The organism is Cochleicola gelatinilyticus (assembly GCF_001637325.1).
GTDB classification, from domain to species: Bacteria; Bacteroidota; Bacteroidia; order Flavobacteriales; family Flavobacteriaceae; genus Cochleicola; species Cochleicola gelatinilyticus.
The window spans coordinates 173015-230685 of the sequence record NZ_LRXL01000052.1 but is presented as its reverse complement, the minus strand read 5'-3'; the positions used below and the strand labels follow the sequence as shown (position 1 = coordinate 230685).

The 57671-nt window shown below is 36.4% G+C and carries 58 protein-coding genes (2 of these 58 running past the window's edge); 39 read left to right on the top strand and 19 right to left on the bottom strand.

Annotated elements, in window-relative coordinates; translation table 11 throughout:
• Nucleotides 1–424: the 5' portion of a carboxypeptidase-like regulatory domain-containing protein gene (locus tag ULVI_RS13955; RefSeq protein ID WP_068593410.1), read on the bottom strand. The gene continues 380 nt to the left of window position 1, outside the view; only the first 424 of its 804 coding nucleotides appear in the window; the start codon lies at nt 422–424; its stop codon lies beyond the left edge, outside the window.
• A gap of 84 nt (nt 425–508) precedes the next feature.
• On the opposite strand from ULVI_RS13955, the gene pepE reads away from it, so the two are divergent.
• Nucleotides 509–1216 (top strand): dipeptidase PepE, encoded by a 708-nt coding sequence (gene pepE / locus ULVI_RS13950; RefSeq protein WP_068593409.1) that lies wholly within the window; start codon nt 509–511, stop codon nt 1214–1216.
• Between the two features lies 1 nt (nt 1217).
• Here pepE and ULVI_RS13945 read toward each other — a convergent pair whose 3' ends face one another.
• On the bottom strand, nt 1218–1652 hold the full coding sequence (locus tag ULVI_RS13945; RefSeq protein WP_317039845.1) for a GNAT family N-acetyltransferase: 435 nt from the start codon (nt 1650–1652) through the stop codon (nt 1218–1220).
• A gap of 4 nt (nt 1653–1656) precedes the next feature.
• Between ULVI_RS13945 and ULVI_RS13940 the strand changes: the two genes are divergently transcribed.
• From ULVI_RS13940 to ULVI_RS13900, 9 genes are all read left to right on the top strand, one after another.
• Nucleotides 1657–2232 carry a hypothetical protein gene (locus tag ULVI_RS13940; protein ID WP_197463520.1) on the top strand — a complete coding sequence of 192 codons (576 nt, stop codon included), beginning with the start codon at nt 1657–1659 and terminating at the stop codon, nt 2230–2232.
• On the top strand, nt 2219–2962 hold the full coding sequence (locus ULVI_RS13935) for a M15 family metallopeptidase (RefSeq protein WP_068593406.1): 744 nt from the start codon (nt 2219–2221) through the stop codon (nt 2960–2962). Before ULVI_RS13940 ends, ULVI_RS13935 begins: the two co-directional genes overlap by 14 nt.
• A 167-nt stretch (nt 2963–3129) precedes the next feature.
• Entirely contained in the window at nt 3130–3894 is a 765-nt protein-coding gene (locus ULVI_RS13930) for a M48 family metalloprotease (RefSeq protein WP_068593405.1), read from the top strand.
• 65 nt (nt 3895–3959) lie between these two features.
• A complete protein-coding gene (gpmI, locus tag ULVI_RS13925; RefSeq protein ID WP_068593404.1) occupies nt 3960–5474 on the top strand; it encodes a 2,3-bisphosphoglycerate-independent phosphoglycerate mutase in 1515 nt (504 codons plus the stop codon).
• Nucleotides 5475–5483: 9 nt separating this feature from the next.
• On the top strand, nt 5484–6095 hold the full coding sequence (locus ULVI_RS13920; protein ID WP_082830880.1) for a thioredoxin family protein: 612 nt from the start codon (nt 5484–5486) through the stop codon (nt 6093–6095).
• A gap of 39 nt (nt 6096–6134) precedes the next feature.
• Nucleotides 6135–6539: a BT0820 family HAD-type phosphatase gene (locus tag ULVI_RS13915; RefSeq protein ID WP_068593403.1), complete on the top strand. Its 405-nt coding sequence runs from the start codon at nt 6135–6137 to the stop codon at nt 6537–6539.
• 9 nt (nt 6540–6548) lie between these two features.
• Nucleotides 6549–7367, top strand: a complete 819-nt coding sequence (gene map / locus ULVI_RS13910) for a type I methionyl aminopeptidase (protein WP_068593402.1) — start codon at nt 6549–6551, stop codon at nt 7365–7367.
• A gap of 7 nt (nt 7368–7374) precedes the next feature.
• A complete protein-coding gene (locus ULVI_RS13905; protein WP_068593401.1) occupies nt 7375–8139 on the top strand; it encodes a class I SAM-dependent methyltransferase in 765 nt (254 codons plus the stop codon).
• Between the two features lie 24 nt (nt 8140–8163).
• A complete protein-coding gene (locus ULVI_RS13900) occupies nt 8164–10260 on the top strand; it encodes a T9SS type B sorting domain-containing protein (RefSeq protein ID WP_068593400.1) in 2097 nt (698 codons plus the stop codon).
• Here ULVI_RS13900 and ULVI_RS13895 read toward each other — a convergent pair.
• The 9 genes from ULVI_RS13895 to ULVI_RS13855 all read right to left on the bottom strand — a co-directional run bounded on the left by ULVI_RS13895 (nt 10244) and on the right by ULVI_RS13855 (nt 18674).
• A complete protein-coding gene (locus tag ULVI_RS13895) occupies nt 10244–11269 on the bottom strand; it encodes an FAD:protein FMN transferase (protein ID WP_068593399.1) in 1026 nt (341 codons plus the stop codon). The two genes, ULVI_RS13900 and ULVI_RS13895, sit on opposite strands and share 17 nt — an antisense overlap.
• Complete coding sequence (locus tag ULVI_RS13890) at nt 11266–11628, bottom strand: Na(+)-translocating NADH-quinone reductase subunit F (protein ID WP_068593398.1); 363 nt, start codon at nt 11626–11628, stop codon at nt 11266–11268. Before ULVI_RS13890 ends, ULVI_RS13895 begins: the two co-directional genes overlap by 4 nt.
• Nucleotides 11625–12497 (bottom strand): DUF4846 domain-containing protein, encoded by an 873-nt coding sequence (locus ULVI_RS13885; protein ID WP_068593397.1) that lies wholly within the window; start codon nt 12495–12497, stop codon nt 11625–11627. The genes ULVI_RS13890 and ULVI_RS13885 overlap by 4 nt, the downstream gene beginning before the upstream one ends.
• A gap of 95 nt (nt 12498–12592) precedes the next feature.
• Nucleotides 12593–13900: an NADH:ubiquinone reductase (Na(+)-transporting) subunit F gene (gene nqrF / locus ULVI_RS13880; protein ID WP_068593396.1), complete on the bottom strand. Its 1308-nt coding sequence runs from the start codon at nt 13898–13900 to the stop codon at nt 12593–12595.
• Nucleotide 13901: 1 nt separating this feature from the next.
• Nucleotides 13902–14642 (bottom strand): NADH:ubiquinone reductase (Na(+)-transporting) subunit E, encoded by a 741-nt coding sequence (gene nqrE / locus ULVI_RS13875; RefSeq protein WP_068593395.1) that lies wholly within the window; start codon nt 14640–14642, stop codon nt 13902–13904.
• 54 nt (nt 14643–14696) lie between these two features.
• Nucleotides 14697–15344: an NADH:ubiquinone reductase (Na(+)-transporting) subunit D gene (locus ULVI_RS13870; protein ID WP_068593394.1), complete on the bottom strand. Its 648-nt coding sequence runs from the start codon at nt 15342–15344 to the stop codon at nt 14697–14699.
• 3 nt (nt 15345–15347) lie between these two features.
• A complete protein-coding gene (locus tag ULVI_RS13865) occupies nt 15348–16097 on the bottom strand; it encodes a Na(+)-translocating NADH-quinone reductase subunit C (RefSeq protein WP_068593393.1) in 750 nt (249 codons plus the stop codon).
• Between the two features lie 2 nt (nt 16098–16099).
• Nucleotides 16100–17317, bottom strand: coding sequence for an NADH:ubiquinone reductase (Na(+)-transporting) subunit B (locus ULVI_RS13860; protein WP_068593392.1), 1218 nt, complete (start codon nt 17315–17317; stop codon nt 16100–16102).
• Nucleotides 17318–17321: 4 nt separating this feature from the next.
• Nucleotides 17322–18674: a Na(+)-translocating NADH-quinone reductase subunit A gene (locus ULVI_RS13855; protein ID WP_068593391.1), complete on the bottom strand. Its 1353-nt coding sequence runs from the start codon at nt 18672–18674 to the stop codon at nt 17322–17324.
• A 193-nt stretch (nt 18675–18867) separates the two neighbouring features.
• Between ULVI_RS13855 and ULVI_RS13850 the strand changes: the two genes are divergently transcribed.
• From ULVI_RS13850 to apaG, 4 genes are all read left to right on the top strand, one after another.
• The gene (locus tag ULVI_RS13850; RefSeq protein WP_068593390.1) at nt 18868–20121 is read left to right on the top strand and encodes a type IX secretion system plug protein; all 1254 of its coding nucleotides are present in this window, start codon (nt 18868–18870) and stop codon (nt 20119–20121) included.
• Between the two features lie 126 nt (nt 20122–20247).
• Nucleotides 20248–21636: a pyridoxal phosphate-dependent decarboxylase family protein gene (locus ULVI_RS13845; protein ID WP_068593389.1), complete on the top strand. Its 1389-nt coding sequence runs from the start codon at nt 20248–20250 to the stop codon at nt 21634–21636.
• Nucleotides 21637–21758: 122 nt separating this feature from the next.
• On the top strand, nt 21759–22931 hold the full coding sequence (locus ULVI_RS13840) for a DUF3667 domain-containing protein (RefSeq protein WP_197463517.1): 1173 nt from the start codon (nt 21759–21761) through the stop codon (nt 22929–22931).
• A 6-nt stretch (nt 22932–22937) separates the two neighbouring features.
• A complete protein-coding gene (gene apaG / locus ULVI_RS13835; protein WP_068593388.1) occupies nt 22938–23324 on the top strand; it encodes a Co2+/Mg2+ efflux protein ApaG in 387 nt (128 codons plus the stop codon).
• Here apaG and ULVI_RS13830 read toward each other — a convergent pair.
• Both ULVI_RS13830 and ULVI_RS13825 read right to left on the bottom strand, forming a co-directional pair.
• A complete protein-coding gene (locus ULVI_RS13830; RefSeq protein WP_068593387.1) occupies nt 23293–24324 on the bottom strand; it encodes a DUF6695 family protein in 1032 nt (343 codons plus the stop codon). The two genes, apaG and ULVI_RS13830, sit on opposite strands and share 32 nt — an antisense overlap.
• Nucleotides 24321–25025, bottom strand: coding sequence for an NRDE family protein (locus ULVI_RS13825; RefSeq protein WP_068593386.1), 705 nt, complete (start codon nt 25023–25025; stop codon nt 24321–24323). Before ULVI_RS13825 ends, ULVI_RS13830 begins: the two co-directional genes overlap by 4 nt.
• A 216-nt stretch (nt 25026–25241) precedes the next feature.
• Between ULVI_RS13825 and pruA the strand changes: the two genes are divergently transcribed.
• Nucleotides 25242–26867, top strand: coding sequence for an L-glutamate gamma-semialdehyde dehydrogenase (gene pruA / locus ULVI_RS13820; protein WP_068593385.1), 1626 nt, complete (start codon nt 25242–25244; stop codon nt 26865–26867).
• Between the two features lie 100 nt (nt 26868–26967).
• Here the strand turns inward: pruA and ULVI_RS13815 are convergent, their stop codons facing one another.
• Nucleotides 26968–28251: an Omp28-related outer membrane protein gene (locus ULVI_RS13815; protein ID WP_068593384.1), complete on the bottom strand. Its 1284-nt coding sequence runs from the start codon at nt 28249–28251 to the stop codon at nt 26968–26970.
• Nucleotides 28252–28396: 145 nt separating this feature from the next.
• On the opposite strand from ULVI_RS13815, the gene ULVI_RS13810 reads away from it, so the two are divergent.
• Both ULVI_RS13810 and ULVI_RS13805 read left to right on the top strand, forming a co-directional pair.
• A complete protein-coding gene (locus tag ULVI_RS13810) occupies nt 28397–28879 on the top strand; it encodes a TlpA family protein disulfide reductase (protein WP_068593383.1) in 483 nt (160 codons plus the stop codon).
• Between the two features lie 32 nt (nt 28880–28911).
• A complete protein-coding gene (locus ULVI_RS13805; protein WP_068593382.1) occupies nt 28912–30570 on the top strand; it encodes a DUF6029 family protein in 1659 nt (552 codons plus the stop codon).
• A 75-nt stretch (nt 30571–30645) separates the two neighbouring features.
• Here the strand turns inward: ULVI_RS13805 and ULVI_RS13800 are convergent, their stop codons facing one another.
• Nucleotides 30646–31362: a T9SS type A sorting domain-containing protein gene (locus ULVI_RS13800; protein ID WP_068593381.1), complete on the bottom strand. Its 717-nt coding sequence runs from the start codon at nt 31360–31362 to the stop codon at nt 30646–30648.
• Nucleotides 31363–31605: 243 nt separating this feature from the next.
• On the opposite strand from ULVI_RS13800, the gene ULVI_RS13795 reads away from it, so the two are divergent.
• Nucleotides 31606–33312, top strand: coding sequence for a T9SS type A sorting domain-containing protein (locus tag ULVI_RS13795; protein WP_068593380.1), 1707 nt, complete (start codon nt 31606–31608; stop codon nt 33310–33312).
• Between the two features lie 100 nt (nt 33313–33412).
• On the top strand, nt 33413–33973 hold the full coding sequence (locus ULVI_RS13790; RefSeq protein ID WP_068593379.1) for an NUDIX domain-containing protein: 561 nt from the start codon (nt 33413–33415) through the stop codon (nt 33971–33973).
• 74 nt (nt 33974–34047) lie between these two features.
• Here ULVI_RS13790 and rsmG read toward each other — a convergent pair whose 3' ends face one another.
• Complete coding sequence (gene rsmG / locus ULVI_RS13785) at nt 34048–34677, bottom strand: 16S rRNA (guanine(527)-N(7))-methyltransferase RsmG (RefSeq protein ID WP_068593378.1); 630 nt, start codon at nt 34675–34677, stop codon at nt 34048–34050.
• A 121-nt stretch (nt 34678–34798) separates the two neighbouring features.
• Between rsmG and ULVI_RS13780 the strand changes: the two genes are divergently transcribed.
• Both ULVI_RS13780 and ULVI_RS13775 read left to right on the top strand, forming a co-directional pair.
• A complete protein-coding gene (locus ULVI_RS13780) occupies nt 34799–35899 on the top strand; it encodes a fatty acid desaturase family protein (RefSeq protein WP_068593488.1) in 1101 nt (366 codons plus the stop codon).
• Between the two features lie 9 nt (nt 35900–35908).
• Nucleotides 35909–37096 carry a pyridoxal phosphate-dependent aminotransferase gene (locus ULVI_RS13775; RefSeq protein WP_068593377.1) on the top strand — a complete coding sequence of 396 codons (1188 nt, stop codon included), beginning with the start codon at nt 35909–35911 and terminating at the stop codon, nt 37094–37096.
• A gap of 70 nt (nt 37097–37166) precedes the next feature.
• Here the strand turns inward: ULVI_RS13775 and ULVI_RS13770 are convergent, their stop codons facing one another.
• Both ULVI_RS13770 and trkA read right to left on the bottom strand, forming a co-directional pair.
• Complete coding sequence (locus tag ULVI_RS13770; protein WP_068593376.1) at nt 37167–38675, bottom strand: TrkH family potassium uptake protein; 1509 nt, start codon at nt 38673–38675, stop codon at nt 37167–37169.
• Entirely contained in the window at nt 38675–40024 is a 1350-nt protein-coding gene (trkA, locus tag ULVI_RS13765; protein ID WP_068593375.1) for a Trk system potassium transporter TrkA, read from the bottom strand. Before trkA ends, ULVI_RS13770 begins: the two co-directional genes overlap by 1 nt.
• A gap of 118 nt (nt 40025–40142) precedes the next feature.
• Between trkA and ubiE the strand changes: the two genes are divergently transcribed.
• The gene (gene ubiE / locus ULVI_RS13760) at nt 40143–40883 is read left to right on the top strand and encodes a bifunctional demethylmenaquinone methyltransferase/2-methoxy-6-polyprenyl-1,4-benzoquinol methylase UbiE (RefSeq protein ID WP_068593374.1); all 741 of its coding nucleotides are present in this window, start codon (nt 40143–40145) and stop codon (nt 40881–40883) included.
• Nucleotides 40883–41605 (top strand): type IX secretion/gliding motility protein PorT/SprT, encoded by a 723-nt coding sequence (gene porT / locus ULVI_RS13755; RefSeq protein ID WP_068593373.1) that lies wholly within the window; start codon nt 40883–40885, stop codon nt 41603–41605. Before ubiE ends, porT begins: the two co-directional genes overlap by 1 nt.
• Here the strand turns inward: porT and ULVI_RS13750 are convergent.
• Nucleotides 41592–42326, bottom strand: a complete 735-nt coding sequence (locus ULVI_RS13750; RefSeq protein ID WP_068593372.1) for an RNA methyltransferase — start codon at nt 42324–42326, stop codon at nt 41592–41594. The two genes, porT and ULVI_RS13750, sit on opposite strands and share 14 nt — an antisense overlap.
• Nucleotides 42327–42363: 37 nt before the next feature.
• Between ULVI_RS13750 and tamL the strand changes: the two genes are divergently transcribed.
• From tamL to ULVI_RS13675, 16 genes are all read left to right on the top strand, one after another.
• The gene (gene tamL / locus ULVI_RS13745) at nt 42364–44952 is read left to right on the top strand and encodes a translocation and assembly module lipoprotein TamL (RefSeq protein ID WP_068593371.1); all 2589 of its coding nucleotides are present in this window, start codon (nt 42364–42366) and stop codon (nt 44950–44952) included.
• Nucleotides 44953–45069: 117 nt separating this feature from the next.
• The gene (fbaA, locus tag ULVI_RS13740; RefSeq protein WP_068593370.1) at nt 45070–46137 is read left to right on the top strand and encodes a class II fructose-bisphosphate aldolase; all 1068 of its coding nucleotides are present in this window, start codon (nt 45070–45072) and stop codon (nt 46135–46137) included.
• A gap of 50 nt (nt 46138–46187) precedes the next feature.
• Complete coding sequence (gene accD / locus ULVI_RS13735) at nt 46188–47057, top strand: acetyl-CoA carboxylase, carboxyltransferase subunit beta (RefSeq protein WP_068593487.1); 870 nt, start codon at nt 46188–46190, stop codon at nt 47055–47057.
• Nucleotides 47058–47294: 237 nt separating this feature from the next.
• Complete coding sequence (gene tssD / locus ULVI_RS13730; RefSeq protein ID WP_068593369.1) at nt 47295–49406, top strand: type VI secretion system tube protein TssD; 2112 nt, start codon at nt 47295–47297, stop codon at nt 49404–49406.
• 29 nt (nt 49407–49435) lie between these two features.
• Nucleotides 49436–50056 (top strand): hypothetical protein, encoded by a 621-nt coding sequence (locus tag ULVI_RS13725; protein ID WP_157632636.1) that lies wholly within the window; start codon nt 49436–49438, stop codon nt 50054–50056.
• 115 nt (nt 50057–50171) lie between these two features.
• On the top strand, nt 50172–50345 hold the full coding sequence (locus ULVI_RS15470; RefSeq protein WP_157632635.1) for a hypothetical protein: 174 nt from the start codon (nt 50172–50174) through the stop codon (nt 50343–50345).
• A gap of 145 nt (nt 50346–50490) precedes the next feature.
• On the top strand, nt 50491–51081 hold the full coding sequence (locus ULVI_RS13720) for a hypothetical protein (protein ID WP_157632634.1): 591 nt from the start codon (nt 50491–50493) through the stop codon (nt 51079–51081).
• Between the two features lie 257 nt (nt 51082–51338).
• Nucleotides 51339–52034, top strand: a complete 696-nt coding sequence (gene tssD / locus ULVI_RS13715; RefSeq protein WP_068593366.1) for a type VI secretion system tube protein TssD — start codon at nt 51339–51341, stop codon at nt 52032–52034.
• Entirely contained in the window at nt 52034–53269 is a 1236-nt protein-coding gene (locus ULVI_RS13710) for a hypothetical protein (protein WP_068593365.1), read from the top strand. Before tssD (ULVI_RS13715) ends, ULVI_RS13710 begins: the two co-directional genes overlap by 1 nt.
• 1 nt (nt 53270) lies before the next feature.
• Nucleotides 53271–53879, top strand: a complete 609-nt coding sequence (locus tag ULVI_RS13705) for a hypothetical protein (RefSeq protein WP_068593364.1) — start codon at nt 53271–53273, stop codon at nt 53877–53879.
• A gap of 156 nt (nt 53880–54035) precedes the next feature.
• Nucleotides 54036–54380 carry a hypothetical protein gene (locus ULVI_RS13700; protein WP_068593363.1) on the top strand — a complete coding sequence of 115 codons (345 nt, stop codon included), beginning with the start codon at nt 54036–54038 and terminating at the stop codon, nt 54378–54380.
• Nucleotides 54377–54997 carry a hypothetical protein gene (locus ULVI_RS13695; RefSeq protein ID WP_068593362.1) on the top strand — a complete coding sequence of 207 codons (621 nt, stop codon included), beginning with the start codon at nt 54377–54379 and terminating at the stop codon, nt 54995–54997. The genes ULVI_RS13700 and ULVI_RS13695 overlap by 4 nt, the downstream gene beginning before the upstream one ends.
• Before the next feature lie 183 nt (nt 54998–55180).
• Nucleotides 55181–56053 carry a hypothetical protein gene (locus ULVI_RS13690; RefSeq protein ID WP_068593361.1) on the top strand — a complete coding sequence of 291 codons (873 nt, stop codon included), beginning with the start codon at nt 55181–55183 and terminating at the stop codon, nt 56051–56053.
• A 43-nt stretch (nt 56054–56096) separates the two neighbouring features.
• Nucleotides 56097–56741 carry a DKNYY domain-containing protein gene (locus tag ULVI_RS13685; RefSeq protein ID WP_068593360.1) on the top strand — a complete coding sequence of 215 codons (645 nt, stop codon included), beginning with the start codon at nt 56097–56099 and terminating at the stop codon, nt 56739–56741.
• Between the two features lie 161 nt (nt 56742–56902).
• Nucleotides 56903–57172 (top strand): 30S ribosomal protein S15, encoded by a 270-nt coding sequence (gene rpsO / locus ULVI_RS13680; protein ID WP_068593359.1) that lies wholly within the window; start codon nt 56903–56905, stop codon nt 57170–57172.
• Nucleotides 57173–57435: 263 nt separating this feature from the next.
• A protein-coding gene (locus ULVI_RS13675) for a polyribonucleotide nucleotidyltransferase (RefSeq protein ID WP_068593486.1) crosses the window boundary here: on the top strand, nt 57436–57671 show its 5' portion. The gene runs 1987 nt beyond the window's last position; the window shows 236 of its 2223 coding nt (coding positions 1–236); the start codon lies at nt 57436–57438; its stop codon lies off the right edge, out of view.

Below are 57671 nucleotides of genomic sequence, written 5' to 3'. Positions count from 1 at the left end.
GTGCTTCGTACGACAAATCTAGAATAGGTGTGGGCATGACCTTTACCCGCCCAATATCTGCTTTAATGTTTCCAGAAAGATCGTACGGACTTACCACTACTTCTTCTAATTGATTAATCGTTGGATTAAGTGAAATACGCATACGTTTCCCGTCGACAATTCCCTTATCTACAATAACGATAAAGCTTTGAAATTGTAAAGCTGTAACACGAAGGCGATCGTTCTCTGCCATTGCTAATGTAAACGCTCCGTCAAGATTGGTCACCGTTCCTTTTTCTGTGGCTGTATTGTAAATGTGTACGCCTTCGACATCTTCACCAGGCGGTGCAGTGACGCTTCCTTGCACGACCACGCGTTCTTTTATTTGCGATGAAGCTGTAAAAGAAGTTAGCAGTAATGCGATAAATAATAGTCTGTATATCATTACAGAAAGATACGCACTTTTCAGTTGATTATATGTTAAGAATCCTTTCGGATCGTTATTTTTGATTAATAATATAAATGACGAATGAAAAATCTACTTGTTGCAAGCACCTCTACAATTCACGGAAGTGGCTATTTAGAATATCTTACTGAAACACTTGAAGCACTTTTTTCTGAAACAGATGACATTCTTTTTATTCCCTTTGCAAGACCGGGAGGAATTTCGCACGACGCTTACACCCAACGCGCTACTGAAGCTTTTAAAAAAATAGGTAAAAACATCACCGGACTTCACACCTATAAAGATCCTGTAGCAGCAATACAACAAGCTCAAGGTATTTTTACTGGAGGCGGCAACACCTTTGTTTTAGTTTCAGAATTATTAAAACGAAATGCCATGCAACCACTTCGGGAGGTTCTTTTAAACGGAACTCCCTATCTTGGCACTAGCGCTGGCAGTAATATTTGTGGTATTACCATGCAAAACACCAACGATATGCCCATTGTATATCCGTCGTCTTTTAAAACCACCGGTGTTGTCCCCTTTAATATCAACGCACATTATTTAGACCCCGATCTTTCAAGCACTCACATGGGGGAAACCCGCGAAACTCGAATTAAGGAATTTCATACCCAACAAACAATACCGGTGGTAGGACTACGAGAAGGAAGCTGGATTCGAGTTCGTGGAGAAGAAATGCTGTTAAAAGGAGCGCACACCGCACGTATCTTTCTACAAGGAAAACCGCCTTTTGAAATTGCTTCAGAAACCGATTTGGCTTCGGCGCTTTAGTTTATAATTCTTTTACAAAGTGATACCCTTTAGCCACAAACCCCTGATTGTAATAAAATTTGTGCGAAGGAAAGTTATGTACGTATGTATTTAGCTCGACCCAATTACATCCTTTCTTTTTTCCGTAAGCATAGACGAATTCCATTAATTGTTTTCCCACACCCTTGCTACGATACGTATCTTCTATTAGAACATGATCTAATTCTACACTTTTTCCCGCATAGTGACGTGTCTGAAACCACATGCCACACATTCCTATTAACGCTTCACCATCATAAATCCCAATGCATTCGTAATGCTGTTGTACCATTTCTAACAATCGTTCTCGCAATGTTTCCTTCGGAATGCGATAATCGTTCATTTTTTCAAGCATCGGAAGAATAACCTCAATGCTATTCTTAGGAATTATTCGGAAGGAGATGGCAGAATCTTTCAAAATTATGGTATTTTTAAAATCGCTACGAAGATATAACATGAAACTGAAATCTAAACATAGTACCAATTATCTACTCGTAAGTTTCCTATTGCTTTGTTTCGGGTGTTTGTATGGATGCATGACTACGACTGAAACAACCAACCCAATTCATAAAAAAAGCATTTATAAAAAAAAGCTTCGCAAAAAAATAACTCCGGAAGCAATCGGCATAACACCGAATATCCTGTATAACAAAACCGAAAGTTCGTACCAAAGTACTGGTGCAGAAGACACTATTTTCGATGAAATCACACTAGCGCAGTCGGCAGTTGTTTTTAATAAAGCGGGAGATCTTTTTTATGTTTCTGAAACTAAAAGTGACTCACTGTTGGAGCTAATCGATATAAACACAAGTGTGGATTATTTGTATAAAACCCGAAAAAATAAATACCGCATTTGGAAGCATTATAAAATAGAAGAGGTAGATACGTTTCTTCCGCAGCAAATCAAAGTAAAAGAAGACACCTTAATAATTTCTGAAAGTTCTACAGTTGGGTACAGAAACTGGAGCTATTATATAAAAAAGAATGAATCGGAATAAATTTATGTGGCTAACTGCCCTCACTGGAATTGGAGTTACGCTTCTTCCTCAAGCATCTTTCGCTACTGAAACACAAGAATTCTCAAGGAATCAACTCATCGGAAAAGGTAATCCCGACATAATCGGTGACAGTTATACCTCTAAAATGCACAAAGAAGCAAAAGCAGCATTTCTAAAAATGAAAAAAGAAGCTGGTAAAAGCGGAATAAGTATCGAAGTAGTCTCTGCATACCGAAGCTTTCAACGACAAAAAGAAATCTTTGAAGGCAAATACCAGCGGTTTACCAATCAAGGTCTAAGTCCCGAAAAAGCAATAGAAAAGATTATTGAATACTCTACAATTCCGGGGACGTCTCGTCATCATTGGGGTACCGATATCGATATTATTGATGGTAATGCGAAACCTAGACCTAAAAGCGTTTTACAGCCCGATCTTTTTCACGGTGATGGTCCATTTTGCAAACTTAAAGATTGGTTAAATGAGCATGCAAACACTTTTGGCTTTTATGAAGTATACACCAACAATGCCAACCGAAAGGGCTTTAAATATGAACCTTGGCATTTTAGTTATGCTCCTGTTTCCAAACCCATGTTAAACGCATATCGAACTATAGATGTAAAGCAAATGCTTCAACAAGAAAGCATTTTAGGTAGTGATCATTTTTCAGATGGTTTTATAGAAAAATACCGCAACGAAAATATTTTAGATATTAATCCAGAGCTTTTATAACCTTTTTACATAAAGATTTAAATAATTTAGAAGACTCTCGTTCAAAATCTCTAAATCTCCTAATTTATTAGTCTATAGTGCTTTCAGGTTTCTTTTATAAGCACGTTCTTTCTTGCTCAAAAAAAGTGTATCTTCATTGCTTAAATCAACCTTTCTAAATTTATATCATGGGAAGAAGTAGCTGGAAAATTAGAATTCTTATCGGGTTAGCAATTGTAGCCTTTGCTTTCTTTAAAAAATGCGCCAATACAGAAGAAAACCCTTATACTGGAAAAGACCAAGCAATATCGCTATCTACCGAAGAAGAAATTGCTATTGGATTACAAAGCGCTCCACAAATGGCCCAAGAATACGGCGGACTCTATCCAGACGATCGCATGCAAGCCTATGTTGATATGGTAGGTAACAAACTTGTAGATAATACGGTAGCAAGAGACACACCTTATCAATATGATTTTCATTTATTAGCAGATCCACAAACGGTAAATGCTTTTGCATTACCAGGCGGACAAATATTTATAACCTATGCGTTACTTTCAAAACTTGAAAATGAAGACCAACTTGCAGGCGTTTTAGGGCATGAGGTAGGTCATGTTCTTGGAAGACACTCTGCAGAACGAATTGCAAATTCTGATTTTTGGCAAACTCTTGCGCAAGGTGCTTCTGTAGGTGCAGATGCTGGTGGGCTAGTAGCTGGAATTGGACAAAATGTACTGCTAGGTAATGGTCGTGGTGACGAACTGGAAAGCGACGATCTTGGTGTTCGGTTTATGATAAAAGCAGGATACAATCCACGAGAGATGATACAGGTAATGGAAATTTTAAAAGCAGCCGCAGGTCCTAATCGTGCCCCAGAATTTAAAAGTACCCACCCCGACCCCGACAACCGCATCGAAAAGATTGAAGAAGCTATAGTAAAGTACGGAGGATAGCAAAAACACGTTCTTGGAGCAACTATTAAGTTCTCTCCCCTTCTACTTTTTAGTATCTTTGTTTTATGAACAAAAAAGCACTTTTATTAATCCTCGACGGCTGGGGAATTACTCAAGATCCCGAAGTTTCCGCTGTTGCTAAAGCCCACACTCCTTTTATAGATTCGCTATACGCAACCTACCCTAATGCTCAATTGCTTACGCATGGAATGCATGTTGGATTACCAGAAGGACAAATGGGAAATAGCGAAGTTGGACATATGAATTTAGGTGCAGGGAGAATTGTATATCAAGATCTGGCAAAAATAAACCTTGCTGTTCAGAACAATACGCTTCAAGAAGAACTGGAACTTAAAGCAGCTTTTAAATACGCCAAAGAACATCATAAAAAAGTTCATTTTATAGGATTAGTTTCAGACGGAGGTGTTCATTCTCATATTGACCATCTTAAAGGTTTGCTTACAGCTGCACAACACGAAAATCTTTCCGAAGTATTTGTACATGCTTTTACAGATGGACGGGATGTAGACCCAAAATCGGGAGCCTCCCATATCGCATCTCTTCAAGAACAAACGGAAAAAACGGGAGCAAAAATAGCTTCAGTAATTGGGAGGTATTTTGCGATGGATCGTGACAAACGCTGGGAACGAGTTAAAAAAGCATACGATCTTTTGGTTTTCGGAAAAGGAACTCACACCAATGATTTAGTAGCTAGTATACAAAAAAGTTATTCAGAAGGAATTACCGATGAATTTATAGAGCCACTTGTAGTTACTAAGAACAACAAACCTATCGCACCAATAGAAAAAGACGATGTAGTGATCTTTTTTAATTTCAGAACAGATCGAGGACGACAGTTAACCGAAGTACTTACACAAGAAAATCATGAGGAATTGGGCATGAATGTACTCCCTCTCTATTTCGTGACGCTCACTAATTACGATGACTCCTTTAAGAATATTCATGTTGTTTACAATAAAGAGAACATTCATGAGACGTTGGGAGAGGTGCTTTCTGAAAATGGGAAAAATCAAATTCGAATTGCTGAAACCGAAAAATATCCACATGTAACATTTTTCTTTAATGGTGGAAGAGAAATTCCTTTTGAAGGTGAAAAACGCATTTTATGCCCTTCTCCCCAAGTGGCAACTTACGATCTTAAACCAGAAATGAGCGCTTACGAAATTCGCGACAAAATTATTCCAGAAATTAAAGGTGAAACTGCAGAATTTATTTGTCTTAATTTTGCCAATCCCGATATGGTGGGTCACACAGGCGTATTTAACGCAGCAGTAAAAGCGTGTGAAACTGTAGATTCTTGTGTAAAAAGTATTGTAGAGGCCGCCTTAGAACATGGGTATACCACACTTTTAATTGCAGATCATGGAAATAGTGAAACCATGCGCAATCCCGACGGCTCACCAAATACTGCCCACACCATTAATCCAGTTCCTTTTATTGTGATTGATCCAGACATTAAATCTATTAAAGATGGAGTTCTAGGAGACATAGCTCCTACTATTTTAAAATTAATTGGCGTTTCTAAACCTTCCGCTATGACAAGAGATTCATTAATCTAAATTTATAACATGAAACATTTATTTTGTATCCTGCTTATTGTAATTACATCAGCATGTAATAATTCTAATAAAGTTGAGAAAGAAACAGTAGAGCCAGTAGAAACTGCTTCAGAAAAAAAGAGTTCACTGGTAACCACTAATGGCATTAACTCGAGACTTCCCGACACAGAAAATAACGAAACGGTAATGATGGTAGGAAAAGCGAATCGAAAAGGACTCGAAAAAGAACCGTTTAAAGCTTGGTTCGACGAAGGATATAAAACGTATGAGCCAAACGAAGCTACTATCAACGAATTAAAACCTTTATTAAAAAATGTCACCATAAAAGCTTTTATGGGCACTTGGTGTGAAGATAGTCAGCGAGAAATTCCACACTTTTATGCTATTATGGATGCCGCAAATTTTAATTACGACAACCTTGAACTAGTAACAATGACTCATGAAAAAGACACCCCTCAAGGCTTTGAAAAAGATTTAAACATAGAATTTGTACCTACGCTTATATTTTACCGGGATGGTGAAGAATTGGGGCGCTTTGTTGAATATGCGCAAGACTCACTCGAAAACGATATTCTTGCCATCGTAAGCGGTAAGGAATACAAGCATGCCTACGCTGAATAACTGCATAATTCTTCGTAATTTTGCCGCTTAACGATAGCTATGATTTTTAAAAGCCTTACTATAGCGGTTGATTTTGACGGAACCATTGTCGAAGACGAATACCCCAAAATCGGGAAACCGATACTTTTCGCTTTCGACACGCTTAAGAAGCTTCAAAGTAACGGACATCGATTAATTCTTTGGACCTATCGCAAAGGAGAATATTTAGACCGAGCGATACTATTTTGTAAAGAAAACGGTATAGAGTTTTATGCAGTAAATAAAAGTTTTCCTGAAGAAGAATTTGACCCAAATTATAGTAGAAAAATAAATGCAGATCTTTTTATTGATGATCGAAATATTGGAGGCCTTGTGTCATGGGGAAAGATATATCAAGAATTAATTGGCGAAGAACCTGTTGCTAGTACCAAAAAAAAATCCAAAAAAAAATGGTTTCCTTTTTAAACAGACATCATGATTATACCTAAAACTTCCGAAGAAATTGAATTAATGCGCGAAGCAGCCCTTGTAGTTTCTAAAACACTTGGAATGCTCGCAAAAGAGCTTAAACCCGGTGTTACCACGAACCAACTTAACACCCTTGCTGAAGACTTTATTCGCGCACAAGATGCTGTTCCTGGATTTCTAGGATTATACGACTGCCCTTCTACCCTGCTTACAAGTGTTAATGAAGCTGTAGTACACGGTTTACCAACCGATACTCCACTAAAAGATGGTGATATTGTAGCGATCGACTGTGGTGCTATTAAGCATGGGTTTTACGGCGATCATGCGTATACCTTTGAAATTGGTGAAGTGGCTCCCGAAACAAAAAAACTTCTACAAGTCACAAAAGAATCACTCTATATAGGAATTCGTGAATTTAAAGCTGGAAATCGAGTGGGTGACGTTGGATTTGCGATACAAGATTATTGCGAAAAACATGGCTACGGAGTTGTTCGTGAATTAGTAGGTCATGGGCTAGGAAGAAAAATGCATGAAGACCCAGAAATGCCTAACTACGGAAGACGTGGCAGAGGAAAAAAGTTTATTGAAGGAATGACGATCGCAATAGAACCTATGATTAATTTAGGAACCCGACGCATTCAACAACTGTCTGATGGTTGGACCATTGTAACTCAAGATCAGAAACCCAGTGCACACTTTGAGCATGATGTTGCTTTAGTAGATGGAAAACCAGAACTACTTTCAACATTCGCATACATTTACGATGCGCTAGGAATTGAAAGTAATGAAGAAGATGAATTTCGACAAAAAGCACTTATTAAATAACTCTTAAATGCAAAAGCTCTTTAAGTTTTTTCTGAATTTAATCCCACGCACATTACTAATAAAACTGAGCTTTTTGGTTAGACCACTAGTTGCATTTTTCCTACGGGGTGAAAAGTATACCGATCCGATCGACGGAAACTCCTTCAGAAAATTCCTTCCATATGGGTATGAAAACGTTCGAGAAAATGTGCTTTCTCCAAGTACCTTGTCGTTAGAACGTCACCGATTATTATGGTTGTATCTTCAAAATGAAACTCCTTTTTTTTCAGAAAAAATAAAATTATTGCATTTTGCTCCCGAACAAGCATTTTATAAGCGTTTTAAGAAACTAAAAAACATAGAATACACCACAACCGACCTTAATTCACCTATTGCCGACGTAAAAGCAGACATCTGTAACTTACCATTTCAAGACGATAGTTACGATCTTATTATTTGTAACCATGTCTTGGAACACATCCCCGATGACCGAAAAGCAATGTCTGAATTATACCGCGTCCTTAAACCAGGTGGCACAGCTATTCTTCAAGTTCCGTATGAAGAAGATAGAACAGAAACTTACGAGGACGATACCATCACAGATCCAAAAGAACGCGCCCGCATTTTCGGACAATACGATCACGTGCGGATCTATGGATTAGATTACTATGAGCGCCTTCGAAGCGTTGGTTTTAAAGTAAAAAAAGTTGACTATATTAACTCCCTAACTAAAAAAGAGATCGACACCTATCGATTGGCTGCCGGTGAATTGATCCCTGTAGCTACCAAATAGTTTGAATTTCATTAAAAAAGGAGCATGAAGTTATACTTATTACTACTATTTTTTAGTATTCTTACCACTATAAACGCACAGAACAATCCCAATGATTGTATTAATGCAATTCCAATTTGCGGAACTTCAAATCTCGGCGTAGATCCTACTGGAGCTGGTTTCGATGAGTTCTCACTACCCAACAACAACCTACCAGAATGTTACGATTTTGGGCAAAATACTATTTGGTTCCGGTTCGACATTATTGGGGATGGCCCCCTGACATTCGACCTCATACCCGATAACGGTGTAGATGATTACGACTTTGCGATTTTCGGACCAGATGTTACCTGTACTTCCTTAGGTACTGCGATTCGATGTTCTAGCACCAATCCGCAAAACGCAGGTGTTCAAGTTGCTACAGGATTAAACATGGAAGAAACCGATACGCAAGAAGGCCCTGGAGAAGATGGAAATGGCTATCTGCAATTTATAGATGCTCAAGTAGGTGAGGTGTATTATTTGTTGGTGGACAGAGCAGTTGGTTCAGGTCCATTTAGTTTATTCTATACGGGAATGGCAGAACTTCCACCCAATGTTGAGGCAAATCCTGTAAATGACCTTTTAAGTTGCGATACAGATGGTACCGACGATGGGTTTACAGAATTTAATTTAGAATCACAAACCAATTCTATTATCGGTGAACAACCCGGAACTTTCAACGTGACCTATCATACATCCTTAAATGATGCAGTTATTGGAATTAATCCCTTAGCAAGTCCCTATACCAATATTTCCAATCCTCAAACAATCTATGCTCGTATTCAAAGGGAAAATGGCTGTAGCGATAGTGTCGCTTTTGATATTATGATAGGAAACCCTTCGTTACTTCAGCCAGATCCTGTACGAATTTGTTCTTATACTACTTCAGAAAACTATATACTCGACACCATTATCCCGCAAGTAATTAACGATCCTACGGGTTATGTTTTTAGTTATCACAATTCTAATGCCGATGCCGTAAATAACATGAACCCCATTGGGGCCACAGTAAACTTAACCGAAATACCACGAACAATCTTTGTACGAGTAACAGATGCTTCAGATAATTTGTGTTTTAGCATAACTTCTTTTGAAGCAGCAATTAACAGAATTCAAGTAGCGACACAACCTTCTCCCATTATAGTATGCGATGACGATTTTGACGAAATAGTTTCTGTCAATATTTTTGAAAAAGATATAGAAGTACTAAACGGGTTACCTGCATCCGATTTTACGATAGTATATTATGCTTCGGAAAGCGATCGCCTCAATGAAATAAATGCCATTAACGGAACTTTTCAGAATACAGAAAATCCACAGACGATCTATGTTTCCATGATTGAAAATGCGACTGGTTGTTTTGACTACACACAATTTGAAATTCAAGTAAATCCTAAACCAATACCAATATTTGATGCTGAATCCTATATTTATTGTATCAATTTAGCAACGCCGATCCCTATAAGTGTACAAGCAAATTTTCAATATTATGTTTGGAGCACGGGAGATGAAGGTAGCTCGTTAAACACCATCTTTGTAACTGCTCCTGGTACATACACTGTTACGGTCACCAATGAATTTAATTGTACTTCGGAAGTTTCTGTAGTGGTATTTCCTTCTAATATCGCCACCATCACATCGATAGATGTAGTTGATTTTAGTGGCCTTGGAAACAGTGCAACTATAAATGTTACGGGTGAAGGAGATTATGAATTCTCACTCGAAAGTGATTTTCAATATCAAGATAGTAATGTCTTTATGGGACTACAGAATGGCTATTATACTGTTTTTGTTCGTGACAAAAATGGTTGCGGAGTAGTTTCTCAAGAGTTTTTAATTCTCGATTACCCAAAGTATTTTACTCCAAATGAAGATGGCTACCACGATACTTGGAAGGTTATAGGCATCGATCAATTCCCGGGAACGAAAATGTATATATTTAATCGCTTCGGAAAATTACTTCACGAGGTTGTTACTTCCTCTAATGGATGGGATGGCACCAACTCTAAAGGAATTCCATTACCGTCGAATGATTATTGGTTTACAATTAATATTCCCAATCGCCCCGAATATCGTGGTCACTTTACTCTAAAGCGGTAGTGTTAGAAAGTACTAATTCGTTAAACCCTTTGGTGATAAACACCTGTTCGTTTTGTAGGCTATCGTTATACGTTAAATAGGCTTCTATTCCAGAGATACTTTTTAAAACATTTTTAGAGCGCTCTAGACCAAGTGCCATAAAAGAAGTGGCGTATGCATCTGCTTCTGCACAAGTTTTTGCAATAACAGTGGCGCTAGTCACGTCGCTCTTTTCAGCAGATCCTGTAAGTGGATTTAATGTGTGAACATATTTTTTACCACTAACAGAATCAATCCTAAATTTCCGATAATTCCCAGAAGCCGCCATTGCCCTGTCCGAAAGTTGTACAGCAGCGCGGGTCCTACGGTCTTCTAATTGTGATGTTACCGCTTCAATCCCTGCGACCCAAGGTTTATTTTTTTCTGGATGCTGCCCTTTGGCAAGTAACTCTCCCCCAAGTTCTATTAAAAAATTATCGATACCTTGATGTGTTAAATAAGTACCAATACAATCGATTCCATATCCTTTTGCAATCGCATTAAAATCAAGATAAAGATGCGGGTTCTCTTTTTGTATGGTTTTTTTACTAGTGAGTACAACCTTTGAAAACCCCACATATTGCATTAAAGAGTCTACAGTAGAAGCGTCAAGTTGCTTGAGTGGTTTTGTGTCGCCAAAGCCGTATGCATTCCTTAAAACCCCAATTGTAGGATCGAAGTAACCATTGGTTATATTGTGTATGGTTTCAGAAAGACGAAACACTTCTATAAAAATTTGATTTACGACAACGGTAGTATCGCCTCTATTTATTTTCGAAATATCACTTTCTGGCAGGTATGTACTTACCGACATATTTACAGCATTAATTACCGAATCGATTCCTTTTTTAATTCCTTCCGAAGTAATGGCTTCATACTGTATGGCATAAGTAGTACCAAAAGCATTTCCTTGTATGATCTTTAGTTTGGGCGTTTCAGAAATACAAGAAACAAATAATACTGATATGACTAAAAGGGTAAGTATTCTCATATAATTTCAACCATTCCGTTGTAGATCATGGTATAATTTTCATCTTTTACTACAGGCTTGCCGTAATCGGTTCCATGTCCTAATCCGACTCCCGCATAATAGGTTTTAGCCTCAAATTTCATCGCATGATCTTTCATTTTTTGCATAAATTCTTCATCGTATTCTTTAACATCTTGCGGATATGTTACGGCGCGAACAATAACAAAATTTAAGTTACCTTCTTTAATGGCTACAAACTGAGGGTCTTTTTCTAATTTAGAGTTTACCCCTAAAAATTCATATCCGTTTTCTTGAAGATCTTCACCCACTATATTCATAGCGAGATTATGTAATTCCTGTGGAGTAAGTGAAGTGCTCATAAACCTTTAAATCGAATAAATTTTGTCTCGTTAAAATGGTATGTGGGTATAACTAGCGTGGTATTTGTTTCTAAAGAGTACCACGGACTTAACGAAGTGTCGTTCGGATTTTTAATTACATGCACACTTTGTGCAGGGGTATTTCCTTGTGCTAAAATAAACAATTTTTCTCCATTTTCATGTATGGCGAGATCAACGATCATAACAATATGTCCAGGGCTGCCTGGGTACACTAGCATATCGCCCACCTCAAGCTCGTTAATGGAAGTGATTTTTGGAAGTTCGTGGTATAAAGATAAAGTTCCTGCATAGGTATATACTAGATTAAGATAATTATACAGGTTTTCTTCGGAAGCGTTTGCATTTGCTATTTTATTAAAATCTACTTTATTTCCATGAATTCGTGGTCGATATCCTTCGGAATATTTTTTCCAAGAACAATAATGTCCCGATGTAAAATTGAAACCAATTTCATCTTTCCGATTATTGTTCCAAAGGTATTCTGCACGTATTCGCATGAGAGCATCGGCACATTGTTGTAGCCCGTTATCTGGTACGGGTATTTCGAGAACCCCAACATGACCAGCTTGATACCAATATTCGTTACCATCGTAATTAATTACCTTAGCGCCAAATGGTTTTAATGCATAATTTTGAAGATAATGCTGAAAGGATCCCGGAGAATACTTAGACCTTACAAATCCCTCGGGAACATCAATCCGTTTTCGAATAGTATTTCCTTCTTCGTTGATATAATCGGGCGTACTAACATAGGTAGTAGCTACCTGTTTAATGACCTGTCCTTTCTCTGAAAAAGAAATAAAAAGAATCAACGCGAGGATCCCAAAAAGAAGTAACAGTTTCTTCATAGCGTATAAACTGAAAATATACTGTTATATTTTATCGGGTATAAAAAAACCGTTTCAACGACTGAAACGGTTTTTAATAATATATTTCTTAAAGTCTATCCTCCAAAATCATCGAAACGGATATTCTCATCTGGGATTCCGAAGTCTTCTCCCATTTTCTGAACGGCTTGGTTCATTAATGGAGGTCCACAAAAGTACAATTCGATATCTTCTGGTTCTTCATGATGATTCAAATAGTTATCGATCACTACTTGGTGAATAAACCCAACAAAACCATCTCCTGGTGCGTCGATATTCTCTTTTACCTTCCAATTATCTTCTTCCATAGGTTCGGACAAGGCTAAGTAAAATTTAAAGTTAGGAAACTCCTGCTCTAATTCTTTAAAATGATCTAAATAGAACAATTCTCTTTTTGAGCGTCCACCGTACCAATATGTTACTTTACGACCTGTTTTAAGCGTTTTAAATAAGTGATATAAGTGAGAACGCATAGGTGCCATTCCAGCTCCACCACCCACATATAACATTTCTGCTTCAGAAGGATTGATAAAGAATTCACCGTAAGGTCCTGAAATTACTACTTTATCTCCTTTTTTACGATCGAAAATATAGGAAGAAGCGATTCCTGGATTTACCTGCATCCATTGGTTTTTAGCACGATCCCATGGCGGCGTCGCAATACGAACATTCAACATGATCTCACGCCCCTCCGCAGGGTAAGAAGCCATAGAATATGCCCTTTCTACGGTTTCATTATTTTTCATCACTAAGGGCCACAAGCCAAATTTATCCCACTCTGCTTGGAATTTATCTGGAGTTTCGTGTTCTTCTGGGTGAGCAGTGATATCCATATTCTCGAATTTCACTTCACAAGGAGGAATTTCAATTTGAATATATCCACCAGCCTTGTAGTTCATATCTTCAGGGATCTCCACTACAAATTCTTTAATGAAAGAAGCTACATTGTAATTACGAACAACGGTCGCGTCCCATTTTTTAATTCCGAAAACTTCTTCTGGAATATGAATATTCATGTCTTGTTTTACTTTTACTTGACATGACAAACGAGCTCCATCTTTTAATTCTTTTCTACTAAAGTGTGGTGTTTCGGTAGGAAGCGCTTCTCCTCCACCTTCTAACACATGACATTCGCACTGAATACATGTACCTCCACCTCCGCAGGCAGAGGGTAAGAATATTTTATTATTACCTAAAGTAGAAAGAAGTGTTCCTCCCGATTCTACTTCAATTTTTTTCTCATCGTTTATGGTAATTGTTACCGGACCCGATGGAGACAACTTCTGTTTTGTGAATAACAATAGCGCTACCAATAGTAATGTTAATACTAAAAAGGCAACCACTGTTGCTATAATAACTCCTAAAGTACTTGCTGCTAGAAACATATTATTGGGCTGTTATTTCTGAAACTGATACCGCTTCAGTAGATTCTACACTTTCTTTTTGAACTTTTTCAGTCTTCATTCCTACGTTCGATGGATCACTATCTAGAGATGGACTCTCTTCATCACCACCAGTTAACATTCCACCGAAGCTCATAAAACCAATAGCCATAAGTCCTGTAATAATAAAGGTAATTCCCAGTCCACGAAGCGGCGCGGGAACGTTCGAATATCTAATTTTTTCACGAATGGCAGCAATAGCTACAATGGCTAAGAACCAACCAATTCCCGAACTGAAACCGTAATTAAGCGCTAATCCAAGCGTTTCGATTTCTCTTGATTGCATGAATAATGAACCTCCTAAAATTGCACAGTTTACTGCAATTAAGGGGAGGAAAATTCCAAGTGAATTATAAAGTGAAGGAGAGAATTTTTCAACAATAATTTCTACCAATTGTACCATAGTTGCAATGGTCGCAATAAATAAAATAAACGACAAAAAGCTAAGATCGTATTCTGCGTATTCTGCTCCTAACCATTTCAACGCTCCTTCTTGAAGAATGTACTGGTCAAGCAACCAGTTTAAAGGCACAGTTACCGTTAATACAAAGATCACGGCAGCACCAAGACCTACCGCTGTGCTTACCTTTTTAGAGACTGCAAGATACGAGCACATTCCGAGGAAGTATGCAAATACCATGTTATCTACAAAGATCGATTTAAAAAATAATTCTATATGTTCCATTATTTCAGTATATCAGTGTTCAGTTATCAGTATTCAGTAATTGGATACTGAAACTTAGTTTTCTTCAATAAGTTCTTTGTTTCTTGAACGTTGTACCCAAATGATCAAACCTACTACGATCAATGCCATAGGCGGCAAAACCATAAATCCGTTATTCTCATAGCCAATAGCATACAATCCGGTTTTTTCAACAGGGTCTCCCATTACTTGAAATCCAAATAAAGTACCTGATCCCAATAATTCTCTGAAAAATCCGACAATAATTAAGATTAATCCGTATCCAGCAGCGTTTCCTATTCCGTCAAGAAAAGATCGCCACGGACCATTCCCTAATGCAAAAGCTTCAAAACGCCCCATGATAATACAGTTGGTAATAATTAAACCAATGAAAACCGATAGTTCTTTACTGAGTTCGTATGCAAAAGCTTTCAGCACTTGATCAACAATAATTACTAGCGTTGCAACAACGATTAATTGTACAATAATTCGAATTTTTGAAGGAATGATATTTCGCATTAATGAAATTACGACGTTTCCTACTCCGAGTACAAATATTACTGAAACTGCCATTACGATAGATGGTTTCAGTTGTGCTGTAATTGCCAGTGCCGAACAAATACCTAATACCTGAATAGTAATAGGGTTGTCGTCGGCTAATGGATCGAGTATTAATTTGCTATCTTTTTTTGATAAAAGTCCCATAGCTTATTGATTTAATTTTTGAAAATAAGGCACATACAAACGAACGTCTTTTCTCAGCATAGCAGTTACTCCGTCACCAGTAATGGTCGCTCCTGCTAATGCGTCAACTGCATTATCATCTGTATTAGTATTCTTTGGATCGTTGTTTCCTTTAGCGACATTAATACCTTCGAAAGCATTTCCGTTAAGGAAACTTTCTCCCGTAAAATCGTCCATGAAGTAACGTTGTTTTATTTCGGCACCTAATCCTGGTGTTTCCCCTTTATGATCGAAATACACTCCTTGAATAGTCATCGATTTATCTACCGCTACAAAGCCCCATATCGCATCCCAAAGTCCTTTTCCTCGAACTGGCATAACATATATTTCTTTCCCATCTTTTTCTCCTACGAACAAAGGCAAACGTCTTTCGTACGAATCATCTTTTGCTTTTGTTTCTTCTTTTTTAAGGTCGATTAAGAAAGCTTCGGGATCTTCGGTTACTTTGTCTCCTTGAATCACCAATTGTTTTTTAATGTAGGTGTTAAAAACATCTTCCACTTTATCGGTAGGAATAAAAGTAACGTCCCCATCACCTTCATTATCGTTTACATTCATCGCATACAGAATATTCTGTTGCTTTTCGTATTTTTCGTTTGCTTTCACCAAAGGTTTCAATCCGCTTGCAAAACCTGCGAGGATCGATCCAACCACAACTACCATGATAACGGCAAAGAGGATGGTGTAGCTATTTTTATCTGTGTTAATTGCCATGCTTACGCGGTTTTAACTTTTAGACGTTTCATTCTTCGTTTTATGTTCCCTTGCAACACATAGTGATCTATAGTTGGTGCAAATACATTCATTAATAAAATTGCTAAGAATACTCCTTCTGGATATGCCGGGTTAAATACCCGAATCATAATTGATATAAATCCGATAAGGAATCCGTAGATCCATTTTCCTTTATTGGTTTGCGACGCCGTTACTGGGTCGGTTGCCATATATACAGCTCCAAATAAAATACTTCCTATAATAAGATGTTGCCAGAATGGAACACTCATTAATCCGTAGAATTTACTGCTTTCTCCAATCCATCCAGCATCGACTACACCATTAAAGATAAGCCCCATTGTGAGTGCTCCAATAAGGGTGCTAAAAATAATTCTCCAACTTCCAATCTTCGTAAAGATGAGGAATAAGGCCCCTATAATGATTAACACTTTCGAAGTTTCTCCAACTGAACCAGGTATAAAGCCCCAAAACATATCCCAGTAATCGTAAACCACCGAGCTGTTCTGTGCGTAACTTCCTAAGATAGTTTCTCCAGAAATTGCATCTACATTCGCACCTGCTGCTATTTCCTGTTGTCTTTCTACAGCACCATGTACCCATACCTTATCTCCACTCATCCAAGTTGGATATGCAAAGAAAAGAAACGCACGAATGGTAAGCGCAGGATTTAAGATGTTCATTCCAGTACCACCAAACACTTCTTTTCCAATCACCACACCAAAGATCACGGCTACAGCCAGCATCCAAAGTGGGATATCAATAGGCACAATCAACGGCACTAACATTCCTGTCACCAAGTATCCTTCTTCTACTTCGTGACCTTTAATCACAGCAAAAAGAAATTCAACTGCTAGACCCACACCATACGAAACGATCACCAATGGTAATACAGTCCAGCATCCCATAATAAAGTTATCCCACGTAAAGAAATTTGCCAAGGGCGCAGCACGTAATGCCTCATCTATTGCAGCATAATGCTGATATCCCGTATTAAAAATCCCAAAGATCAAACAAGGAACCAAAGCCATAATAACGATGTTCATCGTTCGCTTTAGATCGTCTGCTACACGCACGTGACTGCCCGAGTGGGTTGTTTCATTTGGAAGGTACAAAAAGGTATGCAACGCGTTAAACGCAGGCGCCATCTTCGTACCTTTGTACTTCATTTTAAGGGTATGTAATTTTTGTTTCAATCCCATAGCGTTATCCTATTTCTTTATACATTAAATCAAGACCATTACGAATGATCTGTTGATGCGGTTGTTTTGAAACACAAATGAACTCGGTAAGTGCGAAGTCCTCGGGAGCTACTTCATACATTCCTAAAGCCTCCATTGCATCTAAGTCCTGAACCATACAAGCTTTTAAGATTTGCAACGGATAAATGTCCATTGGAAATACTTGCTCATAATTTCCAGTAAGTACGAAAGCTCTATGCTCACCGTTTGTATTGGTGTCTAGTTCAAATTTTTTCTTCGGAAACATCCAAGAGAACGTTAATGCTCTTGACGCTGATATTTTATTAAATACTGGTTTGTTCCATCCAAAAAAGTCGTAATCATCTCCCTCCGGAATGACAGTAACTGTATTATGATAAAATCCTAAATGCTTCTTTAAAGAAACTTTTGTTCCTGTTAACACATCTCCGCTAATAACACGCACATTCTCCTCATCCAAACCAGAATCGTATACAAAGGTAGACACCTCTGCACCTATTCGTGTTCGATAATATTTTGGCGCTTTTACTGAAGAACCACTTAAAGCAATGATTCGCTCAGCATTATATTTTCCAGTTAACAACAATTCCCCAATAATTACAAGATCCTGAGGAGCAATTGTCCATACAGTCTCTCCTTTATTAACAGGAGCGATCATGGCGATTTGAGTCCCTACGTTTCCTGCAGGATGGGGTCCATATACATCGTGAACTGTAATATCGGTTAATCCCTTAAATTGTGAATTCCCTTTAGCATCAACTCCTACATGCACCTTGCCTTCAGTAAGTTTACTAAGAGCAGTTACAGCAGCTTGTAACTCAGGCTCTTTACCTACAAGCGTAAAATCGTAATCGGCACTTAAAGGAGCACTGGCATAGGCCGAAACAAAAATATCTCTTGGTGTTGCTTCAGAATTAGCGATTACATCGTACGGACGTTGTTTTATAAATGGCCAACAACCTGCTTCTAAAAGACGAGCTTTAATAAGCGCAGCATCTGCCGAAGTCGGATTAAGAGTTCCGAAATCCTTAAAACTGTCCTGTGCATCTCCTTCGATTAAAATCTCGGTGATTACTCGTTTCGCACCTCTTTCTATGGTAGTAAGCGTTCCGCTTACTGGAGAGGTGAATTTTATTGCTTCATCTGCTTTGCTATAAAAGAGGGTGTCTCCCGCTTGTACTTTGGCACCTTCTTTAACTACCATTTTAGGAGTAATTAAATGAAGATCTGAAGGTCTGATTGTAAAAGTTCTGGAACGCGGCGCGTTAGAGAGTGTTTTATCCGCTTCGCCTTTTAAACGAATGGTCATCCCTTTTTTAATCTTAATGTCTTTGGACATAGGATAGTGGTGTTAAAATTCTCTTTTGAAACCCCACCCGAAAGTTATCGGGATTTAGGGAGTGCAAATTTATAAATTTAAGTTAGCATCTCACAAGAATTAAACGAATTTTCTTCAGAAAAAAGCTACGCATATCACGCTACAATATTAGGGCACAAAAATTGTTTATCTTTATCCACCTAAAACACCATTTATGTTTCAAAAAATTCTGTGTACTTTATTCCTCTTCGGGATGCTCTTTAACAGTCATGCGCAAGTTCAAGAAAAGGCAGCTCCGCCTTACATTAAAACGATTCAGTTTCGTGGAAACACTGCGCAAAGTGAATTACCCATTATTAAATTGGGGCAACGTTTACAACTAACTTTCGATGCGTTAAATGGCCGAGAAGAAGATTTTTACTATACTATTACCCATCACAATTTCGACTGGACTCCAAGCGACCTTTCTAAAGGAGAATATTTAAATGGTTTTGATGATGTACGTATTGAAACCTATGAAAATTCTTTAAATACGCTTCAGATATTTTCCAATTACCAACTTTCCATTCCAAATCGTGAAACCCGAGGCATTACAAAAAGCGGAAATTATTTATTAAGCCTTTTTAATGATGATGGCGAACTTATCTTTTCCCGAAAATTTATGGTGATTGAAGAAGTTGTAGGTGTTTCCGTATCTATAAAACGTGTTCGTGATTTTAAATACATAGAAGAACAACAATTGGTTCAATTCACAATTAACTCTCCTTCATTATTATTAATAAATCCAAAACAAACGGTTAAAACACTGGTTATTCAGAACAGCAATTTAAAAACAGCCATTACCGACTTAAAACCACAATATACCATTGGTACAGAATTAATTTATCGCTATAATAAAGAGTCTGCTTTTTGGGGTGGAAATGAATACCTCAGCTTCGACAATAAAGACATTCGTGCGGCTACCAATGGTGTACGCCGTGTTGAAGTGAGCGATTTATACGAAAATATACTATACACTAATGGCGCTCGCAAGGATCGTCCTTACACCTACAACCCCGATGTGAACGGAAATTTTGTAGTACGAAATATTGATGCTGAAAATAATAATATTGAAGCCGATTATGTAAAGATGCATTTTAACCTTCAATATTTTGAGCCTATTGAAAATAAAGAAATTCACCTCTTCGGAAATTTCAATAATTACACGATCGACGAAAGCACCTATATGAAATACGATGAAGCTAGTGACACTTATAAAAATACACGCCTTTTTAAACAAGGATATTATGATTATAAATATGTCTTGGTTAATCGTGATGGCAGTGTAGATGAAGGTGCTATCGACGGAAACTTTTGGCAAACTGAAAACGAATATACAGTAGTAGTATATTTTAGAGATCTTGGCGCCCGATTCGACCGAATTATAGGGATGGGTAAAGGAAATTCAAACAACATTACCGACAACTAAAAGAACATAAAAACTTCAGCTCTGTTTAGAACCTTCAAAAGCCTTAACATACTATTACAAAACATACATTTTTTCGGAACCCATAAGGCTTAATAAGATCCCTTCCGAAGCAATGAAATACACCCTATGAAAAAAGAACTGGAATTATTCAATAAACTAAGTGCGTTATTACTGAAGGCAGAAAAAGATCAACCAGTAGCCACCCCGATTCCTGCAGAACGTTTACTGGAAACGCTAGATATTTCTCTTCAAGACACTCCCGTTTCTGAAGCATATTTCGAAAAAACTTTAGAAGCTTTAGTAATAAACACCCCAAGAACAGCTTCAAATTTGTTTTTTAATCAGTTATTCGGTGGTAGAAAACCAAAAGCCACTTTAGGAGACCTATTGGCCGTACTTTTAAATAACAGCATGTATACCTATAAAGTTGCTGGACCGCAAGTAGGAATCGAAAAAGAAATCCTACATCGTATATGTGACATGATTGGATACGGAAACGACAGCGATGGTACATTCGCACCTGGAGGTTCTATGAGTAATTTTATGGCAATGGTTATGGCTCGCGACGCCTATAACGACACTATTCCCCATGAGGGCGTGCAGCAAAAACTTACGTTATACACTTCCGCAGAATCACATTACTCCATTCCTAAGAATGCTGCTTTTATGGGCATTGGACGCAAACAAGTTCGGTACATAGACACCGATGAGCAAGGAAAGATGATCCCTTCGAAACTGGAGGCTCAAATTAAAAAAGATCGTGAAGACAACTTCCACCCTTTCTTTGTAAATGCTACTGCTGGAACTACAGTATTAGGTGCTTTCGATGCCATTCCTCCATTAAGTAAAATTTGTAAAAAATACAATCTTTGGCTGCATGTGGATGGTGCGTATTGTGGTGGAGTAATCTTCAGTAAAAAATACAACCATTTGGTAGATGGACTTGAAGAAACCGATTCTTTTAGTGTAAATGCACATAAAATGTTAGGCACGCCTTTAAGTTGTTCTATTATTGTAACAAAGCATAAAAAATATTTGTACGATTCGTTTTCTAACGATGCAGCATATTTGTATCAAACCGATGGTGATGACTATAATTTAGGAAAAACCTCCTTGCAATGTGGACGCCGCAACGATGCCTTAAAATTTTGGACACTTTGGAAATCGGTCGGCACAAATGGTCTAGAATCGATTATTAATCACCAATTTCATCTGTCGGAAGTAGCCCGTGAGTATATTAACAACCATCCCGATTACACGTTATACAGTTTTAAAGACTCGATTTCTGTGTGTTTTAATTACAAGAACATCCCAGCTCAACAACTTTGTACCGCTTTATACAAACAAGGATCGCTCATGGTAGGATTTGGTCATTTCAACCACACTGAATTTGTGCGTTTGGTAACAATTAACTCAGGAAATAGTAAAGAGGAAATCTTAAATTTCTTTGAGGTATTGGAGAATTTCGTAGCTAAACACCCCGAATTAAAAGCGCCAGAAGTGTTTCAGCAGTAATTTTTAAAACTATAAATTAAAAACACATTTTTCTAAGCTAGCTATTTCAATATAAATGCGAACGCATTCAATTTAATTGCTTACTCACTTTCATATTTAGAATAAAATTTTACTTTTACTTGGTGAGCAAAAAAATACCTAAAAAATTAAATAAAAAGGTTTCCGAAGACAGTAGGAAACATTTTAAATACAGGAGCAACACATGTCTTAATTGCGGACAACCGTTAGATCTTAGCGATGTTTATTGCCCATACTGCTCACAGCTTAATAGCACGAAGCCCTTATCGCTGAAAGACTTTGTTTTAGAATTTTTAAGTAGCGTGATCAGCTATGATTCTCGATTGCGATACACCATTACCGACCTACTTTTTAGACCTGGCAGAATTACCCGAAATTACATGAAGGGGCAGCGTTTAAAATATGCAAATCCGTTTCGATTTTTTTTGAGTGTTTCTATTATCTATTTTTTATTGTACAGTGTCGTCACCTATTTCGAAGATAACAGCCCCCAAGATGAATTCGAAAATATTTATACTGGTATTGATGACGGAAAGAAAAAAGATCTTGATGTAGGAATTTTAAAAATTAAAATTGATTCTAGCACCCAACAACAAAATAAAATCGTCCGCAACGATACACTTGCGAGCAAAAACGATTCTACCGCAACTAAAACAAAACAAACCGAAGAATACGAATACGACTACACTTACCTTTCTGAAAAAGAATTACAATCCCTTTCTTCTGGTGAACGCATCTACGAAAGGTTTGGTATATACAGAGGCTTTTACGAACGCAATGAAATTAAACAAGCAGAGATAGCACTCGACAGTTTAAAACATCCCAAAACAGCATTTAACAAATGGATGTATGAAAAAGTAGAATCTATAGAGCGCATTAAAGAAAACCCCTATGGTTTTATCAACTATATGGTTCAGAAAACACCTTTCTTTTTATTTTTCTGTTCTCCGATCTTAGCGCTTTTTCTATGGCTCTTATATTATAGAAAAAAACGCTATTATATGGAGCATTTGGTCTTTCTGTTTCATATTTTCAGTTTTGTTTTTTTGGCACTTCTTATTGCAATGATACCCGACCTTATTATAGGTACAGACATTTTACAAGGTCTTTTATTTTTAATTATTGGCCCATTTTACTTTTATAAAGCATTACGCAATTACTACCAGCAAAAACGTTTGATAACCATAATAAAATTTGTATTTTTAAATATATTTTTCTGGATCAGCACAACAATTGCCGGACTGATCTTTCTATTTATATCGGCAGCGTTATATTAATAATAGATGGTACAATTAATAACACAAGGCATAAAAGTTTCTATCGTAACACGGTTTGAAGGGGCCTATTACGAAGATATTAAAACGCAATATGCCTTTTCCTACACCATTACCATAGAAAACCAAAGTGAGCATACTGTACAACTAGCATCACGATACTGGGAAATACGAGATTCTTTAAACGCTGTAGAAGTTGTTGAGGGCGATGGTGTTATTGGAGTGCAACCAACATTAAAGTCGGGCGAAAAACACACCTACAGTAGTGGTTGCCTGTTACAATCTCCGTTTGGTTCTATGCAAGGCTATTACCGTATGATTAACTTCTCCACGAACAGCTTGTTTAAAGTTGCAATTCCTAATTTTAAACTGAATGCTCCTTTTGCCGTGAACTAAACTCGGCATAGCTAGCGATCTTCTGAAGTTTTATTTTTTTATTATTCTGAAACACATGGCAAAATTCACAATGCGAATCATACGTAAATACATACGCCTCTGAAGCTTCAAATTCTTCTGAAAAATACACCCCATCGAAGTCAATTTCCATAAGTTCATTGTAACGGCGTATGCGATAATGGTCTGTAGAAAGTGGTTCTTGGAGCAATTCGAAATAAGCACTACTTCCTGTTCCGGTTAATTTTTGAAGCGTACTTTTCTTTATTGTTTCCGAAGAATTTTTAGAGGCAACCACCTTTATAGCGGGTGTTTTCTTAGCAACATCAAAATAATTGGTGAGATTTTCTTTTAGGGCACTCCCTTGAAACAGATCAATCTTTCCATTTTTAACCTCAAAAACTTCTCGTTGTGATGCAGCTTTTTCTACATTCCCAACCGTACTAGGGGTGAATAATTTATTAAATAAAAGTGCTTTGCGAATTCCTTTGTGGTTTGTGGCTGCTAAAATAGTATCGGTTACAAAACGAGAACAATTGCTTCCTGTTTTATCGAATGCACCGTACGGAATGCTTCCTCGTTCTTGTAATTGGCCGATGTACTTTTCGGCATTTTTAAAATGAATCGCATCACATACAGAGGCGAGCAAACGTCCTTCTCCATGGGTTTTTAAGGGATTAGCATCCAGCCATAAAAGAAAATCATGTGTGTTTTTTAACGAACCTGTTTCAGAAATGTTCGCTTTAAATGGGATTTCAAGTTCAGCATCGGTATTTGCGCCACGCACTCTTCCAAATCCTTTTGGAGTGACATATCTTCCGAAGTCAAAATACCGTGCCGCGCCAGTTTTATTTTCAATAAGCACTAATGCAGCATGCCCCGCTTTTATATATTCTTTGGTTCCTAAACCAACCAAAGGCAATACTTTACAAATCCATTCCTCACTCATCGTTACAAACGTATCGGGAAAGGCAAGCACGATTATTTTTCCTGTAGATTTCAAATAGTGGTTGTGGTTATTTGTTGGGTTTCAAGATCTTCATACCGCATTGTTGTTCCATGAGTAGTATGTGAAACTTGAGTCATACTTTTTGTTTTTACAAAATCACGATCCATAACGAGATTAGTATGCAAATCGCCTTCGCCCGCCGTTTTGTGAAAATTTAAAATTTCTGTTTCAGAAGGGTTTAAAGCATTAAAAATAAATTCAGAAAACCACTTTTTACGTTTATTCTTTACGCCTTCGGAATATAGTAAGGAAGAAGACCAGATGTGTGGTGCCAGAGGTTTCTCTTTAAAGTGTGCTTCTACTCCATTCCAAACCAATTCGTATAACTGAAGCTGTTTCGACCAATCTACCAGAATAATAGTAAAGGGTTCGATACCGTTAAAATCGTATGCTTTTATTTCAGAAACAACATCTTTGGCTGTGAGTAGATCGGTCACAATTACACCTCGACTTAACCGATAGGATGATTTGCGCTTATGAGGAGCAAAACCCCCATTTAACAAACATATTAATCGATTGTGTTCACTAACTCCAATCCAGGTTCCCCCAGCCAAAGTATCTTTAGGAAACAATAGCTTCGTATCATTAACAGTATAGCGCTGTGGAGAAAGTGTCATTCGCGTTGGAGCTTCATCTCTATTCGACGTTAAAATAAAATTAGTTCCAGATTTTGGAATAAAGGTTACCGTACACATAGAAAGGTGGTCTTATTTTAATCGAGAAACTTACGAAACCTTCTGGAAAATGCCACATTTTTACAGGCTAATTACAGCACAAACCTTCAATTTTTTTTGAAATACGGAACGCAAGGTTTCATGCTTCTAAATTCGTACCTTTGCAACCACAAAAAAGAAGATAAAATAAGTATTAATAGACCTTCTGTTTTCTGAAGGTTAAAAGTTAAATTTTCTATGGGAAAAGGATTTTTTGAAGTGCCAGTCCCGGTAAACGAACCGGTAAAAGATTACGCACCGGGCTCACCGGAACGTGCAGAAGTAAGCAAAACGTACAAACAAATGTACAACAGTACTGTAGAGGTACCCTTGTACATAAATGGAAAGGACGTAAAAACTAAAGACACCGCGACGATGTCTTGTCCGCACGATCATCAACATGTGTTAGGAAGTTATCATAAAGCAGAAAAAAAACACGTTGACGAAGCAATTGAAACTGCTTTAGAAGCTCGTAAAAAATGGTCTCAAATGCCATGGGAACAACGTGCAGGGATTTTTCTTCGTGCTGCTGAATTAATTGCTGGACCCTACCGAGCTAAGATTAATGCCGCAACGATGCTGGCTCAATCTAAAAATATTTATCAGGCGGAAATTGATGCCGCATGTGAGTTAATCGATTTTTTACGTTTCAATGTACAGTACATGACCGAGATATATGCAGAACAACCTGCATCTACATCTGGCGCATGGAACCGACTTGAGTACCGTCCCTTAGAAGGATTTGTATATGCGATTACACCTTTTAACTTTACAGCCATCGCAGGAAATTTACCAGCAAGTGCTGCTTTAATGGGGAATGTAGTTGTTTGGAAACCAAGTGACAGCCAAGTATATTCTGCAAAAGTAATTCTGGACATTTTTGAAGAGGCAGGAGTTCCTCCCGGAGTTATTAACATGGTTATGGGAGACCCCGTTATGATTACCGATACGGTTTTGGCAAGTCCTGATTTTAGTGGAATTCATTTTACTGGATCAACTCATGTATTTAAAGATATTTGGCAAAAAATTGGAACGAACATTCATAACTACAAGACCTATCCAAGAATTGTAGGTGAAACAGGTGGTAAAGACTTTATTGTTGCTCATAAAACTGCTAATCCTCAACAAGTAGCAACAGCGATTGCTAGAGGAGCTTTCGAATTTCAAGGACAAAAATGTAGTGCCGCAAGTCGTTGCTACATATCTAAAAGCATTTGGAAAGATGTAGAGAAATTCTTATTAGCTGACATGAATTCCTTTAAGATGGGATCTCCAGAACAAATGGAGAATTTTATAACAGCTGTTATTCATGAAGGTTCTTTTGACAAATTAGCAAGTTTTATCGATCAAGCTAAAAAAGATAAAAAAGCCTCTATAATCGCAGGAGGTGGATACGATAAAAGTAAAGGATATTTTATTGAGCCTACCGTAATCGTAACTGAAGATCCTAATTATACCACCATGTGTACCGAATTATTCGGGCCAGTGGTTACCATTTATGTGTACGACGATAAGGATTGGGAAAAAACACTTCAATTAGTGGACGAGACTGGAGAATACGCATTAACAGGTGCTGTATTTAGTGAAGATCGGTACGAGCTTGAAAATGCCGTGCGTGCTTTAGAAAATGCTGCAGGAAACTTTTACATTAACGATAAGCCGACAGGTGCAGTTGTAGGTCAACAACCCTTTGGTGGTGCTAGAGCGAGTGGAACCAACGATAAAGCAGGAAGCAAATTAAACTTATATCGATGGATTTCTCCAAGAATGATAAAAGAAACCTTTGTAACTCCAACAGATTATAAATATCCATTTCTAGGATAATATCTTAGAGAGTTTTTCTAATAGAAACTAAAAAACGGATACAATATAATTTGTATCCGTTTTTTTATTAAAGTGTTTACTTTTTTTAAAGCGACGATTTTTAGTCGAATAGTTTGTTCACATTCACTTTTGCATGTTGTGAATTTTTAGCATTATTGTCCGCATCGGTAATCATCACCACAATCTCGAGTGTTTCTCTATTGTATTCTGTTGGAATAGTTGTGGTATACGTTTTTTCGTAAAGCTCATAGGCACCTGTAGCTGCTAAAGGATCACCTAAAACGTTTGTTAACGACTGTCGTAATACATGGTTGTGTTCAAAATCTTCTATAATATCTCCTTGTCCGAAGTACGGACTCGTAGGATCGTCATTTAAGTAATTAACTTGTGGGTGAATTAATCCACTCTCTGTTAGATATACTACGATTTTATCTCCCGAATTAGATCCATTTTCAAATACTGCATCTACATCGATAGTTAGCGTATTTCCATTTATAGAAGAATTAATCCCAATGGCAAGGTTCGTTTCTGCACCAGCAAGATCAACAATGTCACTGGCAGCATATGGAGTAGCCCAAATAACTGTTCTATTAATACGTCCTTGCGGAAAACCTGCTAAATTAAATTCAGCCTTTAAAATATCAATATCTTCAAAATCATAAGGGTCAGGATATGAAAAGGAGGTTTCATGGATCGCAACAATTGAAATATCGGAAGTTTGATTTACAACTTCGTCGATGGCTGCATTTATTCTTGGGCAGAACCCACACCATGTCCCTGTATAGTCTTCAATCATGACTTTACGTTTAGGAATAAATACATCAAAGGTTTTGGTTTCTGTAGTAAAATCTATTTCTTCCTCTTGATAACTTGCGTATACTTCAAAAGCACCCACTTCAGAACCACTAAACTCATTTCCTGAAATTTCAGTCCCATTAACAAAAAATGTAGATGAAGAAGTTGCATCTTCACCCATTCCATCTACCACTGTAAAAGTAACTGTTTGATTGCGCAAAGCTCTTTCAGTAGAAACAATTAGTGTACGACTATTTTCCTCCACTACTGTAAAAGAAATTGAATTACTATTAAGCCCTCCATAAGATGCAAAGACATCGAAAGTTCCAGGTTCTGTAAAAGTGTAACTTGATTCTGGAATTTCTTGTTGATTTACCGAAAACACAGCAAGGTTAGTATAATCTTCTCCCGTATCTGCAATAAGAGTAAAATCTACTGTTTCATTTACAGTAAGAATGGCATCATCTGAAGAACTTGTTAAATTTATACTCGCAACCAAAGGCACATTCTCTTCGGTCTTGCTACAAGATAAAACTGTGAGAATAGCTGCCAAAACAATACTTAACTTAACTAGTTTTTTTAATTTCATAACAATGGCATTTTATTTGTACTTACAATAATACAGGTTTTTTAGTATACTATATCGATAGGATTAAGGAATTTGAAATGTAGTACTTTGCACCTGTATTATAAAATTATTTATTTAATATTGTTACACTATAAATTACAACTTCATGAAAAAAATTGCCATTTTATTTAGTCTTATATTATCATTTTCTGCTTTCTCTCAAGAAGATCTACCTAGTGTTGATCTTGAAACAATGGATGGAAAAACAGTGAACATAAAAGAAGCTACCTCACAAGATAACGTTGTTATTGTATCACTTTGGGCAACCTGGTGTGTACCATGTTTAAAAGAACTAGATGCTATTAATGAAGTGTACGATGACTGGCAGGAAGAAACTAATGTAGATCTTATCGCAGTCTCTGTTGACGATCCAAGAACGGTGAAACGTGTAAAACCTCTTATAAATGGAAAAGGCTGGGATTATACAATTCTTCTAGATCTTAACAATGATTTAAAAAGAGCTCTTGGAGCAGCTACTGTCCCGCTTACAGTATTAATTAAGGACAATAAAATTGTTTACAGACATTCAGGCTATAGTCCTGGAGCAGAATACGAATTGTATGAAAAGATAAAAGAGTATTCGAATTAAGCCACCTTCACTAACCAACCAACAACTACTTCATGAAAAAAATTATTTTTTGTGCCTTTATTCTATTGAGCACAGTTACTCTTGCACAAGATAATGGGTACTTCTATGGAGGCCTAGAGTCAAATTCACAATGGTTACAACCCGATGAAGGTATCGACTTTCCTGCAAGTAACGAATTTGAGGATGGGCAATTTAGAGCCAATAACTATCTACAATTAAATTATTCACTCGGAAACTTTACAGCAGGTTTACAATACGAATCGTATCTTCCATCAGCACTATTAGGGTACGCCCCTATCTATGATGGCGGAAACGGAATCGCAACCTACTATATTAATTACAAGAACGACAACTTAGATATTACGGGGGGATATTTTTACGAACAATTTGGAAGTGGTCTTATTTTTAGATCTTGGGAAGACCGCCAATTAGGAATTAATAATGCATTGCGCGGTTTACGATTTAAATTTGATGTCACCGAATACTTTGATCTCACTGGTATTTACGGCCAACAACGAAATGGTTTCGAACTTTCTGAAGGAACGATTCAAGGTGTCGATGCCAACTTAGATGTAAGCGATGCCCTTAAAATAGAAGAAGTTGATATCCGCTTAGGAGTGAGCTACGTGAGCAGATTTCAAGACCGAGGACAAAACGATACAATTCCTAAGAACGTAAATGCAGTTGGAGGTAGGTTAGATTTAGTATTTGGAAATTTCTATGGAGGTGTTGAGGCCATTGCAAAATCTAAAGATGCAATTGTAAATGAAGAACGACTAGTTTCGAACAAACTTTATGATGGAACTGCGCTACAGGTAAATATGGGATATGCTCAAAAAGGATTAGGAATTAACGGAACCTTTAGAAGATTAGAAAATTTTAGTTTTTACAGTGATCGCTTCGCGGAAGGAAACACTTTCAATCAGCAAATATTAAACTATGTTCCGGCATTAACCAAACAACAAGATTATTTGTTAACGAACATCTATGTCTATAATGCACAACCAAGATTAATTATAGATAGTTCAGACCAACGATCTGGGGAAGTTGGCACGCAATTAGACGTATTCTATTCACTCGATAAAGGATCTCCGTTAGGAGGAAAATACGGTACAAAAATCGCTGTTAACTTTTCGTATTGGGGAGGTTTAGATGCAGAATACAATGTGCCAAACAAATTTTATAAAGCTAAATTTATTGGTAAAGGCCCTAGACTTTATAGAGATTGGAGTGCCGAAATTAAAAAACGTTGGACATCAAAGTTCAGTTCTGTTATTACGTTTCAAGACATAATCATCGACAAAGGGGTTACAAGTGGCCCTATTGGAACCCAAGGAGATATCACCGCTCAGATTGGAGTAATCGAAGGAACCTACCGTTTAGAGAAAGGAGCTTCAATAAGAGCAGTAGCACAACATCTTTGGAGCAAAAAGGATCGTGGTAATTGGGCTGCTGCAGTTATAGAATATAACTTTAATTCCCGACTTGCTATTTATGCTGCTGACTCTTACAACTATGGCGGCGAAGGTAAAATACATTACTATAATTTTGGAGGAAGTTACTCGAAAGGAAGAACTCGCGTAGGAATGAACTATGGAAGACAACGTGGAGGGCTTATCTGCGTTGGTGGCGTGTGCCGTTTTGTTCCTGAAAACACAGGGCTTAGCGCCAATATTGTTGTCTCGTTTTAAACAATAAATTTTTACTGAAAATAAAAAATCCCGAGATATAGTTCTCGGGATTTTTTTATAAAATGTATTCTAGAATTAGTTTTTAATAACTTTAACTGTTTTTGAAGCACCCGCTTCATTTTTGAAAGAAACAAGGTATACTTGAGAAGAGAGGTTAGAAAGGTTTACGTCTTGTCTTCCAGCTCCAATCTTTGTTGTTTTCACGATTGCTCCACGCATATCATAAACATTCATCATAAGATCTTCGGCAGAGGTAACAGTTAGGTAATTAGAAATTACTGTAGAAGCTAGTGTAAGATCTAGTTTAGAATTTTCATTGATACCTAATGCAGGATTATACTCATAAGTTAAACGCTTAGACTCCCCAATTTCATTACCTGCTTCGTCAACTTCGTAAAATTTAAACACATAACTAATCACTTGGTCTCCACCAACTGCATTGTAAATATGATTTCCCTGCCCTGTAGAAGCTCCTGGCGCTATATCAATTGAATCATCGCCCGGAGGATATACGTTTCCTATCGTAATTCCAGTATAACAAAGACCATAACAAAGTTCAAGACCACTCCCATCAGCATTTTCCGCACTTTCGAAAAGGATTCTGGTTCTAATTACGTCATCCCCAGTATTTGTTACAAAAAAATCGAAGTTTGCCGCAGCATCATTAAAAGTTGCAAAGGAGATCACATCCCCGTCATCATATTCGTCACCGTTAACATCAGTAATCGTGAACTGCGCATTCATTGTAAGTGCTGTCAAAAAAAGACAAGCCAAAAGTAAATTCTTTTTCATCGTAAAAGTTTTTAGATTTATAAAGTCAAATAATTAGAACGCTAAAATACGTAATAACGTACTATTTTTCCTAACATAACTGTTAGAAAATGAGAAAATTAAGCGTTTTTCCTTGAAATTGTGCGACTTGGAAAAACCCTACTAAGACGATAGACTTTCTTGTTTTGTTAAAATTTTTCTAATTATCATTGCATTAACATATATTTGTTAACTACATAGATTTTTAACAAAAAATTTTACACTATGACAAAAAAATTACATCTTTCAATAGTAACTTTATTTTTTGCTTTTGCAGCATTTGGACAAACAATTGTTAATACTGATGTTGAAAACAAAAAAGTGATCCTTGAAGAATTTACCGGAATTCATTGCGTATTCTGCCCAGATGGTCATGCAATCGCTAAAGGCTTACAGGACGCCAATCCAGGTAATGTTTTTTTAATTAATATTCATGCGGGCAGTTATGCGGTACCTAGTGGAAATGAGCCTGATTTCAGAACTCCTTTCGGACAAGCATTAGCCAACCAAAGTCAATTATCCGGATACCCTGCAGGTACAATTAACAGGCAAAACTTCCCTGGCATGGAACAAAATTCAAATGCACCAGGATCTACTGCACTTAATCGTGGCAGCTGGGCCAATGCTGCAAGTCAGGTACTCCCAACAGAATCTTATCTAAATATGGCAGCTGAAGCTACCTTAGATGTACAAACCCGGGAATTGGAGGTTCATATAGAAGCTTATTACACTGGTGACAGCCCTGAAGATTCAAATCTCTTAAATGTCGCTTTATTACAAAACAACACATTAGGACCACAGACCGGAGGAAATGCAGGTAATAATTACAATCATCAACACAGACTTGTTCATTTACTAACAGGACAATGGGGAGAAGAAATAACAACCACAACGCAAGGTACATTTATAGACAGAACGTACACTTACACGGTACCAGCAGCTTATAACGATGTAGAAGCTATACTAGCCGACATGGAAATCGTAACCTTTATGACCGAAACACAGCAATTAATTATTAGTGGTAACGGAACCATTCCAGCATTTACAGGTATTACGACCGCAAATGATGCAAACATCGAAGAAATCGGAGCAATCGAATCGCAATGTGTTGGAACTGAATATGTTTTTGCACCGACAGTAACAATTGAAAATCTTGGTCAAGAAACAATAACAACATTAGATATTGAGTATAGCATTAATGGCGGTACTCCAGAAACCTTTGTTTTCAACGGAAGCATTTTAGCTTTACATAGCGAAATGATTATATTACCTGAAACTACTCTTACAATAGAAGCAGAGAATTCAATTTCGGTAACAATACCATCCGACGAAAACAATGATAACAATAGTGCTTCTATTTCGTTCGATCAAGCTCCTAATAGTTCGGGAACCGTATACATGGTTTTAAATACCGATAATTATGGGTCCGAAGTACGTTGGCGTGTAAGAAATTCTGAAAATGAGATCGTTTACCTTGGAGGACCTTACGGAAATAATACTACTATCAATGAAACTTTTAATTTAGATGCTGATTGTTATATCTTTGAACTTATTGACACCTATGGCGATGGAGGTGGTGCAGTAACACTTACCGACTCAAATGGAACTATTATTTATTCGACCAATGGTGCATATGGTTCGGGAGAAAATACTAACTTTAAATCTGATGGAATTTTAGGTGTAGAAGACAATGATGCATTGCAAAATGTAGTCTTATACCCGAACCCTGCCAATACTGTTTTATTTGTTCGTAACGCAAAGAACGCTTCCCTTGAAGTATATGATATTCTTGGAAAATTAATAATGACCGAGTCTAATATTGCTTTAGAAACACAATTAGATGTTGCAAACCTGCAAACCGGAACTTATTTTGTAAAAATATACGGTCAAGACGGTCGTGCATCTACAAAGAAATTTATTGTCGCTAGATAATAGATCTAATCCTAACTTAACTAAAAGCTTCGGTGTATGCCGAAGCTTTTTTTATGAAGTAAATTCTGTTAGAAAGCCAGTACTTTTATATTTTTATAAGATGGAATACACTATTATAAATGAACAGGTGGTCTTCAATGATCATTATAAAATCTTAAAAGCAGAAGTTCGATACGAGACTTTTAAAGGAGAAACCATTACTGCTGAACGACTCGCATTTCATAGAGGCGATTCGGTAGCTATTTTATTAGTAGAAAAAGAATCAAATTCTGTACTACTCACAAAACAATTTAGATATCCCACCACCCAACACGAAAAAGGATGGCTTTTAGAAATTCCAGCTGGTTCGATGGAAAAAGAAGAATGTCCACTCGCTTGTGTGAAACGAGAAACTCTCGAAGAAATGGGGTATGAGATCGAGCAACCCGATCAATTATTCAACTTCTATACGTCTCCTGGAGGAAGTACCGAGCGTGTTTTTTTATTTTACGCTAAGGTCTCTAAACACCAAAAAACCGAAAAAGGTGGAGGTGTTGAAGATGAAAATGAAGATATTAAAACAGTAAAAATTCCTATTTCAGAAATACAAGAATATCTTCAGAATAAAATCATGGATGCCAAGACAATCATTGCACTACAGTGGCTTCTTCTCAACCAATAGAATCATCCCTATTAAATATTCAATGTTCAATGTTCAATGTTCAATGTTCAATGTTCAAAATTGAGAATTAAAACCTATCCTTTATATTTCAGAGGAAGATGGACCACACTTTTTGTTTCAAAAAAGTCTTCTTCAAAAAAAGTGGGAAGCTTATAAATAGTTGCCTTTGGAAAAGGCACCAATTCTTCAGAAAGGTCGCCCCCTTTCAGATATAAAATTCCATTTTTAAGTTCATGATTACTTTTTTTAGCAACATTATGCCGCACCCAACGCACAAATGTTTCCATCTGCGCTACGGCTCGACTTACAATAAAATCATACTGATCTGAAAGCGTCTCAACTCGTGCATTTGTAACACGCACATTCTCTAAGGAAAGTCCTTCTGAAACTTCTTCAACTACTTTTATTTTCTTTCCGATACTATCCACCAAATGGAATTTTGTTTCAGGAAAAAGTATTGCCAACGGAATTCCCGGAAAACCTCCTCCCGTTCCAACATCTAAGATCGAAGCCCCCGGGTTGAACGCTTGTACTTTAGCAATTCCTAAAGAATGCAATACATGACGAAGGTATAATTCGTCGATATCTTTTCGGGAAACAACATTAATTTTTAAATTCCAATCTTGGTACAATGATTGAAGTAACTGAAACTGACGCAACTGATTTTCAGAAAGATGCGGAAAATATTTTAAAAGTATGTCCATAATGTGCTATAGCTGCAAAAGTAGGACTTCTTATAATAATTTATGATAGGTTTCCGTAGTTTTAAACAATAGATCCGTATTTTTGCGTTTTCCTTTTTTAGACTCTCTTAAATACAACAATGTGGGAAATACAACTATTAATTTTTCAAGAGTAGATTCTGCTAAATTTTTCAGAACACTCAACAAACGAGTTAATCTTTACTTTAAAGAAAACAACCTTTCTCGTAACGGGAATTGGCGCTTGCATGTAAAGACTATCATTATGTTCTCTTTATACTTAACGCCTTACTTTCTTTTACTAACATTAAATGTTCCTGAGTGGCTTCAACTTGTTTTCACCATTATTATGGGGGTTGGTATGGCTGGTGTTGGAATGAATGTAATGCATGATGCAAATCACGGTGCCTATTCTTCCAAAAAATGGATTAATAAGGTAATGGGAAGCAGCATTTATATTCTTGCAGGAAATGTATACAACTGGCAAGTGCAACACAATGTTCTTCACCATACCTACACAAATATTCACGGTCATGATGAAGACATGGAAGCTGGACGAATTCTTCGGTTTTCCAGACATGCAAAATGGAACCGATTTCATAAATTTCAACATTATTACAGTATTTTATTTTATGGTTTACTCACAATTAACTGGGTAATTACGTCAGATTTTATGCAAACCAAAAGGTATCTAGCACAAAAGCTTTCTTATGGAAAACTTCCCAGTCCGATAAAGCAGTGGAGTACTTTATTAATTACAAAAACGATCTATGTAGGTATTTGGATTGTAATTCCTATTCTTTTCTTTGATATAGCTTGGTGGAAAATACTTATAGGCTTCTTTATTATGCATTACGTGGCAGGTGTTATTTTAAGTGTTGTATTTCAATTAGCACATATTGTAGAAGCAACCGATATGCCACTACCCGATCCGTCTGGAACTATGAAAAATACTTGGGCAATTCATCAATTATTTACAACGGTAAATTTTTCGACCAAGAATAGAATCATGAATTGGTTTACTGGTGGTTTAAATCATCAAGTAGAACATCATATTTTCCCAAACATAAGTCATGTACATTATACTAAAATCTCTAAGATTGTTCGTGAAACAGCACAAGAATTTAATTTGCCGTATCACGAGTATAAAACTACACGAAAAGCATTAATAGCACATTTCAAACATTTAAAACAAATGGGGCTTAACCCAGCTCTATCTGCCTAACCAGTACCTATGAACCCAAAACTTTCGAACCGCATAAACGAAATGGCAACCTCTGCAACTTTGGCCATGGCGGCAAAAGCAAGAGAATTAAGAGCCGAAGGAAAAGATATTATTGGATTAAGTCTTGGCGAACCTGATTTTACCATTCCAGAATTTGTAAAAGAAGCAGGAGTTCAAGCTATACAAAACGACTTTCACTCCTACACTCCTGTAGATGGATATGGTGACTTGAAAGATGCCATTATCACCAAATTTAAACGAGATAATAAGCTTACCTATACGCCATCACAAATTGTAGTGTCTACTGGAGCAAAACAATCGTTAGCAAATCTTGCAATGGTGCTTTTAAATGATGGAGATGAAGTTTTACTGCCTGCACCATATTGGGTAAGTTATAGCGACATTAGCAAAGTAGCTGGTGGTATACCAAAGGAAATTAAAACCTCCATTGAAACCGATTTTAAAATTACTGCGGAAAGTTTACAAGAAGCAATAACGCCTAAAACTAAAATGATTATTTATAGTTCACCTTGCAACCCGAGCGGTTCGGTGTACAGTAAAAAAGAGCTTAGAGCATTGGCTGATGTATTGGTAAAGCATCCCGATATTATTGTAGTTAGCGATGAAATATATGAACATATTTTGTTCGACGGTGAGCATTTTTCGATGGCACAATTCGAAGACATGTACGACCGAACTGTCGTAGTAAATGGGGTCTCAAAAGCATTTTCTATGACTGGCTGGAGAATCGGATATATTGGTGCTCCAGAATGGATCGCTAAAGCTTGTACAAAAATGCAGGGACAGGTAACTAGTGGTGCAAACTGCATTGCACAACGCGCAACAATTACAGCACTCGAAAACCCACCGAGTAAGATAAAATATATGGTAGATGCGTTTAAAGACCGTCGTTCATTAATACTTAAATTACTCTCTAAGATCCCAGGTTTTAAAAGCAATACTCCTGAGGGAGCTTTCTATGTATTTCCAGATATTTCTTATTACTTCGGAAAGACTCTTAAGGGAAAAAATATAAATTCAGCTTCAGATTTTTCTTTGTTTTTACTTGAAGAAGCGAATGTGGCAACTGTAACTGGTGAAGCATTTGGTGATCCAAATTGCATTCGAATCTCTTACGCGGCTTCCGAAACAGATATTAAACAGGCTATGAAACAAATTAAAGAAGCATTGACCTAATATACTGAACTAAAAATTTCAGAAATCCGCTTCAATTAATTTTCGAAGCGGATTTTTTTTTCAAATTTATTTATCGGTTCCTCCAGAAAAATGGAGTAAATAAAATTAATACCGTAAATAATTCTAAACGCCCTATAAGCATCAGAAAACTTGCCCACCACTTTGCAGCATCGGGTAGGCTTCCGTAGTTATTAACTGGACCAAGGTCACCCAAAGCAGGTCCAACATTCCCTAATGTGGAGGCGGTACCTCCTAGTGCTGTTCTAAAGTCTAACCCCATCCAAGTAAAAACAAGTGTTCCTACAATAAAGGATAGCATATACAGAATAAAAAACCCTAAAATATTAAATACAATAGGCTGTGGAATTGCCTTTGTATTATAACGAACAGGTAAAATTGCATTCGGGTGCAATGTTCTTTTAAATTCTAACACTCCGTTTTTAATCATAATTAAATGACGCATGATCTTTATCCCACCAGCTGTAGATCCTGCCGAACCTCCTAAAAACATTAAACCGAAAAAGAAAATTGTTAAAAATGGAGTCCAAAGTGTATAATCTGCCGTAACAAATCCCGTAGTAGTTACAATTGCTAAAACCTGAAACAACGCATGACGTACCGAACTTTCAAAGTGCCCCAGCACCATTGGATGTGCAATCGAAGAATCTGTAACATCAGCTTCATAATAAATAAGTAAGCTTGCAATTACAGTTAACCCAACAATTAAAATTGAATAAGCCCTAAACTCTTCATCCTTAAAAATTTTTCTAAATTTTTTTTTAAATGCAAAGTAACTTAATACAAAATTGGTACCTGCCAAGAACATGAATACAATAATAATGTATTGAATAAGGGGGTTATCATTGTAATAGGCAACACTGTCATTTTTGGTTGAAAAACCACCAGTACTTAACGTACTTAACGAGTGGTTTATAGCATCGAAAAAAGACATTCCAGCAACTTTTAACAAAATAGTTTCAGCAATTGTGTACCCTACATAAATAAGCCACAATCTTTTGGCAGTATCGGTAATTCGTGGATGTAGTTTATCTCCTCCTGGTCCCGGGGCTTCTGCCGCAAAAAGTTGCATTCCTCCTATTCCTAATAGTGGCAGAATAGCAATAGCTAAAACAATAATACCCATCCCTCCTATCCAGTGAGTAATAGACCGCCAAAATAATACACCTTTCGGTATGCTTTCAATATCACTTAAAACAGAAGCTCCTGTAGTGGAATACCCGCTCATGGTTTCAAAAAAAGCATTGGTAATTCCCGGAATTGCGCCTGTAAAAATATAAGGTAAGGTTCCAATTAGAGACATAAACACCCACCCTGACGCGACAATAATATACCCTTCTCTCTTTTGAATTTCCTTTCGATGGTCTTTGGTTAGAAACATCACAACTGCACCTGCAACAAGCGTAACCAATCCAGCCATTGAAATTTCAAAGGTCACCCCATCTTTATATATTGCGCTTATTAACGCCGCTAATAACATAAAGCCACCGTTTACAAGAAACAGCAAGCCCATAATATGCAAAATAATCTTAAAATTTAATCTAGATAAAGATGTGCGCATTACACAAAGAATTTTTCCACTTTGTTGATAGATTGAGGCAAACTACATACAACAATGCGATCCCTATTTTGAATTCTGAAATCTCCCAAAGCGATGATTCCTTCTCCATTTCGAATCACTCCTCCAATAACGGCAGATCGAGGCAAATCGATATCCCTAATGTTTTGATTACAAACTGAAGATTTTGGTGTCACCACAAATTCTAGCAATTCAGCATTCATATTATTTAGTTTCGTCATAGCGACTACTTCACCTTTACGTACGTATCTAAAAATATTATTTGCTGCTAGTAATTTTTTATTAATCAAGGTATCAATACCAATAGAATGAGACAATTGAAAATAATCCATGTTTTCTACCAAAGCAATGGTTTTACGCACCCCTTTAGATTTTGCCACCAGACAGGACATTATGTTAATTTCACTATTACCAGTAACCGCAATAAATGCGTCCATATCTTGAATAGATTCTTCCTGAAGCAATTCTACATTTCTTCCGTCACCATTTATAACAAGACAGCTAGGAATATCGTCAGCAATTTCAAAAGCTTTCTCTTTATCGCTTTCTATTAGTTTTACATTAAACCTACTTTTGCAAAGATCATTAGCAGCTTTATATCCTATACTACTACCTCCAAGAATCATTATATTCTTAAGGTCTTCTTTTACTTTTCCTGTTAGTTTGTAAATTTCTTTTACTCCTGCCCGTGTGGTTGTAAAATACACTTGATCCCCTTCTTTAAATTGGGTGTCTCCTCGCGGAATAAGTGTGTATTGCGTACCATAACGCTGAATAGCAATAGGCACGTATTTTAATTTCGGATTAAGATCTGCAACTTGTTGCACTGTCTTGCCTACAAATTCTGCGGTTCGCGTTAAACTTAGACCGATCATAATTAATGCTCCATTTTCGAATTCGTAAGTGTCGTTAAACGCACTCTGATTAAGCAATAATTCAATTTCATTCGCTGCAAGCGATTCTGGAGAAATAAGTTCGTCGATTCCAAATTTTGTAAATCCAACTTCGTCTTTTCTATCTATAAATTCGGTATTAGAAATACGAGCAATGGTACGTTTTGCACCTAATTGCTTTGCGAGTACACAAACGGTAATATTTGTAGTTTCACTAGAAGTGACGGCAATTACAAGATCGGTTCCATCTACTTTCGAGTCTTTTAAAACTGAAATAGATGTGGCATCACCCCGCACTACCCGAATGTCTAAATGTGTATCGGCATAACTTAGGGCTTCTCTGTTATTATCAATAAGTGTAATATCTTGAGACTCGAAAGAAAGGAGTTTTGCTAAATGAAATCCTACCTCGCCTGCTCCGGCAATAATAATTTTCATAATATATCTTACGAAATAAGTTAGGCAAAGGTAGCCATTTTTTTACTAGTAACTCATTGTCTTTTATGAATTCAATAGGGCAGCAACTCTCAAAAAATATGTAGCTTTGCGCCCGATCATGAGTAAAGAAAAAAAAATAACACCCTACAAAGAATCTACGCTAAATAAAAAACAGCAGGTAGAGCAGATGTTCGATACTATCTCAGAGAATTACGACGGATTAAATCGCGTAATTTCATTGGGTACAGATGTAAAATGGCGTAAGAAGGTCGTGGCAATGGTGAAGGCTAAAAACCCCAACTCTATTTTAGATATCGCTACTGGTACTGGTGATCTAGCCATTACGTTTGCCGCAACTGTTCCTGCTAAGAAAATTGTAGGTCTCGATCTTTCAGACGGAATGCTTTCGGTTGCTAGGAAAAAAGTAGCGGGAACGCAACTAAATGATAAAGTAACTTTTATTCAAGGAGATTCAGAAGCACTTCCCTTTAAAGACAACTCTTTCGAAGTAGTAACCGTTTCTTTTGGAATTCGAAATTTTGAGAATCTAGAAATAGGCCTTTCAGAAATACTTCGCGTATTGACCCCAAACGGTTTATTTGTTATTTTAGAAACTTCGGTTCCCGAAAAAACTCCTTTTAAGCAAGGGTATCATTTTTACTCTGGCAAAATCCTACCACTAATTGGGCGCCTATTTTCTAAAGACAAAGTTGCCTACCGCTATTTAAGTGAAAGTGCCTCTGTTTTTCCACATGGCGAACAACTCAACAATATTTTGAGTAAAATTGGGTTTATAGATGTGAAAAGCAAACCGCAAACTTTTGGCGTAGCAACCATTTATACCGCTACTAAACAATGATGAAGCACCTTATATTCACCCTTACCTTTTTATTTTTTTATCAATCCGCAGATGCACAATTTGGCAATAAAGAGCGCATTGCCAACGATGCCAGTGGAGGAAAAGGAGATATTGACAACTTGTTTCTCTCCTGGGGATATTTTTTGGGGTTTAATAGCCTTGATTTTAATTTCGACTACAAAGATCAATTTGGGGATTTAAACACCGATGTTCAAGTAGAGAAAATTGGGGGATTTAACGTAGGACTTATCGGAGATTTAAAAATTAATAATTACATGAATCTTCGCTTAGAACCAGGGCTATATTACACACAACGAAATCTAATTTATCCAGGATTCGAAGATGAAGTTGATTTTCTTAGGGAAGTAAAATCTACGTACATTCATGTTCCGTTATTACTTAAGGTCTCAACCAAACGCCTTAATAACTTTAAACCTTTTATAGTAGGTGGAATTTCCACATCGGTAAACCTTTCTAGTAACGAGACCAACCCAGAAGACAACCAACAAGGGCAGTTTAGAACAACTAGAAACAGCAGCTTTTACGAGTTAGGCTTCGGTGTTGATCTTTATTTTTATTATTTCAAATTTACACCTTCCATTCGTGGTGTATTTGGCCTAAAAGACGAATTAATACAAGATGAAGACCCTAATAGTGTATATACGAGCAATATCGACAAATTATCAACGCGGGGTATCTTTGTTAATTTTACATTTCAGTAAACGAACTTCTCTTAAATTCGTTTAATAAGATTGCCGTGGCTGTAGCTACATTAAGACTTTCTGTTTTATGAGCTTTTCCAAACTGCGGAATGGTTATTTTTTTAGTGAGTAATTTTAGTACTTTTTCTGAAATTCCATTAGCTTCATTTCCCATAACAATCACACCTTGCTTCGGAAACTTCTCGCTGTAAACAGACTCGCCATTCATACAACCTCCGTATACAGGTAGTTGGGTCTCTTTCAAAAAAACAGATAGGTCGGTGTACTGAAGCGGAACTCTAGCGATAGAGCCCATCGTCGCTTGAATTACTTTTGGGTTGTAACAATCTGCAGAATCTTCAGAACACACCAATTGTGACACGCCAAACCAATCGCAAAGTCGGATAATCGTTCCTAGATTTCCCGGATCGCGAACCGCATCTAAAGCGACAATAAGCCCTTCCGAAGTAATCTCTTTATTTGATTGTGTATAAAAAAGTGCTAGCGCAGTATTTGCAGAGGTTAAAAAGCTAATTTTCTGAAGCTCTTTTTCTGAAATTTCTACCGCACCTTCCGAAGTAATAACCTCTAGATTTGTAGTATATAAACTATGCAATTTCATTCCTTCCTGCATTAATTCTCGAATAACTTTTGGTCCTTCAGCAACAAAAAGCCCTGTACTCGTTCTGTACTTTTTTTGCTTAAGACTCGTTATTAGTTTTATTTCACTTTTACTTATCAAATTTATTCTATTTTTGAAGTTAAATTAAGGAAGACACTTGGCCTATACCCTCACAAAAATATCATTATTTTTAGTTGTTCTTATATTATTTATTTCTTGTAACGCTGTAAAACGGGTTCCTGAAGGTAAATTTCTATTAACTGAAAACACCATAACAGTAGACGGCAATGAGATAAGTGACTTTGGAGTGTATAGTCAGTTATACCAAAAACCCAATCCAAGAATACCTTTAATAAATGTTCCTTTGGGACTTCACATTTACAACATTGCAGAACCAAAACCCGACTCTACATTTCAAGATTGGTTACATCGAAAGCCCAACCGAGAAGAACGATTGGTGAAATGGCTGTCAAAAAAACAGGTGGATGCACTAGATAGTGCGAAGGTAGGTTTTAATAACTGGTTAAAAAAAACAGGAGATGCTCCAGCTATTATTTCTGAAGACCGAACCGAAAAATCAAAGAACCGACTGAAGCGTTACTACAGTAGTTATGGATGGTTTAACGCTGAAGTTGCAGACAGCATACGAATAGACACTACTAGAAAAAAGCGTGCATCGATGGATTATTACGTTACACGAAACACACCTTATATTGTTGATTCTATCACCGAAAAGATTAGCTCACCCGTTGTAGACAGTTTGTTTCAGCTCACCAAGGGACAATCTTTTATACAATCTGGAAAACAATATAAAGCAAACGATTTTGTAAACGAACGTGATCGGTTAACCATACAATTTAGAAATTCGGGATTGTATTATTTCGATCAAGATTATGTAGGATTTGAAGGGGATACTGTAAAAACAAATCATAAAGCAAATATAACCTACCTTATTCCCGATAGAAAGATAACGGTTGGCGATACAGTATATACAGAACCATTTAAGGTTCACACCGTTAGCGAAGTTAGGGTAGTAACCGATTATGAATTTAATAAGAGAAATGAAAAGTTCTCAGACTCTGCTTTCTTTAAAGGTTATAAATTATACAGTTACGATGAGTTAGAGTTTACATCGAAAGCTATAACAGATGCTATTTCTATTACCCCTAATAAAACTTTTAAAGATATAGACCGTACGCTTTCGTATAACCAACTGAGTGATCTTCGAATGTTTAGGTACCCCAATATAACGTATCAAGAAGATCCACGTGACACTACTGGCACTAACCTTATAGCAACAATATTACTTACACCAAAAAAGAAATATACACTTGGTGCCGATTTCGATGCATACACCTCATCGATTCAACAAATTGGTATTGGAGGAAGTGGAACATTTTTAATTCGGAATGTTTTTCGAGGTGCTGAAACGCTAGAGATTTCAGGAAACGGAAGTATTGGTTCGTCGAAAGATCAAGCCGATAGTGATAGTAAATTCTTTAATGTTTCAGACATTGGTGGAGAAGTAAAACTTTCCTTTCCGAAGATACTTTTCCCTGTAAATACCGACAAACTCATTCCTAAATACATGTCCCCAACGACCAGTATAAGTTTAGGATTTAATGCGCAAAATAATATTGGTTTAGATCGACAAAGTATTAACGTTAGATATAATTACCGATGGAAACCTTCAAAAATACGTACCAATGTGTTCGATTTTCTCAACATACAATACGTTCGTAATTTAAATGTAAGTAATTATTTTAACATCTATAGAAACTCGTTCGATCAAGTAAATACGATTGCTCGAATTGTGGAAGACGATACTCAAGGTGCCATCGACCCAGATTATTACACCCTCGACTCTAATGGCGATCTGCAACTTACCGTACCCAACGGAATAGATAATTTTTTAAATGATGCGTTTGTTAACAACAACTACGACCTTTCGAACGACAACTCCCAAATACTACAAAACAATATTGAACGTAAAGATCGTCTTACTGAAGACAACCTTATCTTCACTACTAGCTTTACTTGGCAACGGGATACCAGAGAAGGAATAAGTGACAATAATTTTTCAAGAATACGTTGGAAACTAGAAAGCGCAGGGAATCTTCTTTCATTAATTTCGAAAGCTAGTAGTATAGAAAAAAACAGCAATGATAACTATGAAACGTTAGGAGTTGTCTTTTCACAATATTTAAAAGGAGAAGCAGAATATATTAAACACTGGGAATTTGAAAATTCAACCATTTTTGCAATTCGTGGATTTGGAGGAATCGCCATTCCCTATGGAAACAGTAACAGCATTCCTTTTACCCGTAGTTATTTTGCGGGTGGTGCAAACGACAACCGTGGCTGGAGAGCATACGATCTTGGACCAGGAAGTAGCGGTGGTGTTTTCGAGTTTAACGAAGCTAACCTAAAACTGGCATTTAATGCAGAATATCGTTTTCCAATTTTTGGAGCTTTTAAAGGTGCACTCTTTGTTGATGCTGGAAACATTTGGAATGTTGCCGACAATGTGAATGACGAAGCGTCTAAATTTTCGGGCCTTTCAGACTTAAAAGAAATCGCCATTGCATCTGGCTTAGGACTACGGTATGATTTTGGTTTTTTTGTTTTTAGACTTGACACCGGATTTAAAACATACAACCCAGCAAATTCGGAAGGAAACCGTTGGTTTAAAGATTATAATTTCCAAAATGTCGTGTACAACATCGGGATTAACTATCCTTTTTAAACCATTTAAATTTCATATTTTTGCCATTATATATTTGAAAGAACAAGAACACTATTTTCTTCACTTACATTAATAGCATGTGCTAGAGTGAAGTATATCTATAAAAAAAATAACACTATGAGTCATTCGATACGTCCTGGAGTTGCTACGGGCAAAGAAGTTCAAAAAATTCACGAATACGCTAAGAAAAAAGGATTTGCAATGCCAGCGGTAAATGTAACTGGATCGAGCACTGTAAATACTGTGATGGAAACTGCTGCCGCATTAAATGCTCCAGTGATTATTCAGTTCTCCAATGGTGGTGCTTCTTTTAATGCTGGAAAAGGACTTTCAAACGAAAATCAACAAGCTTCGATTCTAGGAGGTGTTGCTGGGGCAAAACACATACACACACTCGCAGAAGCTTATGGTGCTACAGTAATTCTACACACCGACCACTGTGCAAAAAAATTACTGCCTTGGATCGATGGTTTATTAGATGCCGGAGAAAAATATTACAAAGAAACTGGGAAATCGCTATATAGTTCCCACATGATCGATCTTTCTGAAGAACCTATCGAAGAAAATATCGAGATCTCAAAACGCTATTTAGAGCGTATGAGTAAAATGGGAATGACACTTGAAATCGAATTAGGGATTACTGGAGGAGAAGAAGATGGAGTAGACAATACCGATGTAGATTCTTCTAAATTATATACACAACCCGAAGAAGTAGCTTATGCGTACGAAGAACTTTTAAAAGTTAGCGATCAATTTACAATTGCAGCTGCCTTCGGAAATGTTCATGGAGTTTACAAGCCTGGAAATGTAAAATTAACACCCATAATTCTGAAAAATTCTCAAGAGTACATTCAGAAAAAATTTAATACTGGCCACAACCCTATCGACTTTGTTTTTCACGGCGGAAGCGGTTCTACGGTAGAAGAAATTAGAGAGGCAATTGGATATGGAGTGGTAAAAATGAATATAGACACCGACCTTCAATTCGCTTTTACTGAAGGAGTTAGAGATTATATTGGCGCACATGCCGGATATTTAAAAACACAAATTGGTAATCCAGATGGTGACGATCTACCAAACAAAAAATATTACGATCCAAGAAAATGGCTCCGTGAAGGGGAAGCAACCTTTAAAACGCGACTAGAAAAAGCTTTTCACGATCTTAATAACGTTAATACACTATAAACCCGGAATTTTTATACATGGAAATAAAAACTCCCCTAACACCGGAACATATGGCTTGGTTTAAAAGAACAAAAAAAGGAATTCAGACAGCAACAGAAGATAAAAAGGATGTACCTAAAGGACTTTGGTATAAATCTCCTACTGGAAAAATCGTCGATTCTGAAGAATTAGAACAAAATTTTTATGTGAGTCCAGAAGACGGGTATCATGTTCGCATAGGAAGTAAAGAATACTTCGAAATTTTATTCGACAACAATAAATTTAAAGAATTAGATAAAGGACTTACCTCAAAAGATCCACTAACGTTTACCGACACAAAAAAATACACAGAACGTTTAAAAGCCGCACAAGATAAAACAGGCTTAAAAGATGCTGTTCGTACGGCAGTAGGTAAATCGATGGGAGAAGACCTTGTAATCGCCTGTATGGACTTTAGTTTCATTGGTGGGTCTATGGGAAGTGTTGTAGGTGAGAAAATCGCTAGAGCAGCCGATTATTCATTAAAAAACAAGATTCCATTACTCATTATCTCTAAAAGTGGAGGTGCCCGCATGATGGAAGCTGCACTCTCTTTAATGCAACTAGCAAAAACAAGTGTAAAACTAGCACAATTGGCAGAAGCTAAGATTCCGTATATCTCATTATGTACAGATCCAACTACTGGTGGAACAACCGCTTCTTTTGCAATGCTTGGAGATATTAATATTAGCGAACCGGGAGCTTTGGTTGCTTTTGCTGGGCCACGAGTGGTAAGAGATACAACCGGAAAAGAATTGCCGGAAGGTTTTCAAACAGCTGAATTTTTATTAGAACATGGCTTTTTGGACTTTATCTCACACAGAAGAAATCTAAAGGACAAAGTGAACCTTTATTTAGATTTGGTACTTAACCGACCGCTTCGCAATAAGGTGGCTTCTTAAAAAAAACTATAAAATAAAATTTTAGCAGGGATGATTATTTACCTCCCTTTTAAAGCTATCCTATTAATTTTAACACAAATACGGCAGCAAAAAACTCATAGATGTTTTTGCTGCCGTATTATTTTTGCAGAACTTTGTTAGAAGCGCAATAATATGCTCTTGCCTAAATTTGATTTGTTAGTGTGTCTGAATCTTAATTACGAATGAGATTGGCTGAAAACTTACTTTTACATCCCTATGAGTTTTAAAGCAAAATTATTTATTGAAGACCAGGAGCGAAATATATTGGACGCTCACCTACTCTACCATCGTTTTTCCGATCTCAACGGAAAACCAACCAGTAACCCCATTGGAGGCCCTTTACGTTTCAGTATTGAATCTACAGGAAACGACAGTTTGTTTTATGAGAATATGTTTTCCCCCTCTTTACAATGCCAGGGTGAGATTATTTTCTACAAACGTGATGGATTAAGCACTCTTTTTAAAATTGAATTTGCCAATGCCCATTTTTTGGGACTGGAAGAAAATTTTAGCGCTAGCGGAGATGAGCCATTACATATGAATATCACCATTGGCTGGGGCATCATTAAAGTGCGGGGCATTGTTTTTGAAGAATACTGGAACCCGAACAATCCTTTTTTAGCCCAAGCAGCGCCTACGGAGATCGGAGTAGAATCTCCAACCATTAGTAGCATTCAATGGACCGAAAATACTTCCGAAGAAACTATAAAAGAAGCAACCTATGGAAGTAATGTTGCATTGCTAGGTCGCATTGAAAATCCACAAGGTGGTTCTGCTACTGTTCATATTGAAAAGGAAGACAGAACTGAATTTAAAAAAGGCGTAAAACAACTTACATTTGAAGGTACGGTATCAGAAAGCGGCAGAATAGACATAAGTTCTATCCAGATCGAAGAGGTCTGGAAGGAATTTAAAAATGTCGAAAAGGACAAACTCATTGCCAGTATAACTTATGAAAATCAAAAAAAGAAAAGCTCACCTATAGAAATTCTTCCGGCACCTAAAGTAATCGTTCATTTTAGACCCCGTGCCAGTTGGAAAGGAGAGTATGGTTTTGATTGGATTAGAAAGGGAGACACAAAATTAGACGGTGATGTTGACTATAAAACTCTTGTCGGAAAATACGGTAAAGTTTATGCAACCCAACCATCCGCAGTATTTACAAAAGATGAAAAGAAACACAAACATTTAGCCGACAATGTGTTTGAAACAATCACAATAACCGATAAAAAAGATAGTAAAGGCAATACTGAGGATTATTCAATCCCTTTTCTGAATCTTTACAAAAATCCAACTGACAAGAATACCTATCCTGCTGAGTTAGAAATTCTGTCGGAAGTAATAGATACTGAACCGGTCAAAATAGTTTTGAAATACCACAAAGATTTCTTGAAGGTGACCAATGCGGCTAATACCATCACGGAAGAAGCCGATTTTAAATTTATTGAGTTGGAAAAAAAATCGGTTACTTCTAAAACTAAAAAAGATGGAACGGTAACTACCGGCAAACTTAATAGTGAAAAACTAACGATTGAATGTATTAAAAATATCGACAAAGATCAATATATCGAGGTACTAGCAGTAACAAAAGTAGATGGCAAAGAAGAAAAAACACTAGCGGGAAAATTGAAAGTCCTCGCGAATCATAAAGGAAATCGAAGAATTGCCAATGTTGTTTTTGTAAACGTCCTCGCCAACATAAACGGAGAAGCGAAAGGAAAAGAACCTGTAGGGATTTCGTCTGCTGATATAAAGAGTCAAAAGGAATATTTATCCCCTTTCTTAAGGCAGGCATTAGTACAACCCAATGTAAAGAACACCGATTTAAATCTTAGTGGTGATGCAGTTCTTAATAAAGATTATGTTCTAAAATTCGGATCCAGAAATATTTTTAGCAAATACAATGTTACAAATAGTGCAGGAGATGATCTGGTGACGTATTTAAAAAGTCAATTTACCAAAGATAAGGCAAACGCTATCTACAAAGATTATTTCGTTGTATTTTTTCTCGGTAATGGTGGAGGGAGAGAAAAAGCTTCCGGAAAAATTGTACATTTAGGAGGACATGCTAATGGTATTCCTAGCAAAGAATGTATAATGTATAAAAACCCTCAACCATTTTTTGTTGCACATGAACTCATGCACTGTATGAATCTTTACCATTCATTCGACAATAATGGTGATTATACTTTCAAAATTGGACAAACTGAAAACATAATGGATTATTCTCATATGACACAATATGCGGGAAGTAAAAAAATCACCCAGATTAGCACATGGAAATGGCAATGGGATATTCTTAAGACCCAAACAACAGAAGAATCATGAGTAAGTACTATATATTAATATTGTTTTCAATGGCACTTTTTTCATGCCAATCACAAAACTTCAATAACAATTTAAATGACACTACAATGCTCACTAACAATAAATTAAACCTCAGCGAATTTAAATCTGTTGCACGTACACTAAGTGCTATAGAATACCGTGATCTAACGGGAAAAGTAGCCAACGGAACAGCTTATTTCTATAAGCAATCACTTCCTGAAAAAAACGGACACATTGCTATTTATGGAGATAATGACGGCTTTGAAAAAATAGTGGTTGACAAGACGTTACACTTTATGGAAGTTTATAATTTTAATGAGGAAGGAATATTGGTAAGCAAAGGGTTAATGTATCCAGAAGGTTTTAAAAAAGGAACTTGGATGTACAATAATGAAAGTGGTAATGTTGAAAAAGAAATTGATTATGATGAACCTTTTAACTTTTCTTGGGAAGATGTCCTGATATATTTAGAGGAAAGAGCCATTCAAAAAGAATCCATCGTATATATAATACGAGATGCCGAATCAAATCCCAAAACATGGACAATCGAGTGGAATATCGATACCGATAATGCTGAAGTAATTATCTTAAATGGAGATACTGGGAAAGTTATAGAAATAAATAAACAACCGATAAAAAAGGAAATTTAATTTGAATTATTTAGTCAATGGACTAACTTTTTTAAAGTAAATAAGTTCAGTTTATTAAAAACTTAGCGCATCAGCTATCGATAAGGCACACAGATAAAAGGCTTAAGTTGTTTTTGTGGAGGTTAAATCAAAAAGTCGCTCCTTACTGTATCTCTCATCTGAAACGAAAGAATATGAAGTGTATGTTGATGAAAACAATTTATACTATGACGGAATACTACTAGATTCCGAACGAATTAAACATCTTGATATTTCGCAAAAGAAAAAAGATTCAATCTCAGCTATATAGTTTAATAAAAACTAGATGCCAGCATAGCAACCGTCATGATATTTTTAGTTTCTTCTCATACACCATCGTTTATTTTTTCAGAAAATCGTTATTCTATTCAGATTAGTCAGCTAATACTGATTAAAGTTAAGTTGATAAAGACCCTATGAAAACACCTCTCTGTGTACTATTAATGGCAGTATTTTTTACGGGCTATTCTCAATCTACAAGAAAGATTGTAAAAGATTTTGATGGAGACTTTGAACCGGACACAGTGTATATCGATTCAGATGCTGATAAATTATTCTGTATCCTATCGTCAAATAACTACAGAGAAACAGCAAGCCTGGAAATTCGGAGTATGAATTTCGGCAATACCCTTGTTGACACTCCAAATGGTTTTGAGTTCCGGAACGATTATGGGCGCTCCGGTTTTATTAATGAATTTGAATACGACCCTACATCCGGGCAGATGCAACTCGTAAAAATAAAGCGTACAGACTACGACATTGATCGCTATAAATATGGTAAAGAAGTGAGACACGGTAGTGGAAAATCGAGCATTGACTTAAAAACCCATTCCTATAAAGGTGATTTCTATGATGTTTATAAAGACAAGTTAAGAAAACTTCCCACAATTAATAGCACAATTAAATTTCCAATCACCTATCTCGAAACATTTAGTGATGCTATTTATTTTGAATTTGAAAAAAAATGCCTTGCACTTTACGAACAGGCTAAAAAAGAAACTCATTAACACATTTACGTTCTCTAATAAAGCATAATCCCTTTTACTGAAAATTGTATTATATATAATTATTCATAATAAGCTATGTCCCTAATTTTAATATCAATACCGCTTCAGATAATTAACCAATAGCTTTGTTATAATTTAATTTTTATGGAACTTTGAGAAGCTAAATTAAAACTCCCCCCTTTTTTGATTTATTAATCTAAGCTACGTGTGTTGGTTGATAATACCTGTTGCTCGAATTAAACTTACTTTATATCCCTATGAGTTTTAAAGCAAAACTATTTATTGAAGATCAAGAGCGAAATATCTTAGACGCGCACTTGCTATACCATCGTTTTTCCGATCTTAATGGAAAACCTACCAGCAAACCTATTGGAGGTCCCTTAGAATTTACCATCGAATCTACAGGCAACGACAGTTTATTTTATGAAAATATGTTCTCTCCCACAGTGCAATGCCAAGGAGAAATAATTTTTTACAAACGAGACGGATTCAGCACCTTATTTAAAATTGAATTTGCCAATGCCCATTTTTTAGGCCTTGAAGAAAATTTTAGCGCTAGCGGAGATGAGCCATTATATATGAATATCACCATCGGTTGGGGCATTATAAAAGTGCGCGGTGTTGTTTTTGAGGAATACTGGAATCCCAATAATCCTTTTGTAGAGCAGGCTGCTCCTACGGAGATTGTGGAAGAGGAACCTCTAATTTTGGAGTCTTATTTTGAGAATGAGGATGGGGAGAAGGTAAGTGGTGTAAAAAAAGATCAAAAGGTGTATCTTGTTTTGAAAACCGAGAATATGGCCGGAAAATCTGTTGATATTGATCTAAGCGATCATCCCACCGTATTTGAATACCAAGGGCAACCACTTGCTAATAATATCATGCAAGCCCATTCGATAACAGCAGATGTTATGAAAATTGAACTTACAACCATTAAAAAGAACTCTCAATAATGGCTACCATATCGATAACCCAAACTGACGACGCAGCAAATTCTTACTCTGGTAATGGAGTGGAATGGTTCGAATTTATCCCTTTTGTAGAACTTCGCAACCCGACCGGCAATAATATTGAAGAACACGAGCTGCCACTGGTAAAGGATGAGAACGACCAAGCGGTACGTGTTGATCTTTTGATACAAACCGATGATGACCAACGAAGTGTTACCATAACCTCCTTAAAAACAGAACTCGAACGACCTGTAATTCCTTTTTCGGTAAAAAAAGGTGGATCTAGTGCTGATTGGCTTACTGATGAAGATGGTTATATAGAAGTAGAACTATCCAAAGAAATGGATACGTTTGTGGAGGTAAAAGGTGTAACCGCAAAAATAAAAGATAAATCGGAAGAAGAATTCAACGATAGTCATTCCCACAAGATCTTCACGACCCTCGGTTCAGAGATAGATGTGGAAATAAACATAAGCGCAAATGAATCCACAGCATTTTACCTTAGGTTTCTGGCAAACGATAACGAAGAAACTTTTAGCAAAGGCAGTTATGAGAACTTGTTTTGTGGGTGTTTTAAGGTTTCGACCCTAAACGAATGGGAATTTAGTGAGACACAGATTGAAAAGATTAAAAGGTATGCTGTCTTAAATAATTCTAAGTTAATGGGAAGTGGAGACGCAAATAGATACCATCATTGTACTGACACACATAAACACATTGTTTATAAATTACTTGAAAACCCACCTGATTTAGGTAAAGATCAAGATCATGAAGCAGTAAGACTAACACCAATGGATTTTGAAAATGCAGGCGAAGCTACAACAGATGGTGTAAGAAGCGCATTAATTGCTCAAACCTACGCCGAGCCTTCTAAAATTTTCACAGTAATAGATATTAACGATAATGAAGTTATAGGCACAAATGGAAAGCCAGGGAATACAGATAAACAACTAAAAAAATTTAAAGAAAGTCCAATTGAATATATGAAGAGTAAATGTCCCGACAATGGTTATTATATTTTTATTGGTGCTTATAATGATGACTACCATTCGTTTACTATAATTGTAAATAAGAAAGATGAAACATTTAATTTTCAATTTGTTGATCAATTGGTTGCGGTAGTAGACATGGACGAAAATAGTCTTGAAAATCTAAAATTACTAAGTGATATTCGTCGATATAGAAGTAATTTTCCAATGGGACTAGAATTATATCAGTTAAGAAATAAAATGAAATGATATGAAAAAAATATATTATCTATTTTTATTTCTATCGATCTCATTCAGTTGTAAAAATAGAATTAATGATAACTCAAAAAATCTTAAACACGAAGAGGTTAATGATACACTTGAAGCTGAGGAACAAATACCGTTAGAAAAAGTTGAAATTTCTATAAGCACATTTGATTTAAAGAAAACCTTAAGTCTTTTAGGAGAAGCACATCATACTGGTAATAGGTATTCTGACTGGATGACAAATAAAATTGGATTTATTGATAAACTTTTAAAAATAGAAGATAACCAAATATCAATTTCTAGTACCAGTTATACCTATAAAAACGATTATGTTTTTTATTTGCATACCCTCAAACACTCAAACGATTCAATTTCAATTAAACCATTTTTAGAAAATATCCAAGGTAAACACACAGAGGGATATACTCAATTACGTGTATTAATTTTTGCTATGAAAAACGAAAAAGAGGCTAATTTTATTGACATTCCTCTGACTAGCGGGTATTCTAAAAAGTATAACGAATTAATAAAAAATGTTTATAATAAAATTGATTTTGTTGTGGTGAGCTGCGACTCAACTAAGGCCTGTTCAATTAAAGATTTTAGGCCGTAATCTACATCCAAGTCCAAAGACTCAAAAATTCGAAATTAAACAGATTATAGAGAAACACCCAAAGATTACGAAAGTGTAGGAGAATCGACTACGCAAGGCGTACGCCAAAATCTACAAGCAGCTGCTTATGCTGAGACCACCAAAACATTTACTGTAGTGGACATAAACGGCCATGAAGTGATCACAAATGGTAAACCCGGAAATACAGACATAGCACTGAGCGATTTTAAAGAAAGCCCCGTGGAATTTATGAAAGAAGCATGCCCGAGCGACGGATATTATGTATTTATTGGAGGGTATAATGATGACTATCACTCATTCACAATAGTGGTTGAAAATACCGGAGACTCCTTTGAATTTGAATTTGTGGATCAACGGGAAGGATTCATGTCAGAAAGTCAAGAAGGAATAGAAAATCGATTTTTATTATATATTCGAGAATGGAGAGAGAATTTCCCAATGTATTTAAGCTTATACCAACTGAGAAATAAAAAGAAATGAAGCTATTAAATTCTTGCGTTATATTGATCATTCTCAACTTATCTATTTTAAGTTGCAAAGAGGTTAAGAAGGATTTTGAAGAAACTAGAATTGAAAGTACATTAAATAAAAGTACAGATTCTATAAAAGTCAATAATACAACTCAGAAACTAAATGATTCTAAAAATTTAAAAAACTTACTGAGCTCTTTAATGAATATTGAAAAAACAGACGGTAAGCATTCTGATTGGTTGACAAATAATAACACATATTTTATTGGACATATGATGGAGATTGAACAAGATTCATTTTCCTTAAAAACTATTAGTTACGAATATAAAAATGAATGTGTTTTTTATCTACACAATATAGGACTCATAACAAAAAAGGCATCTATAAAACCTCAATTAGAAAAATCACAAAATAAATACACCAAAGGGAGTTTAGAAGATAGAATCCTAATCTTCACCATGAAAAACGAAATGGAAGTCAACTTTATCGATATACCAGCCAATTGGAACCATATCGAACTTAAAAATGAACTCTTAGAACTTTTGTATTCTAAAATTGATAGCGATGTGATCGTTTGCCATAGAGCAGATCCTTGTGAGTACAGAGACTTGCGGAAAAAAGATTAATCTTGGTATGCTCTTACAAAAGAAAATCTTAAATTCAATATAAAGTTTGTAAGAAAATCAAACTACCGTTTACCGTGAAACAGGGAAGTAAAGATAGTGACGATGAAAATAGCATTAAACTCCGGTCTTATTAAAAAAAGAAGTTGACATAATTAGTCTTTTAAGTCCGCAAAAACTTAAAGAATGAAAAAACCAATCCTTATATTTTTTATCCTGACAGTTATTCTTTGTAGTTGCAAAGAAAAGAACAACAAATTTTTGTCGAAACGAGATGTTAAGCCTACTATCTCTGCCTGTGATAAAGAAAACCGAATTGTGTTAGATACTGTCTTCAAAAATACCTCTATACTTACATCTGTGTATTACAATGAAAATTGTAAAATTCAGAACTTAGAACTTATAACTCAATTGGACGAACGTTCTGGGAGCATCCAAAGTCAAGATGAAATTAAAAACGTGAGTGTTATAACAGGGTTTTTGGGTGATACAATTCACAGGTTCACAATTAATCCGGAAGACAACCTATTTCACTTCAATAAAAAAGACAATATACTTTTGACCGAATTGGTTTTTGCCCAACCATTTTTAGACAGCATCAACATACTAGAACTTCAAACGTTTGCAAGCAATGAGGATTTCTCTGATGGAAAAATTATGATTTCAGATTCTTATTTATATAATAACACCGCAAAACTCTTGGACATTGATAGAACATATTTAGATTATGCAGCTTTTAAAAATCAAAATATAAATACCAAAATTATTTCGGTTAAAGAAAATACAATAGACACATTAATGATCACCGTACAAGTAAACCAAATTATTGATGATATCGAAATGATTGATATTTCACTCAATAAAAAAGTAAAATTAAATTATAAAAGTAGCATTAAAGCTGACTTTAAAAATTTTAAAAGGGAAAGTAATGGTTGTATGCTTGTTAGCTTTTTGAAAATGAGTCCTAAATTTATTCAATTAAAAGTGGACATTGAAAAAGCTGACCTTAAAGAAATATCTGAAATTATCCTAAGATTAAATGACGTAGAATATCAATGATAAAATTGTGCTCTTTTCTTTGAAAAACGATGATAACGCAACTATGAAAAATTTAGTTTTATTTTTTTGCTTCGTAGCGCTGTTTGCATGCAAGGAAGTCGACAAAGATATTTCACTGGCTGAAGCGGACGAACAGACCTATACACAAATTAGCTCACATTTATATCGGGACAGTGCTTCTAACATCTATCTGAAAGTTAAAAACAAACCCTCGCTGCATCCTTCTAAAACAAAGAACATCAAAGATTCTATTTTCCTGTCGGATGTTTTTGAAATGGAAACCAACAAAAAGTTACCTTTAAAGCAAGTCATCGATACTGCGTCGTTCGAAGCTATAAATCAAAACGGCAATTATTTTAAAGACCGGAATAAAGTGTATATCTATGAGAATACACCTAAACCGGCTCAATTTTATTATGTCCCTAATACGAATGTTTCTTTCTTCGGAAAGTCCAACGATTTTATGCAAAACGAAGATAAACTCTATTTTCAGGGAGCCCTAATGGAAGGTGTTGATTCCGAAAATGGGAAGTTGGTTTACCTTTCTTCAAAAAAAATATCATACGAATTGTTCGCAACCGACGATCAATTGTATTTCGACGGAATTGCATTGGACGTTGAACGATTAAAATATTTAGAATTACCACAAGAAACAAAAGACTCCCTGTCTTATATATATTTTCACTAAATACATGTACTTAAAGTGCATGGAAAATGTCGTAAATAAAGTAGTACGGGATCTTAAGAAAAAAACACAGAAAACACCAAAATCCAATAAATTTCACTACTTTTGCCGCTTGATTACCAAAGTGGTAGTCAATACATAAAAATCATTTAAATAATATTGGAATGTATTTAGCACCAGAAGAAAAAGAAAAGATCTTCGCAAAACACGGAAAGTCTAAGACAGACACGGGTTCTGCAGAAGGACAAATTGCATTGTTCACGTACAGAATTGAACACCTTACAAAACACCTTAAAGCAAATCACAAAGACTACAATACAGAGCGCTCTTTGGTAAAGCTAGTAGGAAAGCGTCGTTCTCTTTTAGATTATCTAATGAAAAAAGATATCTTACGCTACCGTGCCATCGTTAAAGAATTAAATTTACGTAAGTAATTAGAATAATAAATGGGCTCTTAATGAGCCCATTTATTATTTATTGATACCTTGGTGTTTTTCCGAATTTATTTCGGCATCATTTCTAGGAAACTGGAAAATTTACAAACAGAAAAGCTACCCTTAGGTTTTTCATTGGTCAACCACAACAACACAACAACACTGCAATCGAACATCGATTGTTGACCAATTTATTAACATCTCCTCGCTGTTACTAACAAAGAGAGGAGATTCCCTAATTCATGGGAAAAAAACAAATTTTTATGATACCTAAAGTATTTAAAGAGGTCATAGACCTAGGTGACGGTAGAGAGATTTCTATCGAAACTGGAAAATTAGCTAAACAAGCCCATGGGTCTGTTGTTGTTCAATCTGGAAAATGCATGTTGCTTTGTACCGTAGTTTCAAATTACGAACAAAAAGACTTAGATTTCTTACCCTTAACGGTAGATTACCGCGAAAAGTTTGCCGCATCAGGACGCTACCCAGGTGGTTTCTT

Bases quoted from the DNA above. Each gene is read 5' to 3' on its own strand.
- ULVI_RS13805 (WP_068593382.1), top strand. From the start codon at position 28,912: ATGAAAAAAATTATTTTTTGTGCCTTTATTCTATTGAGCACAGTTACT.
- accD (WP_068593487.1), top strand. From the start codon at position 46,188: ATGGCTTGGTTTAAAAGAACAAAAAAAGGAATTCAGACAGCAACAGAA.
- ULVI_RS13685 (WP_068593360.1), top strand. From the start codon at position 56,097: ATGAAAAATTTAGTTTTATTTTTTTGCTTCGTAGCGCTGTTTGCATGC.
- ULVI_RS13825 (WP_068593386.1), bottom strand. From the start codon at position 25,025: ATGTGTACGGTAACCTTTATTCCAAAATCTGGAACTAATTTTATTTTA.
- ULVI_RS13725 (WP_157632636.1), top strand. From the start codon at position 49,436: ATGGCACTTTTTTCATGCCAATCACAAAACTTCAATAACAATTTAAAT.
- apaG (WP_068593388.1), top strand. From the start codon at position 22,938: ATGGTACAATTAATAACACAAGGCATAAAAGTTTCTATCGTAACACGG.
- ULVI_RS13890 (WP_068593398.1), bottom strand. From the start codon at position 11,628: ATGAGCACTTCACTTACTCCACAGGAATTACATAATCTCGCTATGAAT.
- ULVI_RS13930 (WP_068593405.1), top strand. From the start codon at position 3,130: ATGGGAAGAAGTAGCTGGAAAATTAGAATTCTTATCGGGTTAGCAATT.
- ULVI_RS13885 (WP_068593397.1), bottom strand. From the start codon at position 12,497: ATGAAGAAACTGTTACTTCTTTTTGGGATCCTCGCGTTGATTCTTTTT.
- ULVI_RS13815 (WP_068593384.1), bottom strand. From the start codon at position 28,251: ATGAAATTAAAAAAACTAGTTAAGTTAAGTATTGTTTTGGCAGCTATT.
- porT (WP_068593373.1), top strand. From the start codon at position 40,883: ATGAAGCACCTTATATTCACCCTTACCTTTTTATTTTTTTATCAATCC.
- rpsO (WP_068593359.1), top strand. From the start codon at position 56,903: ATGTATTTAGCACCAGAAGAAAAAGAAAAGATCTTCGCAAAACACGGA.
- trkA (WP_068593375.1), bottom strand. From the start codon at position 40,024: ATGAAAATTATTATTGCCGGAGCAGGCGAGGTAGGATTTCATTTAGCA.
- ULVI_RS13850 (WP_068593390.1), top strand. From the start codon at position 18,868: ATGTTTCAAAAAATTCTGTGTACTTTATTCCTCTTCGGGATGCTCTTT.
- ULVI_RS13860 (WP_068593392.1), bottom strand. From the start codon at position 17,317: ATGGGATTGAAACAAAAATTACATACCCTTAAAATGAAGTACAAAGGT.
- ULVI_RS13795 (WP_068593380.1), top strand. From the start codon at position 31,606: ATGACAAAAAAATTACATCTTTCAATAGTAACTTTATTTTTTGCTTTT.
- ULVI_RS13870 (WP_068593394.1), bottom strand. From the start codon at position 15,344: ATGGGACTTTTATCAAAAAAAGATAGCAAATTAATACTCGATCCATTA.
- ULVI_RS13895 (WP_068593399.1), bottom strand. From the start codon at position 11,269: ATGAGAATACTTACCCTTTTAGTCATATCAGTATTATTTGTTTCTTGT.
- ULVI_RS13775 (WP_068593377.1), top strand. From the start codon at position 35,909: ATGAACCCAAAACTTTCGAACCGCATAAACGAAATGGCAACCTCTGCA.
- rsmG (WP_068593378.1), bottom strand. From the start codon at position 34,677: ATGGACATACTTTTAAAATATTTTCCGCATCTTTCTGAAAATCAGTTG.
- ubiE (WP_068593374.1), top strand. From the start codon at position 40,143: ATGAGTAAAGAAAAAAAAATAACACCCTACAAAGAATCTACGCTAAAT.
- ULVI_RS13845 (WP_068593389.1), top strand. From the start codon at position 20,248: ATGAAAAAAGAACTGGAATTATTCAATAAACTAAGTGCGTTATTACTG.
- ULVI_RS13705 (WP_068593364.1), top strand. From the start codon at position 53,271: ATGAAAAAAATATATTATCTATTTTTATTTCTATCGATCTCATTCAGT.
- ULVI_RS13720 (WP_157632634.1), top strand. From the start codon at position 50,491: ATGAAAACACCTCTCTGTGTACTATTAATGGCAGTATTTTTTACGGGC.
- gpmI (WP_068593404.1), top strand. From the start codon at position 3,960: ATGAACAAAAAAGCACTTTTATTAATCCTCGACGGCTGGGGAATTACT.
- ULVI_RS13690 (WP_068593361.1), top strand. From the start codon at position 55,181: ATGAAAAAACCAATCCTTATATTTTTTATCCTGACAGTTATTCTTTGT.
- ULVI_RS13915 (WP_068593403.1), top strand. From the start codon at position 6,135: ATGATTTTTAAAAGCCTTACTATAGCGGTTGATTTTGACGGAACCATT.
- ULVI_RS13695 (WP_068593362.1), top strand. From the start codon at position 54,377: ATGAAGCTATTAAATTCTTGCGTTATATTGATCATTCTCAACTTATCT.
- ULVI_RS13800 (WP_068593381.1), bottom strand. From the start codon at position 31,362: ATGAAAAAGAATTTACTTTTGGCTTGTCTTTTTTTGACAGCACTTACA.
- ULVI_RS13770 (WP_068593376.1), bottom strand. From the start codon at position 38,675: ATGCGCACATCTTTATCTAGATTAAATTTTAAGATTATTTTGCATATT.
- ULVI_RS13865 (WP_068593393.1), bottom strand. From the start codon at position 16,097: ATGGCAATTAACACAGATAAAAATAGCTACACCATCCTCTTTGCCGTT.
- tssD (WP_068593369.1), top strand. From the start codon at position 47,295: ATGAGTTTTAAAGCAAAATTATTTATTGAAGACCAGGAGCGAAATATA.
- ULVI_RS13900 (WP_068593400.1), top strand. From the start codon at position 8,164: ATGAAGTTATACTTATTACTACTATTTTTTAGTATTCTTACCACTATA.
- tssD (WP_068593366.1), top strand. From the start codon at position 51,339: ATGAGTTTTAAAGCAAAACTATTTATTGAAGATCAAGAGCGAAATATC.
- map (WP_068593402.1), top strand. From the start codon at position 6,549: ATGATTATACCTAAAACTTCCGAAGAAATTGAATTAATGCGCGAAGCA.
- fbaA (WP_068593370.1), top strand. From the start codon at position 45,070: ATGAGTCATTCGATACGTCCTGGAGTTGCTACGGGCAAAGAAGTTCAA.
- ULVI_RS13905 (WP_068593401.1), top strand. From the start codon at position 7,375: ATGCAAAAGCTCTTTAAGTTTTTTCTGAATTTAATCCCACGCACATTA.
- ULVI_RS13935 (WP_068593406.1), top strand. From the start codon at position 2,219: ATGAATCGGAATAAATTTATGTGGCTAACTGCCCTCACTGGAATTGGA.
- ULVI_RS13710 (WP_068593365.1), top strand. From the start codon at position 52,034: ATGGCTACCATATCGATAACCCAAACTGACGACGCAGCAAATTCTTAC.
- nqrF (WP_068593396.1), bottom strand. From the start codon at position 13,900: ATGTTTCTAGCAGCAAGTACTTTAGGAGTTATTATAGCAACAGTGGTT.
- ULVI_RS13790 (WP_068593379.1), top strand. From the start codon at position 33,413: ATGGAATACACTATTATAAATGAACAGGTGGTCTTCAATGATCATTAT.
- pruA (WP_068593385.1), top strand. From the start codon at position 25,242: ATGGGAAAAGGATTTTTTGAAGTGCCAGTCCCGGTAAACGAACCGGTA.
- nqrE (WP_068593395.1), bottom strand. From the start codon at position 14,642: ATGGAACATATAGAATTATTTTTTAAATCGATCTTTGTAGATAACATG.
- pepE (WP_068593409.1), top strand. From the start codon at position 509: ATGAAAAATCTACTTGTTGCAAGCACCTCTACAATTCACGGAAGTGGC.
- ULVI_RS13920 (WP_082830880.1), top strand. From the start codon at position 5,484: ATGAAACATTTATTTTGTATCCTGCTTATTGTAATTACATCAGCATGT.
- ULVI_RS13855 (WP_068593391.1), bottom strand. From the start codon at position 18,674: ATGTCCAAAGACATTAAGATTAAAAAAGGGATGACCATTCGTTTAAAA.
- ULVI_RS13940 (WP_197463520.1), top strand. From the start codon at position 1,657: ATGGTATTTTTAAAATCGCTACGAAGATATAACATGAAACTGAAATCT.
- ULVI_RS13810 (WP_068593383.1), top strand. From the start codon at position 28,397: ATGAAAAAAATTGCCATTTTATTTAGTCTTATATTATCATTTTCTGCT.